This window comes from Mycobacterium sp. SMC-15 (assembly GCF_045310925.1).
GTDB lineage: Bacteria > Actinomycetota > Actinomycetes > Mycobacteriales > Mycobacteriaceae > Mycobacterium.
Genome location: NZ_JBJIAJ010000009.1, coordinates 56,950 through 112,554 on the forward strand (window position 1 = coordinate 56,950; position 55,605 = coordinate 112,554).

A 55,605-nucleotide genomic window follows, 5' to 3' on the forward strand; every position below is an offset into this window, starting at 1 on the left:
GCTACGCGGTGCTCGAGGGCCTGTTCCTCGGTGCCATCTCCTGGGTGCTGACGGCCTTCACCGTGGGGACCGGCAACGCCGGCTCGATGATCGGTCAGGCCGTGATGGGGACCCTCGGCGTGTTCGGCGGCATGCTGGTCGTCTACAAGACCGGCGCCATCCGCGTCACCCCGAAGTTCACCCGGATGCTTGTCGCCGGCATGTTCGGTGTGCTGGCCCTGATGATCGGCAACCTGGTGCTGTCGCTGTTCGGCGTCGGCGGCGGCGAGGGCCTGGGCCTGCGCAGCGGCGGCACGCTGTCCATCATCTTCTCGCTGGTGTGCATCGGTATCGCCGCGTTCAGCTTCCTGATCGACTTCGACGCAGCCGACCAGCTGATCCGTGCCGGCGCGCCGGAGAAGGCCGCCTGGGGTATCGCACTCGGCCTGACCGTGACCCTGGTCTGGCTGTACCTGGAGATCCTGCGTCTGCTCAGCTACTTCCAGAGCGAGTGACCCGCTAGCTTTCCCCGTTGACTCTGCGCTGAGCGCGCGAAAGTGCGAGTAGCACCCGCCCTCAGCGCAGAGTCATTTTTTATGTCGGTGGCCCCGGGCAGCATGCCGACATGGGACAGCCATTCATCGGTAGCGAGGCATTAGCTGCTGGAACTTTGAGCCGCCATGAGCTGCGCCAGTTCCACACCGCAGTCCTGCCGAACGTCTACCAGGAAAAGCCCGCCGAACCCACGCTCCTGCACCGGACCCAGGCCGCCTGGTTGTGGTCGCACCGCCAAGCGGTCGTCAGCGGCCTGGCCGCGGCCGCCCTGCACGGCGCGAACTGGGTCGACGACGACGCGATCGTCGAACTGATCTGGCGCAACGCGCGGGCCCCGCACGGCGTCAAGACCCGTGCCGACTTGATTCTGGAGGGCGAATCCCAGCACCTTGGCGGCGTCGTCGCCACCACTCCCGAGCGCACCGCTTTCGACCTGGGCCGACGCGGTCCGTTGTATCAGGCGGTCGCCAGACGGCGACCAGCACCGCACCAGCCGCCCACAGTTCGTCAAGGACGTCGAGCGGCTGGAGTACATCCAGCAGGCGGGCTGGACGCGCGTCACGGTGCTTGCCGAACACCCGGGCTACGACGTCGTTCGACGCGTCCGCCAGTCATGGGACGCCCTGAGGCGAAAATGACTCTGCGCCCAGGGCGGGGGTTACTCGAACTTTCCCGCCCTGAGCGCAGAGTCAACGAAATCAGGAGAGCCGCTCGACCACCATGGCCATGCCCTGGCCGCCGCCGACACACATGGTCTCCACGCCGAACTGCTTGTCGTGGGTGGCCAGGTTGTTCAGCAGGGTGGCGGTGATCCGGGCGCCGGTCATACCGAACGGGTGGCCCAGGGCGATCGCGCCGCCGGACACGTTCAGCTTGTCCTCGTCGATGCCCAGCTCGCGGGCCGAGCCGAGCACCTGCACCGCGAAGGCCTCGTTGATCTCGAACAGGTCGATGTCGGAGACCGACATCTTCGCGTTCGCCAGCGCCTTCTTGACGGCCTCGATCGGGCCCAGGCCCATGATCTCCGGCGACAGGCCCGACACCCCGGTGGACACGATCCTGGCCAGCGGCTTCAGGCCCAGCTCCTTGGCCTTGGTGTCGCTGGTGATGATCACCGCGGCGGCGCCGTCGTTCAGCGGGCAGGCGTTACCGGCGGTGATCGTGCCGTTGGGCCGGAACACCGGCTTGAGCTGGCTGATCTTCTCGTAGGTGGTGCCGGCGCGCGGGCCGTCGTCGGTGCTCACCACGGTGCCGTCGGGCAGCGTCACGGGCGAGATCTCGCGGGCGAAGAAGCCGCTGTTGATGGCCTCCTCGGCGCGGTTCTGGCTGCGCACGCCCCAGTGGTCCTGGTCCTCGCGGCTGATGCCGGTGTGCAGCACCACGTTCTCGGCGGTCTGGCCCATCGCGATGTAGACGTCGGGCAGCAGGCCGTCGCCGCGCGGGTCGTGCCACTCGGTGGCACCGGCTGCGGCGGCCTCGGAGCGGGCGATCCCGTCGTTGAACAGCGGGTTCTTGCTGTTCGGGGCGCCGTCGGCGGCACCGATCGCGAACTGCGAGACGGTCTCCACACCGGCGGAGATGAACGCGTCACCCTCGCCGGCCTTGATCGCGTGGAACGCCATCCGGGTGGTCTGCAGCGACGACGAGCAGTACCGGTTCACCGTGGTGCCGGGCAGGAAGTCGTAGCCGAGCAGCACCGAGACGACGCGCCCGATGTTGTAGCCAGAGGCGCCGCCCGGCTGGCCGCAGCCCATCATCAGGTCGTCGATCTCGCGCGGGTCCAGCGCGGGCACCTTGTCCAGGGCGGCGCGCACCATCTGGGCGGCCAGGTCGTCGGGCCGCATGGTGACCAGGGATCCCTTACCGGCCCGGCCGATCGGCGAACGCGCAGTTGAGACGATTACAGCTTCAGGCACTTCAGGCTCCTTGAGATCGGGTATATAGAGCCGAATCTAGCCCGAAGCGGCCACCACGCGGGAATCGGGCCGGTCCAGCACAGCGCAGAGCGCCGGGATCATTTGGCCCGCTGCCAGGGCGTAGCCCGCCGCCGACGGGTGGTACTGGTCCGCGGCGAACAGCAGGCCGGGACTGTCATGGAACTCCCGTGCGCGAAAGTCGGCGAAGGGCACCGCGATCCCGCCGGCAGCCTTGACCGCCAGGGTCTGAGCCCGGGCCAGCTGGCACGCCCTCGCGTGCGCCACCCAGCGCAGCGGTCGCGGTATCGCGCTGATCGCGCTGAACTTCGGGCAGGTGCCCACGATCACCACCGCACCGCTGGCGCGCAGCCGCTTCACCGCGACACGCAGTCGCTGCACCGAGCCGGCGATGCTGTGCAGCGCGGTGATGTCGTTGGCGCCGATCATGATCACCGCCACGTCCGGTGGCGGGCCCGCGACGAACATCGCGTCCACTTGGCCGGCCAGGCCTTTGGAGGTGGCGCCCACAATTGCCTTGGTGCTCAACCGAATCCGCAAGCCGGTGCGCTGCGCCAGCGCCTTGGCGATCAGCGCCCCGGGAACCTCGTCCGCGGAAAGGCAGCCGTAGCCGGTCGCGGTGGAGTCGCCGAAGACCATCAGGTGCAGATCGACGTTCTCCCCACGGTGAAACGGCTGAACTTCGGCGTCGTCGCGACCGTATAAACCATCAGCACGGGGTGGAAGGCCCCAAGCCTTGGGGATGGTCTGGCGGGCCCGGTCGGCCTGGCCCGCCAGAAGATTGCGCACACCCACGTAGAGGGTGCCGCTGAAAGCGAACACGCCCGCAGTGGTCAGCGTGACCGCTGAGCGTCGCGTTGCCCCGATCGCCATGCCTGTGATTTTAGGGAAGGGAGGCCCACGTCACCTGAGTGCAGCAAACAAATATGGTCACGAAGAGGACCCGATGCTGCATCGGAACGAATCGTAAGATTTCTTCTCAATTTTCTGCGTGTGACGATACGTGGTACCGCGTTGGCTGTGCCGGCCCGGGCCGGCTGGAGGGAGTGTCCATCATGACCGCACCCGACACAATTCCCAGCTCGTTACGTGTTCGCAGTCGCTTGTACCCCAGTCCGCGACCCTACCGTTACGGTCGTCATGATGGGTTGCCCGTCGAGGTCGCCGAGGAGTCGACCAGCGTCGAGGGACGGTTGGCGTGGCTGGCGGCCCGGGCCACCATTCGGCCCGTTCTCTCGGTCGGCAGCTACCTACCGCGGATGCCGTGGCCGTTCGGCCTGCTCGACTTCGCCGCGAAGGCGATGCTGCCGGCGCCGGGCACCATCCGCGCCACCATCCGGCTGCCGCGCTGCAAGGCGCAGATGGTGCGCGCCGCCGGCGTCCTGCCCGCCGACGGCACCCGCCGCGTCGTGCTCTACATGCACGGCGGGGCCTTTCTGACCTGCGGGGCCAACACCCACGGCCGGCTCGTCACCAAGCTGTCGAAGTATGCCGACAGCCCGGTGCTGGTGGTGGAGTACCGGATGATTCCCAAGTACTCCATCGCCGACGCCGTGGACGACTGTTACGACGGCTACCGCTGGCTGCGCCGCCAGGGTTACCAACCGGACCAGATCGTGCTGGCCGGCGACTCGGCCGGCGGCTACCTTTCGCTGGCGCTGGCCGAGCGGTTGCTGGAGGAGGGCGACGAAGACATGCCCGCGGCGATCGTCACGATGTCGCCGCTGCTGGAGATCGCCAAGGAAGCCAAGAAGGCACACCCCAACATCCACACCGGTGCCATGTTCCCGCCCAAGGCATTTGACGCGTTGGTGGAACTGGTGGAAGCGGCCGCCCGCCGCGACCGCACCCACGGCAGTGACGTCCTCGAGCCGCTACAGCACGTAAAGCCCGGACTTCCACGGACCTTGATCCACGTCTCGGGTTCCGAGGTGCTGCTGCACGACGCCCGGCTGGGGGCCAAGGTGCTCGCGGCCGCCGGTGTCCCGGTGGAGCTGCGAGTGTGGCCAGGTCAGATTCACGTCTTCCAGATCGCCGCCCCGTTCGTGCCGGAGGCCACTCGTTCGCTGCGCCAGATCGGCGAATACATCCGCGAAGCCACCGGTTGATCCGCCCGGTTCATAAGGCGGTTCGAGCTTCGGCTCTCCTCCGTCGAGCCTCGCTGAACCGCCCGGCCAAATAACCTGAGACGATGGCAGGCATGCGGATAGCGCGCCACATCAGTGACCTCATCGGCAACACCCCCCTGGTCGAGCTGAATTCGATCGTTCCCCCCGGCGCCGGCCGGGTGGTGGCCAAAGTCGAGTACCTCAACCCGGGTGCGAGCTCCAAGGACCGCATCGCGGTGAAGATGATCGACGCCGCCGAGGCCAGCGGCGCGCTCAAGCCCGGCGGCACCATCGTCGAACCCACCTCCGGCAACACCGGTGTCGGCCTGGCGCTGGTGGCCCAGCGCCGCGGCTACAAGTGCGTGTTCGTCTGCCCGGACAAGGTCAGTGAGGACAAGCAGAACGTGTTGCGGGCCTACGGCGCCGAAGTGGTGGTGTGCCCGACGGCGGTACCGCCGAACGACCCGGCCAGCTATTACAGCGTCTCCAACCGGCTTGTCGAGGAGATCGACGGCGCCTGGAAGCCAGACCAGTACTCCAACCCGGCGGGCCCCGAGAGCCACTACGAGACCACCGGTCCGGAAATCTGGACCGACACGGACGGCCAGGTCACCCATTTCGTCGCTGGCATCGGGACCGGCGGCACCATCACCGGCACCGGCCGCTACCTCAAAGAGGTGTCGGGTGGCCGGGTGCAGATCATCGGCGCAGACCCCGAAGGTTCGGTCTACTCCGGCGGGACCGGCCGGCCGTACCTGGTGGAAGGGGTAGGCGAGGACTTCTGGCCGGCCGCCTACGACCCGAGCATTCCCGACGGCATCATTGCGGTCTCCGATGCCGATTCGTTCGACATGACCCGGCGCCTGGCCCGGGAAGAGGCGTTGCTGGTCGGCGGCTCCTGCGGGATGGCCGTGGTCGCGGCGGTCGAGACCGCCGTCAAAGCCGGCCCCGAGTCGCTCGTCGTCGTCCTGCTGCCCGACGGCGGCCGCGGCTACATGTCGAAGCTGTTCAACGACTCCTGGATGTCGTCCTACGGGTTCCTGCGGTCCCGGCTGGACGGTTCGACGGTGCAGCCCACGGTCGCCGATGTGCTGCGGGCCAAGGCGGGGGTGCTGCCGGACCTGGTCCACACCCACCCGGCCGAGACGCTGCGCGACGCCATCGGGATCCTGCGGGAGTACGGGGTGTCGCAGATGCCCGTCGTCGGCGCCGAACCGCCGGTGATGGCCGGCGAAGTGGCCGGCAGCGTGTCCGAACGCGATCTGCTCTCCGCGGTGTTCGAGGGCCGCGCGAAGCTGGCCGACGCGGTGTCGCAGCACATGGGCCCGCCGCTGCCGCTGATCGGATCCGGCGAGGTCGTCGGCGTCGCCGCCACCGCCCTGGCCGACGTCGACGCGGTGATGGTGGTCGAGGACGGCAAACCTGTGGGCGTCATCACCCGCCACGACCTGTTGGGCTTTTTGTCCGACGGGCCACGCCGTCGATAAGGGCTTGACGTTCACTGTCCTGCGGTAGCGTTTGGACCGTTCACCGACACGACCCGAAAGGGTGGAGATGACCGACTTTCCGCAGCCCCCGCAGGGCAACTACCCACCCCCGTCCGGTGACTTCCCGTCGCAGGGCAACTACCCTCCGCCGCCTCCCGGCAACTACCCGCCGCCCCCGGGCAACTACCCGCCCCCGCCGCCCGGGAGCTATCCCCCGCCGCCTCCGGGCAACTACCCTCCGCCGCCTCCGGGTAACTACCCGCCGGCCCCTCCGGGCTACGGCGCGTACCCGGGTGCGGCCGGTACTCCAGTGGGTCAGCTGCCGCAAACGGCGTACACCTCGTGGCTGACTCGCGTCGGCGCCTACTTCGTCGACTTCCTGCCGATCCTGGTGCTCTATGGCATTCCGTCGATGATCGCCGGAACCACCGCCGACAAGGAGTGCATCACCAGCTCCGACGGATTCGCCTGCACGGTCACGCCGTCGAGCACCGGCGCGGCACTGATGTTCGTGGGCTGGTTGGCGGCGCTCGCCTACGGGATCTGGAACTTCGGTTATCGGCAGGGCACCACCGGATCGAGCATCGGTAAGTCAGTGCTGAAGTTCAAGGTGGTCTCCGAGCAGACCGGTCAGCCCATCGGGTTCGGGATGTCGATCGTGCGCCAGTTGGCACACATCATCGACGGCGCGATCTTGTGCATCGGCTACCTGTTCCCGCTGTGGGACGCCAAACGCCAGACGATCGCCGACAAGATCATGACCACCGTCTGCCTGCCGATCCGTTGAGCCAGAACCAATCGCACAGCAATAAGGGCCTGTCCACCACGGCGATCCACGCCGGATTCCGTCCGGACCCGGCAACCGGGGCCGTCAACGCACCGATCTACGCCAGCAGCACCTTCGCCCAGGACGGCGTCGGTGGTCTGCGCGGCGGATACGAATATGCGCGGACCGGCAATCCGACCCGGGCCGCGCTGGAGAACGCGCTGGCCGCGGTGGAGCGCGGCCGGTTCGGCCGGGCGTTCGCGTCAGGGATGGCCGCCACGGACTGCGCGTTGCGGGCGATCCTGCGCCCCGGCGATCACCTGATCATTCCCGACGACGCCTACGGCGGTACCTTCCGGCTGATCGACAAGGTCTTCACCCTGTGGGGTGTGGCGCACACCCCGGTGGCGCTGTCCGACCTGGACGCGGTCCGTGCGGCGCTCACCGACAAGACCAGGCTGATCTGGGTGGAAACCCCCACCAACCCGCTGCTGTCGATCGCCGACATCGCGGGCATCGCGGCCATCGGCAAAGAAGCCGGCGCAAAGGTGCTGGTGGACAACACCTTCGCCTCGCCTGCATTGCAACAACCGTTGACGCTGGGCGCCGACGTGGTGCTGCATTCGACCACCAAGTACATCGGCGGACACTCCGACGTGGTGGGCGGTGCGCTGGTCACCGACGACGAAGAGCTGGATGCGGCTTTCGCGTTCCTGCAGAACGGAGCGGGGGCCGTACCTGGCCCCTTTGACGCCTACCTGACCCTGCGCGGCTTGAAGACGTTGGTGCTACGCATGCAGCGGCACAGCGAGAACGCCGCCGCGGTCGCCGAATTCCTCAACGGCCATCCCGCGGTGAGTCGAGTGCTCTATCCGGGGCTGCCGGAGCACCCCGGCCACGATGTCGCCGCGGCGCAGATGCGCGGATTCGGCGGCATGGTGTCGGTCCGGATGCGTGGTGGTCGGGCCGCCGCCGAGAAGCTGTGCGCCGGAACCGAGATCTTCATCCTGGCCGAGTCGCTGGGCGGCGTGGAGTCGCTGATCGAACTACCCGGCGCGATGACGCATGCGTCGACGGCGGGCTCGCAACTCGAGGTTCCCGACGACTTGGTGCGCCTGTCGGTGGGTATCGAGGACATCGACGACCTGATCGCCGATCTGAAGCAGGCGCTGGACTGAAGCGACCAGCCCCCGCTGCGGGGCTCAGGAGTGGTAGGGCTCCGCGCTGACCAGGGTCACCTTGACGGTCTTGCCGCTGGGCACCGTGTAGCTGCGCTCCTCGTCCACCTTGGCGCCGAGCAGGGCGTGGCCGAGCGGCGAGTTCGGTGAGTACACCTCGAGCTTGTCGTCGCTGACGCCCTCCTGGCGTGTGGCGATCAGGAAGGTCTCGGTGTCGGATTTGTCGCCGTCGTAGAAGACCTTGACCACCGAGCCCGGCAGTGCCACGCCGGACTGCGTCGGGGCCTCGCCGACCTTGGCGTTGTTGAGCAACTCCTGCAGCTGGCGGATGCGGGCCTCCTGCTGGCCCTGCTCCTCGCGTGCGGCGTGATAACCGCCGTTCTCGCGCAGGTCGCCCTCTTCGCGGCGGTCGTTGATCTCCGCGGCGATCACCGGACGGTTCGCGATCAGCTGGTCCAGCTCCGCCTTGAGCCGGTCGTGTGACTCCTGCGTCAACCAGGTCACCTGGGTGTCCGTCATCTCACTGTGCTCCTTGTGTCGTCGGATCCGGCGCCGTCGGGCAGCGGGGCGACATCGTTCTAATGCAGCAATACACGGTCCCAGCTGGAACCGTGTATCCGTACAGGGTACCACCGCGGCATCACGGCAATCGTAGGTAATCCGGGACGTCGCTGCCGCAACCGTAGACGTCTCCCATGACAGGTGGCTGGGAAGATTTCAGCGTCGTCGTCACCTGTACGGTGGCCGACTCCGACGGCGGGATCAGCACTTCGCGGCGGCCAGTCTCGCTGCCGTCGCTGGACCGAACTCGCACGATGCACGCCGCGGGGCGCGACGGCTCGGATCGAGTCACGCTGAACCTAACCTTGACCGTCTGGTCGTCGAGCACCTCGTAGCCGTACAGCTCGCCCTTGACCTCGGCGGTTGCGAAGCGCTGGTAGCCCACCACCGCGATGGCGGCGACGGTGGCGATCGCCAGTGCAGCCAGTGCGATCGCCAGCAGTCGACGGGGCAGGGCACTGCCCCGGGTATCCCCGTAACGGGCCGGCTTGGAGTCGGTCATCGTCAGGTGTGTCCCATGGTCGCCGGTGGAGTCGGGAGCGGTTACCGCGCCCGCCGCAGGTGGTGTAACGATGGGGGCCGGAAACCATCTGGAACTATAGGCGTCCGGTCCGGAGTTCCGGCAGGAGGAACCTGGAGGGAACGGGGAATGTGCGCATGAGTGGACTGCGGCTGATGGCGGTGCACGCCCACCCCGACGACGAGTCCAGCAAGGGCGCGGCCACGGTGGCCCGCTACACCGCCGCTGGGCACCGGGTGATGGTGGTGACGCTGACCGGTGGCGAGCGCGGCGACATCCTCAACCCGGCGATGGACCTGCCCGACGTGCACGGCCGTATCGCCGACGTGCGTCGCGACGAGATGGCCAAGGCCGCCGAGATCCTCGGGGTCGAACACCACTGGCTGGGATTCGTCGACTCCGGTCTGCCCAAGGGCGACCCGCTGCCGCCGCTGCCGGAGGACTGCTTCGCGCTGGTGCCCCTGGAGGTGTCCACCGAAGCCCTGGTGCGGGCGGTGCGCACGTTCCGTCCGCACGTGATGACCACGTACGACGAGAACGGCGGCTATCCGCACCCCGATCACATCCGTTGCCACCAGGTGTCGCTGGCCGCGTTCGAGGCGGCAGGCGACCATCGACGTTTTCCCGACGCCGGTGAGCCCTGGTCCGTGGCCAAGCTCTACTACAACCACGGGTTCCTGCGGCAACGGATGCAGCTACTGCAGGACGAGTTCGCCCGCAACGGCGAGGTGGGCCCGTTCGCCAAATGGCTGGAACACTGGCAGCCCGACCACGACGTGTTCGCCGACCGGGTGACCACCCGTGTCGAATGCGCCGAATACTTCAGCCAGCGCGACGACGCGCTGCGCGCGCACGCCACCCAGATCGACCCCAACGGCGACTTCTTCGCCGCGCCGATCGAGTGGCAGCAGCGACTCTGGCCGACCGAGGAGTTCGAGCTGGCCCGGTCTCGGGTGCCGGTTACTCTGCCGGAGACGGACCTGTTCGCCGGGATCGAGGACAACGGATGAACCACGCTGTGCTGACTGTGCTGTGGATGGCCGCCGACGACGGCGTGCCGCGCGACACCGGGCCGGATTTCGGCAAGGCCAGCCCGTTCGGGCTGCTGGTCATCGTGCTGCTGATGCTCGGCACGTTCGCGCTGGTGTGGTCGATGAACCGGCAGCTCAAGAAGTTGCCGGAATCGTTCGACCGGGAGGACCCCGCCGCGGACCAAGCCGCCGACGAGGGGACCGTCGGGTCCGCTTCGTCCGGCGATCTCCCGGGCGATGACGGGCCGGGCTCAGCGTCGCAGCAGTCGTCGAGCTAACAGCTCCCCAACGCCGGGTTTCGCACATGCGACTGCCGGATTAACCTTTGCCCCTTGGGGTTTCGTCGCTATGGCGAATATCGCCGACCCCAGCGCGGCATGCGATGATTGCCCTGAACCGCGGCTTGGGAGAAAGGTTCGGGGTTGGCCATGCTCGCAGATCGCTCACCCGGGTTGGCGCTGTCGCCGATCATCTTGATGGTGCTACTGGTCGGCCTCATCAAGGTTCCGGCCGTGCATGCCGACGCGGTCGACACCACTTTCCTGGGCGCCCTCAACTCCAAGGGCATCGACTTCGCCAACGGGCAGTCTGCGGTCATCGCCGGTCATGAGGTCTGCGACGAGCTCGACAGCGGCCGGCAGAAGAACGACGTGGTCTCCGAAGTGATGCAGAGTAGCCAGCTCGACGGCTACCACGCCGGTTTCTTCGTCGGGGTCAGCGTCAGTGCGTTCTGCCCGAGGCATCACGGTTAGTCCTGCTCAGCCGGCAGAGGGCGGCTTCGGCATGACCGGGCCCCGCAGTTCCAAACCGACTTCCAGGTCCTCGTACTTCTGCTGCTTGCGCTTGCGCCAGCCGCTGCCCGCAGAATTCGATGGGGGCACCATCGGCGGCATGATCGGCGGGATGCCAGCGAACGTCGTGGACTGGTTTGCGGGCAGCGGCGCCGCCGACGACGCCAGTTGCACCGGCGTCTGAGCCGCGGCCAGAAATCCCGCCGCGGCGGGCGGCGCGCTCAGCGGGCCCACCTTCACCCCGACACCGATTGCAGCCGAGGGTATTTCGGACAGGCCGGCGGCGCCCAGCGCCCCCAGCCCCCCGAGCGGCATGGCCGGGATCAAGGCGGACTCGCCCTCGGCGAGGCCCTGCGCCATCGCGGCGTTGACGTTCTGCAACGCCTGCGCCGAGGTGTTCTGGGCGAGATAGCTGAGCAGGTTGATCGGGAAACCGGAGGACACGAACTGGTTGGCATAGGTGTTCGCCAGGCCGGTCCAACTGGTGTTCGGGTCGAATGAGGTCAGCGACGACTCCAACGACGCCAAAGTCGAATCGGCAGAGGTGGTTCTACTGCCGGCTGTCGCGGGCTTCGGGGAGCTGAACGCGGGAAGTGTGGTGGCCTGCGCCGAGGCCGCCTGATAGCGGCTCATCGCGGCGGCGTTGTTCGTCCACATGCCCAGGTACTGGCTCTCGTTCTCCGCGATCGCCGCAGAGTTGTTCCCGAATCGATTGGTCGCCAGCAGTTGCACCCGGCGAGTGCGGTTGGCCTTGATCGCCGCGGTCGGGGCCACCGCGGTGCGGACCGTTTCGAAGGCCGCCGCGGCGGCCTGGATCGAGGCGGCGGTCCGCCGGCACTGCTGTGCCGTGGAGCGCAGCCACACCAGGTAGGGCTCGGCGGACTGCACCATCGCGGCCGCTGACCGGCCGCGCCACGAGTCCACCAATGCCGACAGCGCGGCGACATAGTCGTCGGCGTATTCATCGAGGTAACCGCCAAGCTGCCGCCACGCGCCGGACGCCTCGACGAGGGATCTCGCACCGGGGCCGGTGTGGACCAGCGCGGAGGTGACCTCGGGGGGCGCGGTTATGGACTGCATGACCCGTGGTGGTGGCTCGTTCAGGCGATCGCGCTGATAGCGGCCGATAGGCGCGACTTGAACGCGTCGGGGATGGGGACGTAGCCGTGGTCGGCCAGCTCGTGCTGGCCGTCGCCGATCGCGCTCTGCAGGAAGGCGCGCACCGCGGTTCCGACCTGTGGGTCGGGATACTTCGAGCAGACGATCTCGTAGGTGGCCAGCACGATCGGATACGCACCGGGCTGATTCGGCCGGTAGAAGGAGATGGTGTCCAGGGCCAGGTCGTTGCCGTCGCGGATGAACCAGGCCGAGGTAATGGTCTTGCCGACCGAGTCCTCACTGATCGCGACGGGGTCCGGGCCCGCCGAGGTGATGACGTTGGCCATGCCCAGCTGGTGGTTCTGCGCGAACGACCACTCGGTATAGGTGACCGACCCTTCGAGTTCGGCCGCGGCCGCGGCGACGCCCTCGTTGCCGTGGGCGGTCTGTCCGGCAGCGCCGTTGAAGGTTCGCCCGGCACCCTTGCCCCAGGTGCCCGCGGACGCGGTGTCCAGGTAGCGCTGGAAGTTGTCGGTGGTCCCGGAAGCGTCGCTGCGCGACACCACCCGAATCGGCAGGGCGGGCAGGGCTATGCCGGTGTTGAGTGCGGCGATCGCCGGATCGTTCCAGCTGGTGATGGTGCCGTTGAAGATGTTGGCCGCGGTGGGGCCGTCCAGGTTCAGCGATGTCACGCCACCCAGGCGAAACGCGATGGCGATGGGTCCGAACACCATCGGCAGGTTCCATACCGGCGCACCGCAGCGTTGCTGGGCGCGGTCGTATTCACCCTTGCTCAGCGGCGAATCAGATCCGCCGAAATCTGTTTGGTCGGCCAGGAATTCGTCGATGCCGGCACCGGAACCGTTCGGCTGGTAGGTCAGGCTCTGGCCAGGGCAGGCTTGGCTGAAGGTCGCGACGAACCGCGTCATGGCGTTGGCCTGAGCGGTGGATCCGCTGGCCTTCAGGTTCGGGTCTCCGCCGCAGTCCACCCCGGATGCCGGGGCCTGTGCCGCATGGCTCGGTGCGGTCGCGTCATGGCCGCCTCCGCATCCGGACAGCAGCGCAACGCCCACGGCCAGCAAGCTCGGTACGGCACGTCGATTGATGTCAACCACACCCCTCGGGTCGTCTCATCGGCGAATGTAGCAATGGCGTGTACCCGCAACATTGGTACTTCGCAGGAGAATTCAAGAGTTCAGCAACCGTTTTCGATCTGGTCATCAGCCGGGCAGGAAGCGTCTGCCTGCGGGTCCGTCGGCGCGCCGAGTGCCACAGGATTAGCGTGGATGGATGGCCAACCGTCTCGCAACGTCCGCCAGCCCCTACCTGCGTCAACACGCCGACAATCCGGTGCACTGGTGGGAGTGGACGCCCGAGGCCCTGGCCGAGGCCGTCGAACGCGACGTGCCGATCCTGCTGTCGGTGGGCTACGCGGCCTGCCACTGGTGTCACGTGATGGCGCACGGTTCCTTCGAGGACGCAGAAGTCGCGGCGGCCATGAACGCGGGCTTCGTGTGCATCAAGGTCGACCGGGAGGAGCGCCCGGATATCGACGCGATCTACATGACCGCCACCCAGGCGCTGACCGGGCGCGGCGGCTGGCCGATGACCTGCTTCCTGACCCCCGATGGCCGGCCGTTCTACTGCGGCACGTACTACCCCAAAGACGCGTTCTTGAACCTGCTTTCAGCGATCACCGCCACTTGGAACGAGCGTCGCGGGGAAGTCGAGGAGGCTTCGGACAACATTGCCACCGAGTTGCGCTCGATGGCCGCCGGACTGCCGGGGGACGGGCCGCCGGTCGATGCGATGCTCTGCGACGCTGCCGTGGCCGCGGTGCTGCGCGACGAGGACATCACCCACGGGGGATTCGGCGGCGCGCCGAAGTTCCCGCCGTCGGCGCTGCTGGAGACCCTGCTGCGTCATTACGAACGGACGGCGACCCGCCCGGCACTGCAGGCCGTGGAACGCGCCGGTGCGGCGATGGCCCGTGGTGGGATCTACGACCAGCTCGCCGGCGGCTTCGCCCGCTACAGCGTCGACAACGCCTGGGTGGTACCGCATTTCGAGAAGATGCTCTACGACAATGCATTGCTGCTGCGGGCCTATGCGCATTGGGCCCGACGTACCGGCGACCCGCTGGCCACCCGGGTGACCGCCCAGACGGCCCGCTTCCTACTCGACGAGTTGTCCGACCGTGGGATGTTCATCTCGTCGCTGGACGCCGACGCCGACGGCCAGGAGGGCTTGACCTATGTGTGGACACCCGAGCAGCTGACCGAGGTTCTCGGTGCCGACGACGGGGCGTGGGCCGCAGACGTTTTCGGGGTCACGGCGAGCGGCACCTTTGAGTCTGGCACGTCGGTGCTGCAGCTTCCGGTCGATCCCGATGATCCAGCGCGGCTCGAGCGGGTGCGCCAGGAGCTGCTGGCCGCCCGGCGGTCCCGGCCCCAGCCCGGCCGCGACGACAAGGTGGTCACCGCCTGGAACGGCATGGCGATCACGGCGTTGGCCGAAGCGGCTGTGGCGCTGGGAGATCCGACCCTGACCGCCGCGGCGCAGGAGTGTGCCGACAAGCTGCTTGAGCTGCACCTGGTGGACGGCCGGCTGCGCCGGGCCAGCCTGGGCGGTCGGGTGGGCGGCAGCGCCGCGATCCTGGAGGACTACGGCGCGCTGGCCACCGGACTGCTCAGCCTGTACCAGCTCGGCGGTCAGCAGCGGCTACTCGATGCGGCCGCCGGCCTGCTGGACACCGCGCTGGCCCACTTCACCGATCCGGAGTCACCCGGGCGCTGGTTCGACAGCGCCGACGACGCCGAGGCGCTGGTGCTGCGACCCAGCGACCCGATGGACGGCGCCACCCCGTCTGGCGCGGCGTTGATCACCGAAGCGCTGCTGACCGCGGCCCACCTGGTCGCCGCGGACCGTAGCGAGCGGTACCGCCAGGCCGCCACCGATGCGCTGGCGGCCCATGCCGCGCTGCTGGAGCGCGTACCCCGCGCGGTCGGGCACTGGCTCGGCATCGCCGAGGCCTACGTGCGGGGTCCGCTGCAGATCGCGGTGGCCTGCGACGGCCCAGACTCCGCGCTGCTGGCACAGGCGCGCCGGCTGGCGCCCGGGGGGACGATCGTGGTCGGCGGGGCGGCCGACTCATCGGAGCTGCTGATCGGGCGAAGCCGGGTGGGCGGCGCCGACGCCGCCTACGTCTGTCGGGGCCCGGTGTGTGACTTGCCGGTGGGCAGCGCGGCGCAGTTGGCCTCCGCACTTGGCGTTGCCCTTGGGGTGCCCGCAAATCCGGCATCCGTGTAACGTGCGGCACATGACGAGCGCACCCGAGCGGGCACAGGCCATCACCGAGACCGTCCACCGCTACATCGAGCTGGTCGGCGGCGGCGACGCCGATGCGCTGGTCGAGCTCTACGCCTCCGACGCCACCCTGGAGGACCCGGTCGGCGGCGAGGTGCACATCGGCCACCAGGCCATCCGCAACTTCTACTCGGCCATCACCGGGCTGGACCGCAAGGCCGAGCTGGTGACGCTGCGGGTCGCCGGCAACGAGGCGGCGTTCCACTTCGCGCTGACCATCACTAACGGTGACCACCGGATGCGCATCGAGCCGATCGACGTGATGGTATTCGACGGCGACGGCAAGATCGCCGGGATGAAGGCCTACTGGTCGGCGGAGAACATCACCCAGCTGTAGCCGCGCGGCTACGAGAGCACCGCGAACCAGATCGCGATGTACTGGCAGATCGCGGCCACAGCGGTGCAGGCGTGAAAGAACTCGTGGTACCCGAACGTCTCGGGCCACGGGTCCGGCCACTTCAGCGCGTACATGATCGCGCCGATGCTGTAGAGCGCGCCACCGACGGCCAGCAGCACCATCGCCGCGACACCGGCGTTGTGCATGATCGTCGCGATGAAAAACGCTGACACCCAGCCCAACAGCAGGTAGAGCGGCACCCCGACCCACTTCGGGGCGGTCGGCCAGCACAGCTTGAGCACCACGCCGGCCAGCGCACCGCCCCACACGATCGCCATCACCAGCCGTTCCTGGGCGCCGTGGTCCATGGCCAGCAGTGCGAACGGGGTGTAAGTGCCGGCGATGAAGATGAAGATCATCGCGTGGTCGAGCCGCTTCATGCGGATCCGGGCGGCGACAGACTTCCAGGTGATCCGGTGATAAGTCGCGCTGACCGCGAACATGCCCACCACGGAGATCGAGTAGGCCAAGGTGGCCAGGCCGGCCTCGAGCCCGGCCAGCGACCAGGCCACCGCGGTCAAGGTGATCCCGGCGATGACGGCCACGATGGCCGACACGAGGTGAATCCACCCGCGTGCCCGCGGTTTGGTGTGCGGCACGGTGAGGTCCGCCGGCAGCTCGTTCGGATTCGGCTCGGCGATGGTGTCGGTGTGGGTGCTCATGGGCCTTCCTGAACTCCACGCGGATCCCGGACTGATTCCCGTCATTGCTTTCAGATCACAGTAGTCTGGGTTTTTGTGGCAATCATCCCGGCGCGCTTGAAGGAGCCGTTGTACCGGATCTACGAACTGCGCCTCCGGCAGGGCTTGGCGGCGTCGCGGTCGACGCTGCCCCGCCACATCGCCGTGCTCTGCGACGGTAACCGGCGGTGGGCGCGCGACGCCGGCTACGACGACGTCAGCTACGGCTACCGGATGGGTGCGGCCAAGATCGCCGAGATGCTGCGCTGGTGCGCCGACGCGGGCATCGAGATGGCCACCGTCTACCTGCTGTCCACCGAGAACCTGCAGCGCGACCCCGCCGAACTGGCCGCGCTGATCGAGATCATCACCGACGTGGTGGAGGAGATCTGTGCGCCCGCGAATCGGTGGAGCGTGCGCACCGTCGGGGACCTGGCGCTGCTGGGCGAAGAACCCGCCCGTCGCCTGCGTGAGGCCACGGAAGGCACAGTAAGCACCGCCGATCCTGACCGCGCAAGCTCGCGCCTGCACGTCAACGTCGCGGTCGGCTACGGCGGCCGCCAAGAGATCGTCGATGCCGTGCGTGGCCTGCTCGGCAAGCAGCTGGCCAACGGCGCAACCGCCGAGGAGCTGGTCGACGCGGTGACCGTCGAGGGCATCTCGGAGAACCTCTACACCTCGGGTCAGCCCGATCCGGACCTGGTGATCCGCACGTCCGGGGAGCAGCGGTTGTCGGGCTTCCTGCTGTGGCAGAGCGCCTACTCGGAGATGTGGTTCACCGAGGCGCACTGGCCGGCGTTTCGGCGGGTCGACTTCCTGCGAGCGCTGCGCGACTACAGCGTGCGGCACCGGAGATTCGGGCGGTAGCGAGCCGTGGTGATGTTGTCGGCGCTGGTCTTCACCCTGAGTTGGTGGCTCGGGATGTACCTGTTGGCGCGCGACCCGCGCAAACCGGTGCTGGTGCTGGCCGCGGTCGGGTTGTGCGGTTTCGCCGCCGTGGTGGCCGCCGACGCGGTCCGGGAGGTGTGGCATCCGGTGCTGCTCGGGCGGGTGGAGATCTACCTCGCGGTGCTGCCCGGGGTGGCCTGGTTCGCGGTGCTGCTGGAGCTGGCCAGGCCGTGTGACCGATGGACCGGCCGGGCGCGCGACGTGACGTTCATCGGCGCGGTCGGGGCCGCCGCGCTGGTCGGAGCGACCTGGGCCGGCAGCGTGGAAGGCCCGCCGCGGGCCGGACACTGGCTGCTGTTCGCGGTGATCTCGGTGTCGACGTTGGCGGCGATGGTCAAGGCGCTGATCCGGCCCGCGCAGCCCGGTTCGGTGCTCGGTGTGGCCGCCGTCGCGACACTGTTCTTCGCCCTGGCCAACGCGATCCTGATCATCCCGCTGGGCGTGGTGCCCAGCGGGATAGCGCTGGCCAGCACCGGCGTCGACGTCCTGCTCCTGGGCCTGGCGGTGGCGCTGTGGGATGCCTTCGACGAAGGGCAGGCGCTGCGCTTGGACATGTTGCGGTCGTTTCTTGCCTGCGTCGCGATGGCGGCGTTGCTGGGTGGGCAGGTGTTGATCGGGCTGTGGTTGACCCGAGCCGAACCCGTGGCGCAGACCGCGCTGACGGTGCTGTTGTTCACCACGATCGCGGTCGGGATCGAGGTCCAGGTGTTCGTCGACCGGCTGGCCGGACTCTGGGACCGGCTGGCGTTCTGGCGGTCCCCGGCGTTGCGCGCCGACCGCGCCGTGTTGCGCGGCACCGAGGCGGCGCTGGCGCTGCGCTCGACCGGCCCGCTCGACGACCTCGACGAGGAGACCTTCGTCCGGCTGACCCGCCGGGCGCTGGGGCACTACGGGGATCTGTCGAAGCTCGTCGCCAGCCCCCTGACCGCGTTGCCGGTCATCGACGAGCGGTTGGCCGCCCGCGGTGCGCCCGATGCCCCGCTGGAACGCGCCAACGAGCTCAAGGCCGTGCTGGCCGATCGGATCGCCGCGCTCAAGCCGCGCGACGGCGGCGAGTTCGGCACCACCGAGCAGTGGCGTCACTACAACGCCCTGTATTTCCCCTACGTCGTCGGAGTGCGCGCCTACGCACAGAACGCCACCGCGGCCGGGCTGGACCCCACCGCCCGGCAGGCCTGGCAGTGGCTGGTCACCGAGGTGCCGCAGCGTTCACTGCACAACTGGCAGAACGCCGGGGCCCGGGTGATCGCCGCCGACCTACGGGGCCGGATGACGGTGTCGTCGGCGCTCTGACCTGCGCGTGGCAGTGCTTGGCAGTGCCACGGGTCGATGTGGCAGTGGTTGCGCCGCAAGGTCGAGGGTGTCCGCACCACCCTCGAAGGGAGTTTCCTCATGACCGCCATCACCACCCCGGTCCTGTCCGACTCGACCGACTCACTCTTGCGCTTCGCGCTGCGCGCCGACGCCGTCATCGTCGGAACCGTCGGCCTGGCCGGCGCGCTCGCCGCCCGCCCGATGGCGGCACTGGAAGGCCTCACCGCGGCCCACGAATACGCCCTGGCCGCCTTCTGCATCCTCTACGGCGTCGTGGTCTACTTCCTGTCCGCGCTGCCGGACCTGCGCCGCGCGGGTATCGGTGTGATTGCCGCCAATGTGGCGTGCACCGTGGCCGCCGTCGCGGTGGTCGAGGCAGGTGTACTGCCGCTGACCGGAATCGGGGTGGTGGCCATGCTGGCGAGCGCGGTCTACACCGCGTTCTTCGCACTGATGCAGTACCGGGGGCTGCGCCGCCTGGGCTGAGATGCAGCCCACTCAACGTGTCGCCGCGGCCGTCACCGTCTACAGTTCTCTCCCATGAAGTGGCGGCTGGCGGCGATGACGCTGATCCCCGGAACCCTGATCTACGCCGCCGCGCCGGCGCAGGCCGACGAGAAGACTTACCTCAGTTACCTTGAGTCGCACGGCTTCAAATACCAGAACAGTCCCGGGCTGACCACTCCTTCCGGGGCGGTGCAGTTCGGCAAGATCATCTGCGAGAACCTGCGGAAGGGCCGCCCGGCCAAGGACCGGTTCGGCACGAAGGTCGCCGACGGCGTCACCAAGGTCATGATCGACGGGGCGCAACGCGAAATGTGCCCGGACACCTTGGCTGCCGCCGCCACCCCCACGCCGACGCCGGCGGTGCCGCCGCCGGGCGCGGGCGAACCGCCGTCACCGGGGCCTGAGGTTCCACCGCCGGCCGACCCGGCACCGCCGCCCGGTTTCCCGCCGCCCCCAGGCTTCCCGCCGCCCCCGGGTTTCCCCCCGCCGCCGGACTTCCCGCCGCCACCCGGTTTCCCGCCGCCGCCCGAGCCTGCACCTGCACCCGCAGGGGAGCTGCCCCCGCCGCCGCCGGAGCCGGCGCCTCCGCCGGGACAGCCGCAGCCGGGCACCGCGACGCAGCCCTAGCGGTCGCCGCTGGAGCCACGGGCTAAAGCTTGCGCAGTCGCAGCCTGTTGATGGAGTGATCGGCGTCCTTGCGCAGCACCAGCGTCGCTCGCGGCCGGGTGGGCAGGATGTTCTCGATCAGGTTGGGCCGGTTGATCGAGCGCCAGATGTCGCGCGCTGCGGCCACCGCCTGCTGATCATTGAGCGCTGCGTAGTGGTGGAAGTGCGAGTCGGGGTTGGCGAACGAGGTGGAGCGCATCGCCAGGAACCGCGAGACGTACCAGTGCTCGATGTCTTCCACCCGGGCGTCGACGTACAGCGAGAAGTCGAACAGGTCGGAGATCATCAGCGTCGGGCCGGTCTGCAGAACGTTGAGGCCCTCGAGGATCAAGATGTCGGGGTGGCGGACCACCTGCTTGGCGCTGGGAACGATGTCGTAACTCATGTGTGAGTAGACCGGCGCGCACACGTAGTCCGCACCGGACTTCACCGAGGTGACGAACCGCATCAGCGCGCGGCGGTTGTAGCTTTCCGGGAACCCTTTGCGGTGCATCAGGTTCCGGCGCTGCAACTCATGATTGGGGTAGAGAAACCCGTCGGTGGTGACCAGATCCACCCGCGGGTGGTGATCCCAGCGGGCCAGCAACGCCTGCAGCACACGGGCCGTCGTCGACTTGCCGACCGCCACGCTGCCGGCCACCCCGATGACGAACGGCACCGGCCGATCGGGATTCTGGTCGTTCTCGGCACCGAGGAACTCCGCGGTGGCGGCGAAGAGCTGTTGGCGGGCGGCGACCTGCAGGTGCAACAGACGCGCGAGCGGCAGATAGACCTCTTCGACCTCCAACAGGTCGACCTGCTCGCCGAGGCCGCGCAGTGCGACGACTTCTGCTTCGGTGAGTGGCATCGGCGTCGACATACGGAGTGTCCGCCATTGACGTCGGTCGAACTCCACGTAGGGAGTCGGCTCGCTCAGCCGCCGCATGACCATACAGTCTTGCAGTAGCCGCGACGGTTAACCTGATCGGGTATGGAGCCCGCCGCCTTGATCCGTGAATACCTGTTGCTCGGTCTGCGCTTTGACCGCATCGAGCAGGGTTACGTCGACGCCTTCACCGGCGACCCCGAGCTGCAGCGACTGGTCGCCAACGAGCCGATGCCCAACCCGTCCGACCTGGCCCGTCAGGCCGAGAAGCTGGTCGCTGCGCTGCCGGGCGGCCTCGATCCGGCGCGCGCTGAGTACCTGCGGGTGCACCTGCGGGCGCTGGCGTGCGCCGGGCGCAAGTTCGCCGGGGAGCAGGTCGGCTTCGTCGAGGAGGTCCGCGACTACTTCGATGTCGACATCGTCAAGGGCGACACCGACCGCTATCGCCAAGCCCACGCCCGGCTGGACGAAGCGCTGGGTGGCACCGGCCCGCTGGCCGAGCGGATGGCCGCGCACCGGAAGGCCGAGGAGATTCCGCCGGAGCGGCTCGAAGCCGCTATCCACGCGTTCTCCTCGGCGCTGCGCGACCGGGTGCGGGTGCATTTCCCGTTGCCGGAGACCGAAACCATCACCTACGAAGTGGTCACCGACAAGCCGTGGTCGGGGTTCAACTACTACCGCGGCGACTACCGCTCCACGGTGGCGGTCAACGCCGATCTCAAGCAGCTGATGTCGAATCTGCCGCGGTTGGTGGCCCACGAGTCCTACCCGGGTCATCACACCGAGCACTGCCGCAAGGAGGCCGGGCTGGTCGAAAAGCTCGGCCAGGCCGAGCAGACCATCTTCTTGGTCAACACCCCGCAATGTCTGATGGCCGAGGGCCTGGCCGATCTGGCGTTGTATGCGGCGGTCGGGCCGGGTTGGGGTGGCTGGGCCGCCGAGATCTACGCCGACCTGGGCCTGCAGTTCGACGGGGCCCGGGCCGAAGCGGTGTCCGAGGCCGCCGCGGCGCTGGCCGACGTGCGGCAGGACGCGGCGCTGATGCTGCACGACGAGCATCGCGACGCCGACGAGGTGGCCGACTACCTGCGGCGCTGGCTGTTGGTCACCGATGACCGGGCCCGCCAGAGCCTGCGGTTCTTGTCCTCGCCGTTGTGGCGGGCCTACACCTCGACCTACGTGGAGGGCTACCGGCTGCTGCGCGGCTGGCTGGACGCCGCGCCGCCCGGGGTGAGTCTCACCGAGCGGTTCGGTCGGTTGCTCGACGAACCGTTGACCCCGTCGACGCTGCGGGCCGACTGAGGCCCCGGGGCGCCGGGCCGGCCGGGTGAGTGTGTGGATTTACACACTGGACCTCGTGATTTGCGGATAAATCCGCACAGTTGGCGCAGGGGAGCGATCGCTGGCCTGCGGCAATCGGGTGAAGGTCCGCGTGCCAAACTGGAGGGCGTGACTGCCGCACCGAACACCCGCCCCGCGTCCACCATGTCGACCCCGCTGGCCGAACTCGACCCCGACATCGCCGAGCTGCTCGGCAAGGAACTGGGCCGTCAGCGCGACACGCTGGAGATGATCGCCTCGGAGAACTTTGTCCCGCGGGCGGTGCTGCAGGCACAGGGCAGTGTGTTGACCAACAAGTACGCCGAGGGCCTGCCGGGCCGGCGCTACTACGGCGGGTGCGAGCACGTCGACGTGGTGGAGAACATCGCCCGCGACCGTGCCAAGGCACTGTTCGGCGCTGACTTCGCCAACGTCCAGCCGCACTCGGGTGCGCAGGCCAACGCCGCGGTGCTGCAGGCGTTGATGGAGCCCGGCGACCGCCTGCTTGGCCTGGACCTGGCCAATGGGGGACACCTGACCCACGGGATGCGGTTGAACTTCTCCGGCAAGCTCTACGAGAACGCCTTCTACGGCGTCGACCCGGTCACTCACCGCGTCGACATGGACGTGGTGCGCACCCAGGCGCTGGAGTTCAAGCCGAAGGTGATCATCGCCGGCTGGTCGGCCTACCCGCGTGTCCTCGACTTCGCGGCGTTCCGGTCGATCGCCGACGAGGTCGGCGCGACGCTGTGGGTGGATATGGCGCACTTCGCCGGGCTGGTGGCCGCGGGTCTGCACCCGTCGCCGGTGCCGCACGCCCAGGTGGTGTCCACCACGGTGCACAAGACGCTCGGCGGCCCGCGGTCCGGTCTGATCGTCGGCCAGAAGGAATTCGCCAAGCAGATCAACTCGGCGGTCTTCCCGGGCCAGCAGGGCGGCCCGCTGATGCACGTGATCGCCGCCAAGGCCGTCGCGCTGAAGATCGCCGGCACCCCCGAATTCGCCGAGCGCCAGCAGCGGGTGCTCTCCGGCGCGAAGATCATCGCCGAGCGGCTGCTGGCCGCCGACGTGGCCAAGGCCGGCGTCTCGGTGGTCAGTGGCGGTACCGACGTGCACCTGGTGCTCGTCGACCTGCGGGACTCGCCGCTGGACGGCCAGATGGCCGAGGACCTGCTGCACGAGGTCGGCATCACCGTCAACCGCAACGCGGTCCCGAACGACCCGCGGCCGCCGATGGTGACCTCCGGGCTTCGGGTGGGCACCCCGGCGCTGGTCGCTCGTGGTTTCGGCGACGCCGAGTTCACCGAGGTCGCCGATGTCATCGCCACCGCGCTGGCGGACGGTTCGGCCGCTGACGTGCCGGCGCTGCGGGCCCGGGTTGCCAAGCTGGCGCAGGACTTCCCGCTGTACGACGGCCTGGAGGACTGGAAGCTCGCCTGACTGGCGAACACGCCGTACCCCGAGTTGACAGGATAGTGTGAATTCGGGTTACAGTTACTTTCATGGCTGAACGTCCCGTTGCTAATGCACTGATCCGCGAGCTGGAGCCGGTGGTCGACGCGAACTTGGTCCGACACATCGACACGGTGGACCCGTGGTACGCGCACGACTTCGTGCCGTTCGAGCAGGGCCAGAACTTCGCGTTTCTCGGCGGCCAGGACTGGGACCCGTCGCAGGTCACGCTGCCCAAGCTGATCACCGACGCCTGCGAGATCCTGCTCGTGGAGAAGGACAGCCTGGCCGGCTACCACCGTGAGCTGGTCGAGCACTTCATCCTCGAGGACAAGTGGGGCCGCTGGATCGGCCGGTGGACCGCCGAAGAGCACCTGCACGCCATCGCGCTGCGCGAGTACCTCATCGTGACCCGGGAGATCGACCCCGACGAGAACGAGCGTGTCCGGATGGAGCACGTGCAGAAGGGCTACCGCGCCGACCGCTACAGCCAGGTCGACACGCTGGTGTTCATGGCCTTCTACGAACGCGCCTGCGCCGAGTTCTGCCGCAACCTGGCCGACCAGATCGATGAGCCCGTACTCAAGGGGCTGATCGGCCGGATCGCCGGCGACGAGGAGCGGCACGAGGAGTTCTTCGCGAACCTTGTCGCGCACTGCCTGGACTTCGTGCACGACGAGACGGTGGCCGCGATCGCCGCCCGGGCCGCCGAGCTCAAGGTCGTCGGCGCCGACATCGACGCCTACGCCGATCGGCAGGCCGCACTCGCCGAGGCCGGCATCTTCGGGCCCGACCAGTTGCGCCGGGTGATCTCCGACCGAATCAGCGCTTGGGGCTTGGCTGCCAACCCCGATCTGAAGCCGTTCGTCATCGGCTGAAAACTCCGGCGCGCCTGCGCAGCGCGCACGCGCCGACGGGGGTACCGTCGCAATCGATGGCTAGCCACACGCTTCGCTGTCTCATCGGCACCACCGGTCGTGATTACGACAGGACCGGCCCCGGTCCTGTGCCGTGCCCCCCGTCGAAATGTTCGCGCGGGGTCGCGCGTGCCCTCACCGCTGGAGCGCTTAGTGCCTGAAATCCGGACGTACGTGCTCGACACCTCCGTACTGCTGTCGGACCCGTGGGCTTGCACCCGGTTCGCCGAACACGAGGTTGTCGTCCCGCTGGTGGTCATCAGTGAGTTGGAGGCCAAACGCCACCATCATGAGCTCGGCTGGTTCGCCCGCCAGGCGCTACGCATCTTCGACGACATGCGACTAGAGCACGGACGGCTCGACCAGCCCATTCCCGTTGGGACACAGGGCGGTACGCTGCACGTCGAGCTCAATCACAGCGACCCCGCGGTGTTGCCGACCGGGTTCCGCACCGACAGCAACGACTCCCGGATCCTGACCTGTGCGGCCAACTTGGCGGCCGAAGGACGCCACGTCACGTTGGTCAGCAAGGACATTCCGCTGCGGGTCAAGGCCGCCGCGCTGGGTCTGGCTGCCGACGAATACCACGCCCAGGACGTCATCGTCTCCGGCTGGACCGGGATGGACGAGGTCGAGGCGTCCGTCGAGGACGTCGACGCGCTGTTCGACGAGGGCGAAATCGATCTGGCCTCTGCACGGGATCTGCCGTGCCACACCGGAATCCGTCTGCTGGCGGGCAGTTCGCATGCCTTGGGGCGGGTCAACGCGGCCAAGCAGGTCCAGTTGGTCCGCGGCGACCGGGAGGCGTTCGGTCTGCGCGGGCGGTCCGCTGAGCAGCGGGTGGCGCTGGATCTGCTGCTCGACGAATCGGTGGGCATCGTCTCGCTGGGCGGCAAGGCCGGCACCGGCAAGTCCGCGCTGGCGCTGTGTGCCGGCCTGGAAGCGGTCTTGGAGCGGCGCACCCAGCGCAAGGTGGTGGTGTTCCGCCCGCTGTACGCCGTCGGCGGTCAGGAACTCGGTTACCTGCCGGGCAGCGAGAACGAGAAGATGGGGCCCTGGGCTCAGGCGGTGTTCGACACCCTCGAGGGTCTGGCCAGCCCGGCAGTGCTCGAGGAGGTGCTGTCACGCGGCATGCTGGAGGTGTTGCCGCTGACGCATATCCGCGGGCGCTCGTTGCACGACTCGTTCGTGATCGTCGACGAAGCGCAATCGCTGGAGCGCAACGTGCTGCTGACCGTGCTGTCGCGGCTGGGCACCGGCTCGCGGGTGGTGCTCACCCACGACGTCGCGCAGCGGGACAACCTACGGGTCGGTCGGCACGACGGCATCGCCGCGGTGATCGAGAAGCTCAAGGGTCACCCGCTGTTCGCCCACATCACCCTGCTGCGCAGCGAACGCTCGCCGATCGCCGCCCTGGTCACCGAGATGCTCGAGGAGATCAGCGGACCCGACCTGAGCTGAGCCCCCGGTAGGCTGCCGGGGTGGCAAAACCCTGGCATGTCGGTGTGGTTGCGATGGCCGTTGCGGTGCTCGGCGCCTGCACCAGCCATGTCCACGAGGCGTCGGCCGAACCGGTGGACTGCGCCGTGGACAAGTGTGTGGCGCTGACCTTCGACGACGGTCCGTCGCCCTACACCGACCGGCTGTTGGGGATATTGAACGACGCCGGCGCGCGCTCCACGTTCTTCCTGATCGGCAACAAGGTGGCGGCCGACCCGGCGGGCGCCAAGCGGATCGCCGACGCCGGCATGGAGATCGGCAGTCATACCTGGGAACACCCGAACATGACCACGATCCCGGCAGCGGACGTGCCCGCGCAGTTCGCCAAGGCCACCGACGCGATCCGCTCCGCGACCGGCGTCACCCCGACGCTGTGGCGCCCGCCCGGCGGGCTCACCGACGCGGCGGTCAATGCGCGGGCCGCCGAGGCCGGACAGGCTGCGATCTTGTGGGATGTCATCCCGTTCGACTGGATCAACGACGCCGACACCAATGCCACCCGCTACATGCTGATGACCCAGATCAAGCCCGGCTCGGTGGTGCTGTTCCACGACACCTACTCATCCACGGTGGATCTGGTCTACCAGTTCCTGCCGGTGCTCAAAGCCAATGGCTACCACGTGGTTACGGTCAGCCAGCTGCTCGGTCCGCGCACGCCGGGCAGCGTGTACGGCAGCCGGGACAACGGCCCGCCGGTCAATGAGCTGCAGGACATCCCACCCGCGGACATCCCGGGGCTGCCGGCGACGCCGTCGCCGCCGCCGATGCCGAACTTCCCGATCACCGACATTGCAGGGGCGAATTCCGGGGGACCCAACAACGGCGCGTGAGCGCGGGGGTGCTTGTTCGCGAGATTGCGCTCACGCAGGTGGCTACTCGAACTTTTCCTGCATAGTTGCGATCTCGCGGCTTGGTCTCGACCCTTGACACCTTGACACAAAAAACTATTCTTTGTGTCAAGTGAGTCGAGGAGGCCTCAGATGACGGCAGTGATCAGTCGTGTCACCAGCATCGACCCTGCCTCTCGGGTTCGGCCCGAGGTGATGGCCCAATTCCGCAGGCACTCCGGCAGCGTGCTGTCGGGCCTGTTCGGCGCCGCGGCGTTCGACGAGGTGGCGTTGGTGCCGGTGGCCGCCGCGGTGGACAAGACCGGGCGCTTCGAACGCAACTTCACCGACCGCGCCATCCGCAGCGGATTCTCTGCCCTGCTTGCCATCTGGGGTGATGCCGAGGACCGCGCGGCCGAAGGCGAGCGACTCAAGCGGATGCACCGCGACGTGCACGGCCACGGCAAGGGCGACTTCGCCGACGTCCGCTACAGCGCGCTGAACCCGCGGCTGTGGAACTGGATTGCCGTCAGCGGCATGTTCGTGACCCTCAATTCGTTCACCCCCGTCACCGGCATCAAATGGAACGACGCCGAGCGGGAGGCGGCCTACCAGCAACTGGTCGAGGCGTTCAGCGCTCTCGAGCTGCCCGGCAAGGCCGGCAAGTTCCCCGCGACCTATGTCGAGGCCGCCGAGTACTACGACCAGATGGTGCAGACCGACCTGGCGGCCAACCCGTTCTTGGATCGGGTCACCGCCGGGCTGGGCAAGCTGCCGCTGCCGTCGGCCCTGCCGGCCCCGGTACGGGCCGCGGCTGCTCCGCTGTGGTCGGTCCTCAGCGCGGGGGCCGGCCGCGTGGTCAAGATCTGTTCGTTCGGGATCATGCACCCCGGGGTTCGGGAGCTGACGGGTTTCCGGTGGCAGCCGCACCACGACGTCGAATTCAACTTCTACACCCAGCTGCTGCAGATGGCGTGGCGGGTGTTGCCCGATCGCGTCGTGCTGGTGCCGCTGGCCTACAACCGGCTGCAGTACGAGAAGCTGGTGAAGATGCACCGCTCGGTCGCGCTGGATTCCTTTGCGCCGCCCGGCGGCTGCCCGATGGGATGACACACTGGTGCCGATGACATCGCGACGCAGTACCGCGAGCCCAGCCGAGCAAGAGGCGGCCATCCTCAAAGCGGCCGCCGAAGAAGTCGGGCTGGTCGGGGTGGGCCGCGCCAGCCTTGATGTCATCGCCCGCCAGGCAGGAGTCAGTCGCAGCACCTTGTACCGGCGCTTCCCGACGCGCGACGCACTGATCACCGAGCTCGGTCGCCGGGCCTTCGACAATGCGATGGTTCAGCTGCGCACCGTCGCGGTGGACTCCGGGCCGAAGAACGCCGCGGTTGCGGCGTTTCGTGCCGGGTTGCGGCTGCTCACCACCGATCCGGTGGTGCGGAAGCTGCTGCGGCTGGACGCCGGTGTGCCGACGATGGCCGGGATGTACCAGGAGGCCGAGGCATTCCTGGACAGCGCGTCGAGCGCGATGGCCAAGGCGCTACGCGCCGCCGGAGCCACCATGCCCGACGGCGATTTGGTGGCTGCCGCCGAACTGCATGTGCGCCTGGCCGCTTCGATCGCCCAAGTGTCGACGTCGGTGCTCGACCCGGCTGACGAGCAGGCGGTCAGCGCTTACGCGAATAAGTATCTGGCGCCGCTGGTCTGGTAGCCGCTGGGGCGGAACCGAGCCGGAGAACGACGGCGGCCGAGGCCAGCGAGAAGGCCCCGACCACCCAGAGCGCGGCCCTGCCGTCGCCGGTCAGATCGGTCAGCCAACCCGTCACGTAGGGACCACCGAAGCCGCTGATGTTGCCCAGCGAGTTGATCAACGCGATGCCACCGGCCGCCGCGGTCCCGGTGAGGAAGGTCGAGGGCAGCGCCCAGAAAACCGGCATGGCGCACATGATCGAGCACGTGGTCACAGTGATCGCGACCATCGCCAGATACGGGTTGGCCATATACAGCGCTGCCGGAATGCTGATCCCGCCGGCGATCGCGGGGATCGCCACATGCCAGACGCGTTCGCCCGTCCGGTCGGCGTGGCGAGCCCAGGGCACCATCACGATCGCCGCGATCGCGTAGGGGATAGCGGTCACCAGGCCGCGTCCGATGATGCTGAGGTGGCTGCCGTACTGCTGCTGAAATCCCGAGACGATGGTCGGTAGGAAGAACCCAACGGCGTACAGCCCGTAGACGATCCCGAAGTAGACGAACGCCAGGGCCAGGATCCTCGGGTGGCTGAGCGCCTTGCGTAGCGGCCAGTGTTGACCGGCCTCGGCCACCGCACGCTCGTCGGCCAACGTGGTTTCCAGCCATTGGCGTTCGTCGGCGTCGAGCCAGCCGGCCGCGGCCGGGCGATCGGTCAGGTAGAACCAGCAGGCGAACGCCAACGCAATGGCCGGCAACCCCTCGACGAGGAACATGAACCGCCACCCGGCCAGACCGAAAACGCCATGGCCCCAGTCGATGACGAGCGCGGACAAGGTGGCGCCGATGGCCGTGGAAACCGGCACCGACACCATGAACAGCGAGACCGCCCGGGATCGATGCTTCTCCGGGAACCAGAACGTGAGGTAGAGGATGATGCCCGGGAAGAAGCCGGCTTCGGCCACCCCCAGCAGGAACCGCAGCGCGACGAGCGTCGCTGCGTTGGGCACGAAAGCGATTGCGGTGCTGACGATTCCCCAGGTCAGCATGATCCGGGCCAGCCAGCGTCGGCCGCCGAACCTGTGCAGCGCGATGTTGCTGGGTATCTCCAGCAACAGGTAGCCGAAGAAGAAGATCCCGGACGCGAATCCGAACGTGGTCGCGGTGAGGCCCAGCTCGGCGTTCATCCCGTTGGGCCCGGCGAAGCCGATATTGACCCGGTCCAGGTAGTTGACGACGAACAGCAGCGCCAGGAAGGGGATCAGCCGACGGGAGACTTTTGCCAGCGTCGCCCGGCCCAGCTGCGCCGCGGCGGGGTCAGGGTTCATCCGCGGCCTGGCGGATCAGTCCTTTACCTTGGCCATCGCCAACACGTCGAGGCGCTTGTCCAGCTCGGCCTCCGACAGGTTCTCGCCGATCAGGCCGCGGTCGATCACGGTCTGGCGAATGGTCTTGCGCTCCTTGAGGGCCTGCTTGGCCACCGCGGCGGCCTCCTCGTAGCCGATCGCGGAGTTCAGCGGCGTCACGATCGACGGGCTGGACTCGGCCAGTTCCCGCAGGTGCTCCTCATTGGCGACCAGCCCGACGATGCAGCGCTCGGCGAACAGGCGCGAGACGTTGGACAGCAGCGTGAAGGACTCCAGCATGTTGCGGGCCATCATCGGGATGTAGACGTTGAGCTCGAAGGCGCCGTTGCCGCCGCCCCAGGCGATCGCCGCGTCGTTGCCGATCACCTGCGCGGCCACCTGGGTGACCGCCTCGGGCAGAACGGGATTCACCTTGCCCGGCATGATCGAGCTGCCCGGCTGCAGGTCGGGCAGCTGGATCTCGGCCAGGCCGGTCAGCGGACCTGAACCCATCCAGCGGATGTCGTTGGCGATCTTGGTCAGCGACACCGCGATGGTGCGCAGCGCACCCGAGGCCTCGACCAGGCCGTCGCGCGCCGCCTGGGCCTCGAACGAGTTGGCCGCGGTGCGCAGCTCGGTGATGCCGGTCTCGGCGACCAGCACCTCGACCACCTTGGCGCCGAAGCCGTCCGGGGCGTTCAGGCCGGTGCCGACGGCGGTGCCGCCGATCGCCAGCTCACCGAGGCGGGGCAGGGTGGCCTGCACCCGCTCGATACCGGCGGCGATCTGGCGGGCGTAGCCGGAGAACTCCTGGCCCAGGGTGACCGGGACGGCGTCCATCAGGTGGGTGCGGCCCGACTTCACCACGGTGCGCCACTGCGCGGCCTTGGCGGCCAGCGCGTCGTGCAGCACCTGCAGCGACGGGATCAGGTGGCGCACTGCGGCTTCGGTGGCCGCGATGTGGGTGGCGGTCGGGAAGGTGTCGTTGGACGACTGCGACATGTTCACGTCGTCGTTGGGGTGCACCGTGACGCCGTTGGCCGAAGCGATCGAGGCGATCACCTCGTTGGTGTTCATGTTCGAGCTGGTGCCCGAGCCGGTCTGGAAGACGTCGATGGGGAACTGGTCGTCGTGCTTGCCCTCGGCGATCTCGGCGGCGGCGGCCTTGATGGCGGCGGCCTTCTCCGGTGCCAGCAGACCCAGGTCGGCGTTCACCTGCGCACACGCGCTCTTGAGCAGACCGAGCGCCCGGATCTGGGTGCGCTCCAGGCCCCGCCCGGAGATCGGGAAGTTCTCCACCGCACGCTGGGTCTGGGCGCGCCACAGCGCGGTCACCGGCACCCGGACCTCGCCCATGGTGTCGTGTTCGATGCGGTATTCGATCTCGCTCATAGCTTTTCCGGTCCTCGCTTGACGGTCAGGGCAGGGGATAGGCGGCGTGGGAGTCGCCGGTGAAGTCGACGGCCGAGTACTCGTTGAGCTTCGACAGCCGGTGATAGGCCTCGATCATCCGGACGGTGCCGGACTTCGAGCGCATCACGATCGATTGGGTGGTGCAGCCGCCGGGGTAGTAGCGAACCCCCTTGAGCAGGTCGCCGTCGGTGACGCCGGTGGCACAGAAGAACACGTTCTCCCCGGAGACCAGGTCTTCGGTGGTCAGCACCGCGTCCAGGTCGTAGCCGGCGTCGAGGGCCTTCTGCCGCTCGGCGTCATCGGTGGGCGCCAGCTGGGCTTGGATCGCCCCGCCCATACAGCGGATCGCGGCCGCGGCGATGATCCCCTCGGGGGTTCCGCCGATCCCGGCCAGCATGTCGGTGCCCGAGTCGGGCCGGCACGCCGAAATCGCGCCGGCCACGTCGCCGTCGGTGATCAGCCTGATGCGCGCCCCGGTGGCCCGTGCGTCGGCGATCAGCTGCGCGTGCCGCGGGCGGTCCAGGATGCAGACCGTCATGTCCCGGGCGGACAGGCCCTTGACCTTGGCGACCGCGGCGATGTTGTCCGCGATCGGCTTGGTGATGTCCAGCACGTCAGCGGCCTCCGGGCCGACGGCGATCTTGTTCATGTAGAACACCGCCGACGGGTCGAACATCGCGCCGCGCTCGGCCACCGCCAGCACCGAGATGGCGTTGGGCATGCCCTTGCTCATCAGGGTGGTGCCATCGACCGGGTCGACAGCGAAGTCGCAGTCGGGGCCGTCGCCGTTGCCCACCTCTTCGCCGTTGTAGAGCATCGGCGCGTGGTCCTTCTCGCCCTCGCCGATCACCACCACGCCGCGCATCGACACCGAGTTCACCAGTTCGCGCATCGCGTCGACGGCCGCGCCGTCGCCGCCCTCCTTGTCGCCGCGGCCCACCCAGCGGCCGGATGCCATGGCACCGGCCTCGGTCACCCGCACCAGCTCCAAGGCCAGGTTGCGGTCTGGGGCTTCGCGTCGAGTTGGTCCCGTCATGCCAGTCACGGCTGTTGATTCTCCCAGAGCCGGATCCGCACTGTTGAGCTGGGATACTGGCTTCCGTGAGCAACGAGCCCCAGCCGGCACCCAAGCCTGCCAAACCACGCATACTGCAGGACTGGCGTGACATGTTCTGGTCAATCGTGCCGCTGGTGTTGGCCTGTGTCGCGCTGGCCGGTCTGGCCGGGACGTGCGCGTTTCGCCCGGGCGGGATCACCGCCGGGCCGGTGCCGTCCTACGACGCCGCCACGGCGTTGAAGGCCGATGCGCAGACCCTGGGGTTCCCGGTCCGACTGCCGCAGCTGCCCGAGGGCTGGCAGCCCAACTCCGGCTCCCGCGGCAGCATCACCGATGGGCGCGGCGACGCCAAAGGCCAGCGGTTACGCGCGGTCACCTCGCGGGTGGGCTACGTCAGCCCGACCGGGATGTACGTGAGCCTGACGCAGAGCAACGCCGACGAGGTCCCGCTGGTCGCCTCCATCAGCCCCGGACTGCACCCGACCGGCAGCGAGGACGTCGACGGCACCCGCTGGGTGGTGTACCAGGGCGAGGGCGACCCGGTGTGGACCACCCGGCTGGCCGGAAAGGCCGGCGCGGCCCAGTTGGCGATCTCCGGTGCGGGCGGCCCCGAGCTGTTCCGGACTGTGGCGGCGGCCGTGCAGTCGCAGGCGCCGCTGCCGGCGACTCGGTAGCTAACCCTCTGCCAACAGCTCTTCGCTGGTCTGGTCGCTGGAGAACGCCGCCAGGTACACGTCGATGGTGGTGACGATGATGATCATCAGGACCGGGCCGATAACGATGCCCCAGAAGCCGAACATGGCGATGCCGGCGAAGACGGCCAGCAGCATCAGCGCGGAATTGAGCCGGGCGTCGCGCGGCACCAGCACCGGGCGCAGGAAGTTGTCGATGTTGGTCACCACGACCAGGTGGAAGAAGAACACGAACAGCCCGCCGATGACGTTGCCGAACAGCGCCATGCCGATGCCGAACGGCATGGTCACGATGCCTCCGCCGAGCGGGATGATCGACAGCGCGGTCAGCACGATCGCGAAGATGAAGAACGCCTGGTGGAATCCGCCGATGTAGATGGACGCGGCTCCGGCGACGCCCTGGCAGAACGCGATCACGAACTGTCCGCCGACGGTGCCGCGCACCATCGAGCCCATCTTGGCCAGGTACAGATCGGTCACCTCGGCGCCGAGTGGGTTGAGCCGGCGAATCAGGGTGTGCAGTTCCTCGCGGTGGGTCAGCAGCGCGAGGAACACGTACAAGAAGATGATCGCCGAGGTGACCGCGCCCACCACTCCGCCGACGGCGCCCTGCAACACGTGCAGCAGCAGCTCGCCGCCCTTCTGCGCCACGTTGACCATCGCCCCGCGCAGCGATTCCATGGTCAGCTCGACGTGCACAAACGGCACCTTGGCCAGCACGCCGTTGATGAACTTGAGCACCTTGTCGCCCAGCGCGTTGGGATCGGTCGCCTGCACCCATTCGGCGACCTCGCCGACCGTGCGAGAGATCTGCACGACGGCCAGAAAGACCGACAATCCGACCGGGACGATGACGGCGACCAGGGCAGCCAACAGGGACCCGGTGGCCGCCAGCCCGGTAGACACCCTGCGGTTGAGCATCCGGAACAACGGGGTGAACAGGTAGGCGCCGACCGCGGCCACCACGATCAGCACAAAGTAGGTGCGCAGGAAATAGGCGCCGAACATCAGCGCGATCACGGTGAAGACCGCCAGCGCCCGACGTTGGGTGGGAGTGAATTCGTGATTCATGGGCGTGGCTCACTCCATTTGTCGGCGATGGCCTGCCAGGGTCCGGCGAACCGCTGGCCATTGCGGTAGTAGGGGGCGCGGGTTCGCAGCACGGCGCGGGCCAGGGGCGAGACGGCCCGCAGCAGATAGCGCTGTGCGCCGGCTCGGGCCGCCGTCTCGGCAAGCATCTCCGGCCAGGAGTGGTGCTGGAAGCCGAGGGCCTCCTGGGCCCGCCGCGAGTCCATCCAGTCGGTGTTGAACCAGTCCTCGTCGCGGTCGGGATTACCGGGCAGCCCGGCGGGCAGACCGTTGACCAGTCCCAACGCAGCGGCCATCGCCGGTGCGACGTCGCCCTGGATCTGGCGGTGCGAGTCGTCGCCGCCGATCAGCAGGGTCTCCCCGACGACGGGCGCGGTGGTGGCGGCGACGAACGCCGCGGCGACGTCGCGCACATCGACGGTCTGCAACCTGCCGTCGCTGGGGAGCAGCTGCTCGAAGTACAGGTTGTCGAGCTTCATGTAGGAGCCCGGGTCGACGGTGATCACCCCGCCCAGCCGCAGGATGACCCAGTCCAGCGGCGAGGCGCGCACCAGTTGTTCGGCCTGCAGTTTGTGGTCGCCGTAGACGTCGGCGGGATTGGTCGGGGTGTCGGCGGTCAGCACGCCCGAGACGGTGTGCGGGTTGCGTGACCCGTACACCGCGATGCTGGAGGCCTGCACGAATCGCGGCGGTTTAGTTTCGGCGGCGGCCGCCGCCAACAGATGCCCGGTGGCCTCGACGTTGACGCGACGCGCCAGGTCGCGGCGCATGTAGATGAACGGCGGGATCACTGCCGCCAGGTGGATGATCGCGGCGGGCCGGACAGCGCCGACCAGCGCGTCGACGGCCGCCGGATCGGTCAGATCGGCGTAGCGCACCTGCACCGACGCCGGCAGTGCGGCGACCGCCTTGCGGTTGGCCGGGATGTCGAGGTCGGTCGCGACAACGGCGCGGCCCTCGGCGGCCAACCGACGCACCACTGCCGAACCGACCAGCCCGAACGCGCCGGTGACCAGGACCGTGTCCATGAGACCCCTCGATTGGAAAGTGTTCTCGCGATTTTGCCGGGAAACTCGGCTCAGCGACCGATCTTCCGGGTAAACGCCTCGCGGAATGTCGCGTCGGCAAGGACGCGGCCGGCCTGGGATCTCGGTACTGCAGGGAGCCCTAATTTCCCGATAAGCAGCTGGTCAGGGTGGATAAGTCTATTCTTTTCCGATCGGATGAATTCCGGATCGGCGGCGTAGCGATGAGCGTGACAATCGGGGCGGGATCGTGCGTTTGTCGTGGCCTTTGACCGCCCGTCCGGCGGAGATGCGGACTCTCGAGACTGCCCTCGTGGCCTCGGAGATCTCCGGAATCGTCGTCCATGGCGCTTCGGGTGTGGGGAAAAGCCGGATCGCACGTGAAGCACTGTCGGCTGCCGAGTCGCGGGGCAGTGAAACACGTTGGGCGGTAGGCACATCTGCGGCGCGCGCAATTCCACTCGGCGCCTTCGCGGCGTGGATGCCGCCGGGTGTCACCGACACGGTCCAGCTGTTGCGAGGGGTGATCGAATCACTGGTGGCCGCCCCCGCCGGCGCCATGGTTGTGGTGGGCGTCGATGACGCACATCTGCTCGACGACCTGTCGGCCTTCGTCGTGCACCAGATCGTGCAACGGAACATGGCGAAGGTGATTCTGGCCGTACGTGACGGCGAGTCCATTCCCGCTGCGGTGCATGAGATTTGGACCTCTGGTCGGTTCGAGCGGCTCGACCTGCAGCCGTTGTCGATCGAGGAGACCGCCACGCTGCTGTCGGCGGCCATGGCGGGACCGGTGGATCCTGATGCGGTCCAGCGGCTCTGGAAGCTGACTCACGGCAATGTGTTGTATCTGCGTCACATCGTCGAGCAGGAGGTCGCCGACGGCCGGATTGCGCAACAGCGCGGCTACTGGCGGTGGATTGGGGATCCGATCATGCCGCTCAGCCTGGTCGAGCTCATCGAATCTCGCTTCGGGACCCTGCCCGGGCCGATCAGCGATGTGATCGACACGCTGGCGGTCGGGGAGCCGATCGATCTGGCCGTCCTGACCCGGATCACCGACCCTGTCGCGGTCGAAGAGGCCGATACTCGCGGCCTGATCACGCTGGAGCCCAGCGTCGGTGGTGTTCAGGTGCGGGTCGCGCATCCGCTCTACGGTGAAGTGCGCCGCACCCGAGCGCCGGCCACCCGGCTACGGCGTCTGCGCGGAGTGGTGGCCACTGAACTCGCCAAAGCCGATGATCGAGACGACATTCAGGTGGTGGTGCGGCGCGCCACCCTGAGTCTGGACTCCGACCTCACCCCCGACGCCGAATTGCTGATCCGGGCTGCTCGTGGCGCCGTCTGGCTGGCGGACCTGCCCCTCGCCGAACGACTTGCCGGAGCGGCGATCCGCGGCGGTGGCGGGCCGGAGGCGAGTTTCGTTCGTGCACACGCATTGTCGTGGCTGGGCCATGGCCGGGAGGCCGACAGTGTGCTCGCCGAGATCGCCGCCGGCGACTTGGCCGACGGCGAGCGGGCCCGGTTGGCGTTTCTGCGGGCCAGCAACATGCTCTGGGCGCTCGGTGAGCCCGCGCGGGCGAAGGAATTCATCGATGAGGTTTCGCGCACCGTGCCGCGGCAGGCGCACAGTTACATCGATGCCTTCCTCACGGTGTACTGGTTTGCCGTGGACCGCCCGGATGCGGCGAGGCAGGCCGCCGAAGTGCTTGAGATGGAGGAGTTGCCCGCCGTTGTCGGCGCCGAGATTGCCTGGGTGCTTGCCGCCATCGCCGCGGACGCGGGGCGAACGGCCGAGGCCGTGGCCACCGCCGAGGCGGGGTATGGCGTCGCGGCCCGTTCGCTTGACGCTCCGCAGATGAGTTTCAACATCGCCGATGCACACATCGGCGCCTTGCTGATGGCGGGACGGGTGGGCGAAGCCGTCGAGGCGGCCGAGCGGGTCAGCCGGCAGGCCGCCCAGCTACCGGGGGCGGCGGGGTCGCTCGGTGTCGCCGTGGCGGGCCTGGCGGCCCTGGGTGCGGGCCGCCTGGACGCCGCGTGCCGGCTGCTGGAGCAGGCGGAAGCAGGATTGTCCGCCGGCCATGCCATCGGTTGGGGATACCGCTATCTGGTGCCGGGCATCACCGCGTCAGCCATGCGAGGTGCAACCGATGAGGCTGCCGCGGCCCTCGCCACGCTCGACAAGCCGCCACGTCCGTTCCGCTTGCTCGATTGTGACCGGAGCCTGGCCCGGGCGTGGGTGGTCGCCGGCCAGGGCGCAGTCAGGGAGGCGATCGCGGTCGTCAGGTCGGCGGCCCAGGCCGCCGCGGCCAAAGGGCAGTTCGCGGCGGAAGTGATCTGTCTGCAGACCGCCGCTCAGTTCGGCGATCGCACCGGTGCGGCCCGGCTACGCGAGCTCGAAGATGTCGTCGAGGGGCCGCGGGTAGGCCTGGCAGCCCGGTTCGCCGCCGCGCTACGCGACGGAGATGCCGGGGAAATGGCCGTGGTATCACTGGACTTCGAGCGGATGGGGGATCTGGTTGCCGCAGTCGATGCTGCCGCCCAGGCAGCGATCGAGTACCGCCGCCAAGACCTGCGCGGAACAGCGTTAGTCTGCTCGACCCGCGCCGCCGCCCTGGCCGAACAATGCGGTGGCGCGAGCACCCCGGCGCTGCGCCAGGCCGCACAGCCCTTGCCGCTGACCGATCGCGAGCAAGAGATCGTGATGTTGATCAGCGCGGGATTGTCCAACCGGGAGATTGCCGAGCGGCTGACCGTTTCTGTTCGCACTGTCGAAAGCCACATCTACCGGGCCATGTTGAAGACGGACACCAACTGCCGTGACGAACTCGCAGCCCTGCGCCCTCACCGCCGGTAGACCCGGAGACTGCAGTAGTGCACCACTGAACTACACCCGCCCCATGCCCGTGATGATTGATATGGACGCATCGGTACCAGGCACCAAGCGGGGAGGGTTGACATGATTGCCCCACGATCGTGCGGTCACGATTGGGCCAAAGACGGCACCCTGCTGCGCGTTGACTGCGAACGCGGTATCGGCTGGGTCGCGACGCATTATGACCGGAACCTGCAAGTCATCCAGCTGTTCAGGGGCTCCGTTGAAGAGGTGCACCGGACAGCACTGCGGTGGGCGCAGACATAGTCGGTCGGCCTCGAACTCCTTGGGCGGCAGTGACATGCTGGAGGGCCGGTCCCATCACTCCTGCGGCTGACTTCGTCGTTGCTGAAGTAGATCGCCGCGTTTCGCGCATCCGTCCGAGAGGAATCGGCGCGCGGGTGCCGAGGATGAGCTCGGTATTGCGCCAGTGCAACCGCGGGAGATTGCAGTAGTCCACCACTGCGTACTGCGTGTCGGAACAGAGTCACGATTTTCCGATCACAGTGCAGCAGAAAGAAGACCCATCATGTCCACGTTGTCTGCGGTACACGCCCATCCGTTGCACGTGCCGCACCTCAAGCACCTTCATGCGATGGAAGCCGTCGTGGCGATGTTCCACATTGGAACTCGGCCGGAACGGATCCACTATCCGCCGGACCTCAGCTCCTTTCTCGAGAATGCCGCGTTGGCACGAGAGATGCGCCGACTATGACGGCGCGAAGGACGATGAGGCGTACACCGACTTTGCCGGTCGTCTTTCTTGCCATAAGTACGGTGGTGGCCGGCACCAGCCTGATCGCCGTCCCCCTGGTGGCGGCATCGACCGCCCCGCAGGCCCGAGACATCCAACTCACCGGCGGCGGTACGGCGTTGGTGTATGACGGCAGCGGTGGCCCGATGCTGCCGCCCCCGCAGTTTCTCGATGCGATCAACACGCTGTATCTGGAGCCGGGCGGCTTCACCGGCACGATGCAGGCCGCGCTGCTGCCCAACGAGCTCTATCCGATCACCGGTGTCAAGAGCATGGGGTTCGGGGCGTCGGTGAGCCACGGACAGCCGATCATGCTCTCCGACATCCAAAACCAGATCGCCGCCGGCGGGGTGACGTCGGAGAATCCCCTCGTGGTTTTCGGCTACTCGCAGAGCGCCGCGGTGGCCTCGCAGATCATGCCGCAACTGCGCGACGCGGGTGTCCCCAGCGACCTGGTGCACTTCGTGCTGGTGGGCGATGTCAACAACCCAAACGGCGGCCTGTTGAACACCTTCGACTTTCCGGCCGGCAACAGCTGGGCCTTCACCGCGGCGAACTTCCCGTTCAGCCCCCCGACCCCGTCGGATCTGTATCCGACCGACATCTACAGCCTCGAATACGACGCCAGCGCCGACTTTCCGCGTTATCCGCTGAATCTGTTGTCGGTCCTCAACGCCCTGATAGGAAACTTCACCCAGCACTTCATCTATGCGAACCTCACCCCGGAGCAGGTTGAAAGTGCGATTCTGTTGCCGGGATCCGAGGCACTGTCCGGCGAAGGCCTCACCGAGTACTACATGATCCCGAGCGCGAGCCTGCCGTTGCTGATGCCGCTGCTGTTCCTCCCCGGGATCGGCCAGCCCCTGTATGACTTGTTGGAGCCCGTCACCCGGATCCTGGTGAACCTGGGCTACGGCAGCATCGACGAAGGATGGAATCAGGGGCCGGCGAATGTCCCCACGACGTTCGGGTTGTTCCCGCAGATCGACCTGGGCCAGCTTTCTACGGCTCTGGGCAACGGCTTGCAGCAGGGAATCACCGACGCCCTCAACGCCCTTGCGAATCCGGTCAGCTACGAAGAGCAGATCGCGCCCTGGCTGCCGTTCGCGGACTCGCTCTACACCCACGGATTCGCTCCGGAGAACCCGACGTTTAACGATGTGATGGAGGGGCTCCTCACGCTCGCCGGCTTCCCGGTTTCCGACGTGACGCTCAATTCACCGGTGGCCGACATCATCACCATGATCAACAGCACGCTGGCCTACGACTACTCGGCGCTGCTGCCCGCCGCCGACGCGGTCAGTGCGCTGTTCACCAGCCTCCCCGCGTATGCCGCGAACATCTTTGTCGACCAGCTTCTGGTCGGTGACCTTCTTGACGCGATCGGGCTTCCACTGGCGGCTTATTCAGGTCTGGTCCCGTTCGATCTGCTGCTCGGGGCTCCACCGGCACTGTTCGCGGCCCTCGGCACCCTGGATAACTTCATGGAGCTGTTCTCGTAAGCGCCCCCGCCCAGTCGATATGACGTTCGAAGCCAAGCGATTCCGCCAGTGCGCGATAGCGATTCACCGCTTCAGCGCCGGCCACGACATCACCGCGTGCACGGCACAGCAGTGCAGTCAGCCGCAGCAGGGCGATCTCGCACATCGCCGAGCATTGACCCGCCGGGAGGCTCGCCAACCAGTGAATTGCCTCGTCGGCTTCGGCCAGGTCGCCCTCGGCGCCTCGCTCCAGCAGTGTCTCCACCAGGACGCCGGTCCCCCACACGCCGTAGAAGACATTTCCGGCGTTACGCAAGTCGTCAACCGCGGCGCGCATCGCCGTGATGGCAGCGTCGTAGTCACCGCTGCGGGCGGTCTCCCGGGCGGCCCACACGTCGGTGACCGGGATGAGGAAGAGTGCGCGTTTGCGCAGCCAGATGTCGCGGCTCTGCAGGATCAATTCCAGCCCCCGATGACGGTCGGTGGCGTTGTCCCGATTGATCAGCACGACACCGAGCGCATAGCCGGCCAGCCCGAGTGCGCGATCGCTGCTGGCCCGTTGGGCACATTGCACCGCCTCCTCGCACGCGCGCTGCGCGGCGGCGCTGGGGCGAAGCACCCCGTACTGCAACGCGAAACCGTAGGTCCAGGCGACGGTGCTGCCCAGGGTTTCCGCGTTACTGCACAAGGCCATCGCAACGGCATCATGGAGGTCTTGGAGCCATCCGGCACGGCCCAGCCACCACCGGGCACTGCCACGCCATGCCAGTGCGATCGCGAGAGGTGATCCCACTCCGAAGTTGGCGCCCTTGGCGGGGTCGCCTTCGGCCAGGTCGACGATGGTCTGCGACCACCGCAAGATCTCGCCGAATTCACCGACACAGAGCCAGTTGACGAACGCCATGAACGCCAAGCCCATGGTCGGGGAGCGATCGCCGATCGACTCGAACAGCGCCATCTGCCGGGATGCCAGCTGCGCGCCCTCACGCGAGCGGCCTGCGTAGAGCAGCTCGGTGGCCAGCGCGGTCATCCCGATGGCCAGCGACACCTGGTCGCCGGCCGCGTCGCACAACGCTTGCAGTTCCTCGAAGCGACTGCGGCTTTCCTGGACCTCTCGGGCTTGCCAGTCGGTGGCGCACAACATGGTTCGCGGGGCGATCCGCATCGACAAATGTTCTGGGTCCGCTGTCGGTAGCGCGTCGGCGATGCGGCGGGCCCGTTCCCAGCTGCCCCGGGCCGCGACCAGATCGCGGTTGGTGGACCATGCCCCCGCGCGCATGTGCCAGGCATACGCGGCGCGCAGTTCACCGGCAGCCTGCAGATGTTCGGCTATCAGCGCAGCGTTGTCCTCCAGCGAGCCGGGAGCCCGTTCTTGGATCGCGGCGGCCAGCTTCCGGTGCCAGTGAGCGCGATCGGACTTGAGCTGCGATTCGTAAACCACCGTGCGGATCAACGGATGCCTAAAGGCATACTCGGCACTCGCGGTGAGGTCGACCTCGTCGATCAGCTCGGCCGCGAGCAACTCGTCGAACACCGCATCGACGCCCAGTGCGGGCAACAGCTCCGCGCCGAAGCGCGCTCCGATCACCGAGGCCGCGTTCAATGTTCGTTTGGCCCCACTGCTCAGCTGGTCGGTGCGCGCCTCAATGGCAGCCTGCACCGTGGGTGGCACCGTGACGTCCGCCGCCCGCGTGCGGCAGACGTAGCCACCGTGTTCGCCGTCCAGCGCCCCGCGCTGGGCCAACTCGCGCACCATCTCCTCGGCGAAGAACGGATTCCCGGCGGCTCGCCCGGCGATGATCGCGGCCAGCTCGCCGACCGACGGATCCGATCCCAACAGCTCGCCGGTCAGCGCCGTGATGTCCGAATCATCCAGCGGGGCAAGGACTATTTTCTGTGCATAGGGTAGATGTGTCAGCGCGCCGCGGTAGTCGGGGCGGTAGGTGATCAGCACCATCGAGGGGGTGTGGGGGAGCACCGCTAAGAAGTCCGCGATCAGGGAGTCGCTGACGGGATCGATCCAGTGCACATCCTCGATGATGAACAAAGTTGGTTCGGTGCGGGCCAGCGACGCCGAGTTGATCAGAGCTGTCAGCCGGCTGCGGCGGGTATCGGCGTCGATCTGGGGCAGTGTCACATCAGGGTCGGCGATACCCAGCAAATCATCGAGCAGCAGCAGATCCTGCGCGTCGGCGTGCCCAAAGCGGTCGCGGACCCGTGCGCGGGCGTCCTCGTCCCACAGGTCATCCACGCCGATGCTCGCCCGCAGCAGCCTCGACACGGCCTGAAACGGGATATCGCCGGCATGCGACTCGCAGAATGCCCACACCACCTTCACGCCGCGACCTGCCGCGGCCGCCGCGACCTCCCGGGCCATCCGGCTCTTCCCGATGCCCGGCGCCCCCACCACACCGGCCACACCGCCGTGACCGTGGATCGCGCGGTCCACCATCGCCGCTACGGTGGCCAGCTCCCCGCGCCGGCCGATCAGGCTGGACTCCGCCCGCCGGACCGCGCGATGCCGCTCGGCCATGCCCAACAGGCGGCGGGCGGGCACGGGTTCGGAGGCGCCCTTGATCCGAACCCACTCGACATCACCCAGTGCGGCCGCGCCCTCGACCAGCCCGGCTGTCGACGTGCTCAGCATGATCGCGCCCGGTGGCGCGACCGACTCCATCCGCTGGGCCATCCCGACCTGCTCACCCACCGCGGCGTAGCCGAACTGTCCCGAGCCGATCCCGCCCGCGATCACCTCACCGGAGTTCAACCCGACCCGCAGCCGCAGCTCGATGCCGTCGCGCTCGGCGACCTCGACGGCAAGCCGCTTCGACTCCTCTTGAATATCCAAGGCGGCCAGGCAGGCCCGCACGGCGTGGTCTTCCACGGCGACCGGGGCGCCGAACACCACCATGATCCCGTCGCCCGTCCACTGTGCGACCGTGCTGCCGTAGCGCTGTACCACCTCCGCGCAGCGGTCGGCGAGGTCGGCCATGATCTCGCGCAACCGCTCGGAACCCACCGCCGCGGCGATGTCCATCCAGTGCACCACGTCGGCGAACAGCACCGTCACCTGCTTGTATTCAGCCGGTATCGGTGCTGCCAGAACCGCCGCTCCGCACTCATTGCAGAACTTGAAGGTCGCGGGCAGCCCCGTGCCGCATGAACTGCACACCAAGGCTGGCAGTTCCGACAGCGGCCCAACGCCGTTCACGTCGTTATCGTGTCACCGCGGACCCATAGCTGGATACCGCGTTCGCCGAGAAACTTCCCAGCGCTGAGCTGGGGCTACTCCGGGTGCGGCTCGGCGACCACCGTCGCCAGGTGCGGATTCGCCTCGGCCTTGACTACCTCGAAGAGCTTCTTGTAGTAGGGCATGCAGTCGGCCATGGCCTGCTCGGTGGTGAACAACGGCTGGTAGCCGAGGTCGCGGCCGGCCTTGGCGATCGAGAAGTAGTTGTTGAGGTAAAGCCGTTCCACCGCACCGGGTTCCAACATCGGCTCGGGCAGACCGAACCGGAAGTGCAGCCACTGCCAGGCGAACATCGCGTCGCGCACCATCCGGCCCGAGACCCGGATCCGGGGCCAGCGCTCTCCGCACGCCTCCATGACCGGTCGAGCGAACTCGAACATGTTGATCGGTTCGCCGTCGTTGATGAAGTAGGCCTGACCGGGTGCCGATCCGCCGGGAACCAGGTGCTCGGCGGCCAGGATGAAGCCGTGAATCAGGTTGTGCACGTAGGAGTTGTCGAGCTTGGCGCGCTTGCTGCCGACCAACACCTTGACGTGCCCGGCGACCACGCTTTCGAACAGCTTGCGGAACATGGTCTGGTCCCCGTCGCCCCAGATGCCCGACGGCCGGATCGCACAGGTCAGCATGCCGTCAACGCCGTTCTCGCCGAGCACGAACTTCTCGGCGACCACCTTGGTCTCGGTGTAGAGGTCGTTGAACTTGGTGGTGTAGGCCATGGTTTCGTCGCCGCCGGAGATGGCCTTGCCGCCCATCACAACGCTGTTGGAGGCGGTGTAGACGAACCGCTTCACCCCGGCCCGCTGTCCGGCCTGCACCAGGTTCTTGGTGCCGTCGACGTTGACCGCGAAGCTGCGCCGGCGGATCTCGTCGGTGACCTTCGCGCCACCCTGCAGATCGATGATCGCGGCGGTGTGGAACACGGTGTCGATGTCGGTGACCGCCGCGGCCACCGTCTGCGGGTCGCAGATGTCGCCTTCCAGCTTCTGCAAGTTGGGGTGGTCGGGCAGGCTCGACGGTGCGCGGTCGAAAGAGCGCACCTGGTAGCCGCGTTCCAGCAGGGTCTTGACGAAATTGGTCCCGACGAAGCCGGAGCCGCCGGTGACCAGTACCCGGCCCAGTTCAGTAGTCAGTGAAGGATCACCCATCGGGCGAGCATAACTGAACGTGTTTCAGTTCTTGTGGTTGAAGTCACCCGCGGGCGTCATCGCCGGGCTCGGATTCCAGCACTTCCTGCACCCGGCGCCGGGCGCCGGCCAGGTGCTCTTCACACCGCTTGGCCAGCTGCTCGCCCCGTTCCCACAGGCTCAGCGACGCGTCGAGATCCATCCCGCCCTGCTCCAGCCGCTGCACCACGTCGATCAGCTCGTCGCGGCATTGCTCATAGCCAAGCTCACTAACGGGTGTCACCGGATCGGCTTGCTCAGCTGCCATCGACACACCCCTCACTCGTTGCCGCGACGGCCCCGTCGGCCACCCGGATTCGCAGTCGGGTGCCGGCCGCCGCATCGTCGACCGACCGCAGTACGTGCGGTCCCGCCGCGCCGACAGTCTGGACGACCGCGTAGCCGCGCGCCAATGTCGCGGCCGGGCCCAGGGTAGCCAGCCGCGCCGACAGGTGCCCCACCCGTTCGCTCTGCACGGCGATCAGCCGGGTGACATCACGACGCACCGCGGCCAGCGCGCGGCGCACCTCCTCGCCGCGCTCGGTCAGCGCGCGCAGCGGGTCGGCCAGCACCGGTCGGCTGCGCAGCTGCATCAGCACCCGGTCCTCGCGCACCACCCAGTTACGTACGGCCTGCGCGCTGCGTCGCCGCAGGTCATCGACCAGCGCCTGTTCGGCCGCGGCGTCCGGGACGATCCGCTTCGCCGCGTCGGTGGGGGTGGCCGCGCGCAGGTCGGCCACCAGATCGCACAACGGGCTGTCGGGTTCGTGGCCGATCGCGCTGACCAGCGGAGTTCGGCACGCCGCGATCGCCCGGCACAGAGTTTCGTCGGAGAACGGCAGCAGGTCCTCGACGCTGCCGCCGCCGCGGGCCAGCACGATCACCTCCACGGCCGGGTCGGCGTCCAGCTCGCGCAGCGCCTCGACCATCTGGGCGACCGCGGTGGGTCCCTGCACGGCGGTGTTGCGCACCGCGAAGCGCACCGCCGGCCAGCGGGTGCCGGCCACCGCCATGACATCGCGCTCGGCGGCACTGGCGCGCCCGGTGATCAGGCCGATCGTGCCCGGCAGGAACGGCAACGGCCGTTTGAGTCGCGGATCGAAGAGTCCCTCGGCGTCCAGCAGCCGGCGCAGCCGCTCGATGCGGGCCAGCAGCTCACCGATGCCGACGGCACGGATCTCGGTCAGGCGCAGCGAGAAGGTGCCCCGGGCGGTGTAGAAGTTGGGTTTGCCGCAGACCACCACCTGGGTGCCTTCGGTCAGCTTGACCGGCGCTGAAGCCACCAGTTCGGGGCTGCACGTCACCGTCAGGGACATGTCGGCGGCGGGGTCGCGCAGCACCATGAACACCGTCCGCACGCCCGGGCGCAGGTTGATCTGGGTGAGCTGCCCCTCCACCCACACCGATCCCAGCCGGTCGATCCAGCCCTTGACCCGGATGGCAACCGCGCGGACCGGGAACGGGTTCTCGGCGGTTTCGCCCGGCGCGGGGGCGGTCACTTTGCGGTGGTGCGGGTGATCCTGTTGGCCAGCAGCGTCTGGAACGGTGCCCGGGCCTTGGTGGCCTCTTCGTAGGCGAGCAGGGTCTCCAACTCGTCGAGGCTGAGCGAGGCCAGCCGGGCCCGCAGCTGGGCCAGGGTCAGCGAGCCGTAGTCCAGTTCGTCGACCAGATCGGGGACGGGCACGTCGGAGTTGGCGGTCGTGCTCGGCGCGCCGTTCTCCACGGGAGGGGTAGCCCCGTCCTCGCTGAACGAATAGAGGGCGAACCGTCCGTCGGTACGCGGGCCGGTGTCGTCGTCGTCATCGAAGGTCGCGGCCGCGCCGTCGACGCTGTCCTCCACGTCATCGTCGAAGGTCGCCCACTCCGGCTGCTCATCCTTCGGCGGGAACAGCGACTCGAGGGTGGTGTCGCCCTTGTTGACCAGCTCAGCCATACCCTGCTGCCAGCGCATCACCGCGTGCGCGGCCTGGCTGGCCAGCGTCATCGGGTAGGTCAGGATGGTTTGCGGCAGCTTCAGGGTCTCCTCGACCGCGACGGTGGCCGCGCCGACCAGAAGCCGGACTCCAAAGGGTGCGTTTGCCATGGCCCCCAGCCTGCCTTACCTGCCGGTCATCTCCAAGTATTGACCGGCCTGACGCGAGCTGGCGGTCTCGTGTCGGCAGACCGTACGCTGGTTGCCATGCCCCAAACCGTCGACGTGGAGATCGCCTACAGTTCAGCCGCGCGGGCGAGCGGCGCCCCCGCCGGCAAGCGGGTGCTGCTGGCGGAGCCACGCGGCTACTGCGCGGGCGTGGACCGGGCGGTCGAGACCGTCGAGCGGGCCCTGGAGAAGCACGGCGCTCCCGTATACGTGCGGCACGAGATCGTGCACAACAAGCATGTGGTGGACACCCTGACGAACAAGGGCGCAGTCTTCGTGCACGAGACCGACGAGGTCCCCGAAGGCGCGATCGTGGTGTTCTCCGCGCACGGCGTGGCCCCGACCGTGCACGAAACGGCCGCCGACCGCAACTTGCGGGTGATCGACGCGACCTGCCCGCTGGTGACCAAGGTGCACAACGAGGCCAAACGATTCGCCCGCGACGGCTACGACATCCTGCTGATCGGCCACGCCGGCCACGAAGAGGTTGTCGGGATCATCGGCGAGGCCCCCAACGACGTGCAGTTGGTCGACGGGCTGGACGCGGTGGACTCGGTGCAGGTCCGCGACGAGAACAAGATCGTGTGGCTGTCGCAGACCACGCTCAGCGTCGACGAGACCATGCAGACAGTGCTCAAGCTGCGTGAACGGTTCCCGAACCTGCAGGACCCGCCCAGCGACGACATCTGTTACGCCACCCAGAACCGCCAGACCGCGGTCAAGGCGATGGCCCCGGAGTGCGAGCTGGTGATCGTGGTGGGCTCGCGGAACTCCTCGAACTCCTGCCGACTGGTCGAGGTGGCGCTGGGTGCCGGTGCCCGCGCGGCCCACCTGGTGGACTACGCCGAAGACATCGACCCGGCGTGGCTGGCCCCGGAGGCCGGGGAGGTGCAGACCATCGGCGTCACCTCGGGTGCGTCGGTGCCGGAGATCCTGGTCCGCGGCGTGCTGGAGCGGCTCGGCGAGTACGGCTACGGCACGGTGTTCCCGGTGGCCACCGCCAACGAGACCCTGGTGTTCGCCTTGCCCCGCGAGATCCGGCCGAGTCGCCGCTAGCGTTCGCCGCTAGCTAGACGTCGAACTCCCAGGAGTCGACGTCATCGCGCGGTTGACGGGAGCGGGCGCGGGGTTGCGCCTCGGCCTCGTCGGCTCCGGACCTGCGGTAACGCACCTGAGAAACGGGATGCCGAGTGTCGGCCCCGTTGCCGCGCCCCTCGCCACCTGTCGGGGCCGGTCGGCGCCGGGGCATCGACTCGGATGCGTCGGAAGGGCGGTAGCTGCGCGGATGCGGATCCCGGCTAGTCCTCGAGAGCGGGTCACCTGAGCGCGGTGAGTCCTGGGGCGGGCGCGGACGCCGCCGCGGCTCGTCTTGCCAGTCCGGCGCCGGCCGCCGGCGGGGTTGGCGCTCATCGTGCGCCTCAGGGGCCGGGCGTCGCCGCCGCTGCATGGGTTCGTCGCGTCCGTCGGCTGCCGGACGACGGCGCGGGCGCGGCTGCTCGGCGGCGCGGGCGTCCATCTCCGGCCGGACGTGCCGCGAACGCGTCGGCGCCGAGCCGTTGGCTGCGCCGCGGCGCTCGGCGGAGCGGGTGCGGGAGCGGGACCCGGAGGCCGCGCGGGCGGCCCGACGCGATTCCGCGGTGGCGCGGCGGGGGCGCTGGCCAGGGCGCTCCTCGCGGGAGGCCGGCTGCTCGATGGCGTGCGCTGGGTTGCGGGTGAGGGCCGAGGTGAGCATGGCGCCGATGCGGTCGCTGAGCGTGGCCCGCTTCGGAGTGGCGTCTTCCGCGGTGTCGCGCTTCGCGGTTCCGCCCAGCATCCCGAGATACCAGCGAACCATCCCGATCAGCAGCACGGCCGCGGCCGTGAACAGCATCAGCGGGAATCGTTCGATCAGGGGATAGCCGCAGTTGATGACGATGGCCTTGAGGCCGGGGAATCCGCCGCCGCGCAGCACCCAGTACGCGCTGGGCACGCTGACGAACAGGATCAGCGGGGGCTGGACCACCGTCGTGAACACGGCCGATTGCTGCACCATGAGCACCGCGGCGATACAGCCCATCGCATAGAGCGCGGAGAAGACGATGGTCAGTTCTTTGTCTCCGGAGCCGGCGTCGAACGCCACCCCGATCGCGGTCGCGACCACCGCCACGGCCACGGCACTCCACCACGGCAAACCGGCGATGCTCGGCAAAATCGAACGGTGGTCAGCGGCCACTGCCGACTTCTCCCGCGCTACTGCCACACACTGACGGTACCGGCTGGCGGCGGCGGGGGCGCACGGCGGCACGCCCCGGGCTCTAGACTTGGCTACCCGTGAGCCTGAGCCTGGGAATCGTGGGGTTGCCCAACGTTGGTAAGTCGACCCTGTTCAACGCGCTGACACACAACGATGTGTTGGCCGCCAACTATCCGTTCGCGACTATCGAGCCGAACGAGGGTGTGGTGCCGCTGCCCGACCCCCGGCTGGTCAAGCTGGCCGAGATCTTCGGCTCCGAGCGGATCTTGCCGGCGCCGGTGACGTTCGTCGACATCGCCGGCATCGTCAAGGGCGCCTCGGAGGGCGCCGGCCTGGGCAACAAGTTCCTGGCCAACATCCGCGAGTGCGACGCCATCTGCCAGGTGGTGCGCGTCTTCGCCGACGACGACGTGGTGCACGTGGACGGCAAGGTGGACCCTGAGGCCGACATCGAGGTGATCGCCACCGAGCTGATCCTGGCCGACATGCAGACCCTGGAGAAGGCGGTCCCGCGGCTGGAGAAGGAAGCCCGCAACAACAAGGACCGCAAGCCCATGCACGAGGCCGCGGTGGCCGCCGCGGCGATCCTCGACACCGGCAAGACCCTGTTCGCCGCACGGGTGGACACCGCGCCGCTGCGCGAGCTGAACCTGCTGACCACCAAGCCGTTCCTCTATGTGTTCAACGCCGACGAGTCGGTGCTCACTGACGCCGCGCGGGTCGCCGCGCTGCGCGAGCTGGTGGCCCCGGCCGATGCGGTGTTCCTGGACGCCAAGATCGAAGCCGAGCTCGCCGAGCTCGACGACGAGTCGGCCATGGAGCTGCTGGAGTCGATCGGGCAGAGCGAGCGCGGCCTGGATGCCTTGGCGCGGGCCGGTTTTCACACCCTGAAGTTGCAGACCTATCTGACCGCCGGGCCCAAGGAGGCGCGGGCCTGGACCATCCACCAGGGCGACACCGCGCCCAAGGCGGCCGGGGTGATCCACACCGATTTCGAAAAGGGCTTCATCAAGGCCGAGGTGGTCTCCTACGACGACCTGGTCGAGGCCGGATCGATGGCCGCCGCCAAGTCCGCCGGCAAGGTGCGCATGGAGGGCAAGGACTACGTCATGGCAGACGGGGACGTGGTCGAGTTCCGGTTCAACGTGTGATGTCTCGTTCACGCTGACGACGGTTCGCTGAAGATGCCGGCCGGTAGGGCGTCGCGGTGAAGAAATCCTCATCGAGCGGGCCGACGTTGCGTCATGACGCTAGAATTCTGTACATGACTACTCTGCCCCTGGCTGAGGTTCGGGCAAATCTGTCCAAGCTGGTCGATGAGGCCGTCCGCACGCATCAGCGCGTCGAAGTCACCCGACAGGGACGTCGAGCAGCAGTCCTTCTCAGCGCCGACGATTACGACTCGATCATGGAGACGCTGGACATCCTCGGCGACGCAGCCGCCATGGCCGCGGTGCGGGAGGCAGACGCTGACATCGCTGCTGGGCGCCTGTACTCCGCCGACGAGGTTGAGGCGGAACTCCGCTCGAAGGGGATCGTGAAATAGCGGCGTATCGGATCGAGCTGACGCGACGCGCTCGCAGGGGCTTGTCTGAGGAACTGCCTGAAGAGGTAGCGGCTGCGTGTTGGGAGTTCATCGTGAATGTACTTGCGCATAATCCGTTAAGGGTTGGAAAGGCTCTACGAGCTGACCTCGCGGGCAGGTTCTCCGCTAGACGCGGGGATTTCAGGGTGATCTACGAAGTTTTCGACGACAAAGTTGTAGTTCGGGTTATCGACGTGCGTCACAGGCGAGACGTTTATCGATGACTTCCCAGTCGCGCATCTGTTTCACGTGGACTGACGCTGGCCAGGAGGAGGTGGAACTCGTTGGCTACCACTGACATGCCAGGAGAACTTGCGCGTCAATGGGATGTGGTCTGTGACGTCGTGCGACGCTCCACCGGTCCGCTCGCCATTGCGTCGGTCGACGCCGACGGTAGCCCGACCATCACTCCGATCGGCACCGTGTTCTTGCGTGATGACTGCACCGGCTTCTATTTCGACCAGTACACCGAACGCCTTGCAGATAACCTCGACCGCAACCCTCGCGTCTGCGTGATGGCGGTCGACAGTGGTTCGGTCTTCTGGCTCCGCTCGTTGCTGACCGGGCGTTTTCGCAAAGCCATCGGCGTCCGCCTATATGGAACCGCCGGCCCTCGCCGCGCGGCGAAGGCCGAGGAACTCGACGCAGTCCGTCGGCGCGTCCGTCTCACTCAATGGACCAAAGGTGGACGTGCGCTCTGGTCGGACTTCAGTCAAGTGCGCGATCTGACGTTCAGTGAAGCGCGATTCGTGCGGTACCCGGTCATGATGGAGAAGGGCTCCCCGTAGTCCGGGTCAAAACGTTGGTCGAAGCCGCACAGCGGTGGAGTTCCGGTTCAACGTGTAGGTGGCTGGGTGCGCGTTAGCGTCTAGCGCATGGCCATCAAACTCGAGAACGTCGGCATCGCGGTGGACGACCTCGAAGCAACAATCGCCTTCTTCACCGACCTCGGTTTGACTCTCGTCGGACGTGACACCGTGAGCGGCGAATGGACTGACATCGCGGTGGGTCTCGACGGTAACCACGCCAACATTGCGATGCTCCAGACGCCGGACGGCCAGGGCCGCATCGAGCTGTTCGAGTACATCCACCCCCGTGCCATCGAGTCGAATCCGACCCTTCCGAACGAAATTGGTATGCACCGCGTCGCCTTCTCGGTCGACGACATCGACGAGGCTCTCGGTATAGCCGCGAAGCACGGATGTCACCCGCTCCGCGGCGTGGCCAACTACAACGACGTGTACAAGCTCACCTATGTCCGCGGTCCCAGCGGAATCATCGTCATGCTCGCCGAGGAGCTGGGGAACACCTGACTTCTGATTAGCGGTGCGGTGGTGCCGCTGTGCTCGACCATGTCGACACCTGACGAAGGCGGCTCATGTTTATCTGCGCGGCAACTCGGTGGCGTTATGGAAACAGGTCGCGCGTTAAATCATTGAAACATCGGGTGCGCAACGGGCCAATAGGCGGTTAGCTGGCGGTAACTGCGGACAGAGGGGGCGCCGGATGGCTGCGCGTAAGCCGCGATTGCGGCCGGTCTCGAATGATCCGGCCCGAGTCGAATACCGAACCGTGCACGGATATCGCCGGGCGTATCGGGTGGCCGGGGACGGGCCGCCGCTGCTGTTGATTCACGGGATTGGAGACAATTCGTCGACCTGGGAGCCACTGATCCCGCTGCTGGCGCAGAAGTACACGGTGATCGCCCCGGATCTCCTCGGTCACGGGCTCTCGGATCAGCCGCGCGCTGACTATTCCGTCGCCGCGTTCGCCAACGGCATGCGAGATCTGCTGTCGGTCTTGAATTTTGACCAGGTGACGGTCATCGGGCACTCCTTGGGCGGCGGGGTGGCGATGCAGTTCTGCTACCAGTACCCACAGATGGTTGGGCGGCTGGTGTTGGTGGCCGCCGGCGGTGTGAAGCGCGAGGTCAACCCCGCGCTGAGGCTGGCGTCGCTGCCGGCCGCACCGCAGGCGCTGGCCGCACTTTCAGTGCCAGGATTTGAGACAGCGCTTCGGATGGTTCGGGGGCGGATCGACAAGGTGAACCTGCCGGCGCTTCTGGTCGATCTCCCCGAGATCCTGCGGGTGCTAGGTGATTTGAGTTCGCCGAAAAAGCGGGCGGCGTTCGTGCGGACGCTGCGCGCCGTGGTGGATTGGCGCGGGCAGATGGTCACCATGCTCGACCGCAGTTATCTCACCGAACGGCTCCCGATCATGATCGTCTGGGGCACCCACGATCTGGTGCTGCCGTATTCGCACGCCAAGCTGGCACACGCCGCCATGCCGCATTCGCGGCTGGAAACCTTCGTCGATTCCGGTCATTTCCCGTTCCGTGACGACCCGCTGCGGTTCGCCGACCTCGTCGACGACTTCATAACCAGCACGGTGCCGCTGGATTTCGACCTGGAACGGTGGCGTCGGCTGCTCACCGACGGAGCGGCCGACCCAGGGATGGCGGATCCGGATGAGGAGTTGCTGCGCGCGTTGACAGACAGCCGCAGCGCCACCTGACCCGCGGGTTCTGGCCTGATAACCGATGGTCTGAATGCCCCGAATGGGGGAAAGGGCACCGCCAGCAGCTGCGGTTCGCCCGCAGAGACGTCGCCGACGTGTGTCTCACCGGTAACCTCACCGCGACGGCGATAGGGGAGGCTCGTCCTCATGTCGGTGGTTGAGGCGATCTATCTGGTCGCGGCGGTGCTGTGGATTGTCGTGGTGGTGGCTGCGGCGTGCATCGGAGGCCACTACCTGGTCAAGCTTCGTGCCAGGCGGCGCCAAGTGACCGGGCTGATCGACACGGTGCGGCTGTCCATCGAGCGCGCCATCGTCCCGTACCGGGCACTGGCCGCCGGCGGTGCCGCCGTTCTTCAGCGGGTAGTTGCCGGCAGCGGCGTCCTCGGGAGCATCGCTCAGTTGATGATGACGTCGATTCCCTCTGCCCGCATCGCCGCCAAGCGGTCACGCCACTCCTGAAGGGCTTCGGGTGTCAGGCGTGGCCAATCGTGGATCTCTTCGACGACGCGCAGGGGTTCGCTGCTGCGGTAGGAGCGGGTCGGATTGCCGGGGAACTTCTTGTCAGTGACGTTCGGATCGTTCTCGTACTCTCCGGTCGGTTCGACCCGATACACCCGTGGCGTGCCGTGGCCGGCGGCGAGCTCGGCCGCCAGCCCGGCCCCGTCGCGCAGGGCAGTGAAATAGATGTGGTTCATGACGATTTCGGGCCGATAGTTGGAACGGAAGCCCGGGAGGAGTAGATCCCCAACCGTCAGGTCGGCCTTGGTGCCGTGGAAGAACGGGCCTTCGTCGTCGATCGCGTCCATTGAATCGAGGGTATCGACTCGCGGCGACTGCCGATTGCACACGCGCTGTTCGTGCGGCGCAGTGCGCGGAATACACCAAAGCGCTTTCAGCCGCGCTTGCCCGGTAACCTGACCGCGGTGCGGATTCGTGACTGCGTCGGCCCGACCGAATATCCCCGGCTGGTGGCGATTTGGCGCAGCGCCGTCGATGCGACGCACGACTTTCTGGCAGAAGCCGACCGCGCGGCCATCGAAAGTCAGCTGGCGGACAAGTACTTTCCCGGGGTTCGTCTCGTCGTCGCGGAGATCGACGGTGACCCGGTGGGTTTCGCCGGCACGGCGGGGGAGAGTCTGGAGATGTTGTTCGTCCACGCCGATGCTCGCGGCCACGGCGTCGGGACAGCCCTGCTCGATCACGCGATCGCGGAGCAGCAGGTCCGCTTGGTGGACGTCAACGAGCAGAACGAGCAAGCGGTCGAGTTCTACGTGCGACGCGGTTTCGTCGTCACGGGGCACAGCGAGCTTGACGACGCGGGTCGGCCATACCCGTTGCTGCACATGGAGGCACTGCTCACACTGGTCTTGAGCTATCTGGACGAAAGCCGGCCGGGCGAGCTGGTCGGGGCCTACCTCTACGGTTCGGCGGCAACCTCCGGGCTGCGGCCGGACAGCGACGTCGATCTGCTGGTCCTCACCCGCACGCCGCTGTCGGAGTCCGAGCGGACATCGCTGGTCTCCGTGCTGCTGGGTGCGTCCGGATGGCACGGGCACGCTGCCCAGTTCCCCGAAGTCGCCGACCGGCGGCCGTTGGAGCTGACCAGCCTCGTGGTGGCCGATGTGGATCCGCTGCCACAGACACCCCGGCGCGACTTCCAATTCGGCGAATGGCTGCGCGCGGAACTTGTGGACGGCCATGTCCCGCCCGCCGTTGCCGATCCCGATGTGGTCGTGCTGCTAGCCACCGCTCAGAGTGCTCACCGGGTGTTACGCGGCCAGCCGCTCGAAGATCTCGTCGCCCCGATTCCGCCCGAGCCTCTCCGACACGCCCAGCTCGCGTTGCTGCCCGAGCTGATGAACGATCCGGCGGGCGAGGAGCGGTTCTTCCTGCTGACCCTGGCCCGCATGCTGGTCACCATCGAGACCGGGCGGATTGTCCCCAAGGACGTTGCCGCGCAACGTGTCGCACCGCGATTGACGGGACAGGATCGTGCGCTGCTGGAGCTTGCCGGGCAGGATTACCTCGGCCTCGCCCAGGTGAACTGGGGCGACCACTACCAGCACGTGGTGGCGTTGGTGCCGACGCTGGTCGGGCTGATCCGGCAGGCCGGCGACGTCGCGGCGAGCGGCTAGATCGCGATCTGCAACCAGGCTCGGCAGCCGCTGTTAGGCTCCGGAAATAGTGGGCAAAAAGTTGGCCCACCGATCGCGACGGAGAAGAAAATGAGAGGTCAAAGTATTGCGATCTTGGCGGGAGTGTTAGCTGGCGGTGCGACGGTGCTGGCCGGTCCGGCCTACGCCGATCCGCCGAGCGGCAGATACCACGTAACCGGGCAAGGCCTGCAGGACGATTTCTACTGGGAGCTCAGCTCGTGCGGTTCGGACTGCCTGACCATTGCGCCGTCGGGGCAGCTGCACAGGCAAGGCAATGCGTGGGCCGGCACCACGACCGGCGGCTGTAAGACCACGCTCGACGAATCTTCGCTTACCGGTACCTATCAGTGCCCGATGCTTCCGCCGATCG

55 protein-coding genes and 1 pseudogene (2 of these 56 cut by a window edge) are annotated in these 55,605 nt (G+C 67.8%); 36 read left to right on the forward strand and 20 right to left on the reverse strand.

What is annotated here, in order from left to right:
• Together ACJH71_RS14410 and ACJH71_RS14415 are read left to right on the forward strand one after the other, a co-directional pair.
• Window positions 1-494: the 3' portion of a Bax inhibitor-1/YccA family protein gene (locus ACJH71_RS14410; RefSeq protein WP_406758688.1), read on the forward strand. Its footprint begins 358 nt before the window's first position; the window shows 494 of its 852 coding nt (coding positions 359-852); its start codon lies beyond the left edge, outside the window; it ends in the stop codon at window positions 492-494.
• Between the two features lie 110 nt (window positions 495-604).
• Window positions 605-1,172, forward strand: a pseudogene (locus ACJH71_RS14415) (hypothetical protein).
• Window positions 1,173-1,232: 60 nt separating this feature from the next.
• On the opposite strand, the gene ACJH71_RS14420 reads toward ACJH71_RS14415, so the two are convergent.
• Both ACJH71_RS14420 and ACJH71_RS14425 read right to left on the reverse strand, forming a co-directional pair.
• Window positions 1,233-2,450, reverse strand: a complete 1,218-nt coding sequence (locus ACJH71_RS14420) for an acetyl-CoA C-acetyltransferase (RefSeq protein WP_406758689.1) — start codon at window positions 2,448-2,450, stop codon at window positions 1,233-1,235.
• A 36-nt stretch (window positions 2,451-2,486) separates the two neighbouring features.
• Window positions 2,487-3,341 (reverse strand): SGNH/GDSL hydrolase family protein, encoded by an 855-nt coding sequence (locus tag ACJH71_RS14425; protein WP_406758690.1) that lies wholly within the window; start codon window positions 3,339-3,341, stop codon window positions 2,487-2,489.
• Between the two features lie 182 nt (window positions 3,342-3,523).
• Here ACJH71_RS14425 and ACJH71_RS14430 point away from each other — a divergent pair, with 182 nt between their 5' ends.
• The 4 genes from ACJH71_RS14430 to ACJH71_RS14445 all read left to right on the forward strand — a co-directional run bounded on the left by ACJH71_RS14430 (window position 3,524) and on the right by ACJH71_RS14445 (window position 8,007).
• Window positions 3,524-4,576, forward strand: a complete 1,053-nt coding sequence (locus ACJH71_RS14430) for an alpha/beta hydrolase (protein ID WP_406758691.1) — start codon at window positions 3,524-3,526, stop codon at window positions 4,574-4,576.
• A 92-nt stretch (window positions 4,577-4,668) separates the two neighbouring features.
• Window positions 4,669-6,063: a cystathionine beta-synthase gene (locus ACJH71_RS14435; protein WP_406758853.1), complete on the forward strand. Its 1,395-nt coding sequence runs from the start codon at window positions 4,669-4,671 to the stop codon at window positions 6,061-6,063.
• A gap of 67 nt (window positions 6,064-6,130) precedes the next feature.
• Window positions 6,131-6,850 carry an RDD family protein gene (locus ACJH71_RS14440; RefSeq protein ID WP_406758692.1) on the forward strand — a complete coding sequence of 240 codons (720 nt, stop codon included), beginning with the start codon at window positions 6,131-6,133 and terminating at the stop codon, window positions 6,848-6,850.
• Window positions 6,847-8,007: a cystathionine gamma-synthase gene (locus ACJH71_RS14445; protein ID WP_406758693.1), complete on the forward strand. Its 1,161-nt coding sequence runs from the start codon at window positions 6,847-6,849 to the stop codon at window positions 8,005-8,007. Before ACJH71_RS14440 ends, ACJH71_RS14445 begins: the two co-directional genes overlap by 4 nt.
• A gap of 24 nt (window positions 8,008-8,031) precedes the next feature.
• Here ACJH71_RS14445 and greA read toward each other — a convergent pair whose 3' ends face one another.
• Both greA and ACJH71_RS14455 read right to left on the reverse strand, forming a co-directional pair.
• Window positions 8,032-8,526: a transcription elongation factor GreA gene (gene greA, locus ACJH71_RS14450; RefSeq protein ID WP_308485921.1), complete on the reverse strand. Its 495-nt coding sequence runs from the start codon at window positions 8,524-8,526 to the stop codon at window positions 8,032-8,034.
• A gap of 121 nt (window positions 8,527-8,647) precedes the next feature.
• Window positions 8,648-9,070: a DUF4307 domain-containing protein gene (locus ACJH71_RS14455; RefSeq protein ID WP_406758694.1), complete on the reverse strand. Its 423-nt coding sequence runs from the start codon at window positions 9,068-9,070 to the stop codon at window positions 8,648-8,650.
• Between the two features lie 155 nt (window positions 9,071-9,225).
• On the opposite strand from ACJH71_RS14455, the gene mca reads away from it, so the two are divergent.
• The 3 genes from mca to ACJH71_RS14470 all read left to right on the forward strand — a co-directional run bounded on the left by mca (window position 9,226) and on the right by ACJH71_RS14470 (window position 10,871).
• The gene (mca, locus tag ACJH71_RS14460) at window positions 9,226-10,098 is read left to right on the forward strand and encodes a mycothiol conjugate amidase Mca (protein ID WP_406758695.1); all 873 of its coding nucleotides are present in this window, start codon (window positions 9,226-9,228) and stop codon (window positions 10,096-10,098) included.
• Complete coding sequence (locus ACJH71_RS14465; protein ID WP_406758696.1) at window positions 10,095-10,397, forward strand: hypothetical protein; 303 nt, start codon at window positions 10,095-10,097, stop codon at window positions 10,395-10,397. Before mca ends, ACJH71_RS14465 begins: the two co-directional genes overlap by 4 nt.
• A 150-nt stretch (window positions 10,398-10,547) precedes the next feature.
• Window positions 10,548-10,871: a DUF732 domain-containing protein gene (locus ACJH71_RS14470; protein WP_406758697.1), complete on the forward strand. Its 324-nt coding sequence runs from the start codon at window positions 10,548-10,550 to the stop codon at window positions 10,869-10,871.
• A 6-nt stretch (window positions 10,872-10,877) separates the two neighbouring features.
• Here ACJH71_RS14470 and ACJH71_RS14475 read toward each other — a convergent pair whose 3' ends face one another.
• Window positions 10,878-11,990 (reverse strand): PPE family protein, encoded by a 1,113-nt coding sequence (locus tag ACJH71_RS14475; RefSeq protein ID WP_406758698.1) that lies wholly within the window; start codon window positions 11,988-11,990, stop codon window positions 10,878-10,880.
• Between the two features lie 20 nt (window positions 11,991-12,010).
• A complete protein-coding gene (pstS, locus tag ACJH71_RS14480; protein WP_406758699.1) occupies window positions 12,011-13,123 on the reverse strand; it encodes a phosphate ABC transporter substrate-binding protein PstS in 1,113 nt (370 codons plus the stop codon).
• 175 nt (window positions 13,124-13,298) lie between these two features.
• On the opposite strand from pstS, the gene ACJH71_RS14485 reads away from it, so the two are divergent.
• Window positions 13,299-15,317, forward strand: a complete 2,019-nt coding sequence (locus ACJH71_RS14485; protein WP_406758700.1) for a thioredoxin domain-containing protein — start codon at window positions 13,299-13,301, stop codon at window positions 15,315-15,317.
• Window positions 15,318-15,327: 10 nt separating this feature from the next.
• Window positions 15,328-15,711 carry a nuclear transport factor 2 family protein gene (locus ACJH71_RS14490; RefSeq protein WP_406758701.1) on the forward strand — a complete coding sequence of 128 codons (384 nt, stop codon included), beginning with the start codon at window positions 15,328-15,330 and terminating at the stop codon, window positions 15,709-15,711.
• A gap of 8 nt (window positions 15,712-15,719) precedes the next feature.
• Here the strand turns inward: ACJH71_RS14490 and trhA are convergent, their stop codons facing one another.
• Window positions 15,720-16,433: a PAQR family membrane homeostasis protein TrhA gene (trhA, locus tag ACJH71_RS14495; protein WP_406758702.1), complete on the reverse strand. Its 714-nt coding sequence runs from the start codon at window positions 16,431-16,433 to the stop codon at window positions 15,720-15,722.
• 75 nt (window positions 16,434-16,508) lie between these two features.
• On the opposite strand from trhA, the gene ACJH71_RS14500 reads away from it, so the two are divergent.
• From ACJH71_RS14500 to ACJH71_RS14515, 4 genes are all read left to right on the forward strand, one after another.
• Window positions 16,509-17,318: a (2Z,6E)-farnesyl diphosphate synthase gene (locus ACJH71_RS14500; RefSeq protein ID WP_406758703.1), complete on the forward strand. Its 810-nt coding sequence runs from the start codon at window positions 16,509-16,511 to the stop codon at window positions 17,316-17,318.
• Between the two features lie 6 nt (window positions 17,319-17,324).
• Window positions 17,325-18,692 carry a hypothetical protein gene (locus ACJH71_RS14505; protein ID WP_406758704.1) on the forward strand — a complete coding sequence of 456 codons (1,368 nt, stop codon included), beginning with the start codon at window positions 17,325-17,327 and terminating at the stop codon, window positions 18,690-18,692.
• A gap of 99 nt (window positions 18,693-18,791) precedes the next feature.
• Entirely contained in the window at window positions 18,792-19,199 is a 408-nt protein-coding gene (locus ACJH71_RS14510) for a hypothetical protein (protein WP_406758705.1), read from the forward strand.
• Between the two features lie 54 nt (window positions 19,200-19,253).
• Window positions 19,254-19,847, forward strand: coding sequence for a DUF732 domain-containing protein (locus ACJH71_RS14515; protein ID WP_406758706.1), 594 nt, complete (start codon window positions 19,254-19,256; stop codon window positions 19,845-19,847).
• A 22-nt stretch (window positions 19,848-19,869) separates the two neighbouring features.
• On the opposite strand, the gene coaA is transcribed toward ACJH71_RS14515, so the two are convergent.
• Window positions 19,870-20,811 (reverse strand): type I pantothenate kinase, encoded by a 942-nt coding sequence (gene coaA, locus ACJH71_RS14520; RefSeq protein WP_406758707.1) that lies wholly within the window; start codon window positions 20,809-20,811, stop codon window positions 19,870-19,872.
• Window positions 20,812-20,856: 45 nt separating this feature from the next.
• Between coaA and ACJH71_RS14525 the strand changes: the two genes are divergently transcribed.
• The 7 genes from ACJH71_RS14525 to ACJH71_RS14555 all read left to right on the forward strand — a co-directional run bounded on the left by ACJH71_RS14525 (window position 20,857) and on the right by ACJH71_RS14555 (window position 28,478).
• Complete coding sequence (locus ACJH71_RS14525; RefSeq protein ID WP_406758708.1) at window positions 20,857-22,053, forward strand: DUF885 domain-containing protein; 1,197 nt, start codon at window positions 20,857-20,859, stop codon at window positions 22,051-22,053.
• Window positions 22,054-22,236: 183 nt separating this feature from the next.
• Window positions 22,237-23,511, forward strand: a complete 1,275-nt coding sequence (gene glyA / locus ACJH71_RS14530) for a serine hydroxymethyltransferase (RefSeq protein WP_406758854.1) — start codon at window positions 22,237-22,239, stop codon at window positions 23,509-23,511.
• Between the two features lie 62 nt (window positions 23,512-23,573).
• Entirely contained in the window at window positions 23,574-24,401 is an 828-nt protein-coding gene (locus ACJH71_RS14535) for an acyl-ACP desaturase (protein WP_406758709.1), read from the forward strand.
• 192 nt (window positions 24,402-24,593) lie between these two features.
• Window positions 24,594-25,901, forward strand: coding sequence for a PhoH family protein (locus ACJH71_RS14540; protein WP_406758710.1), 1,308 nt, complete (start codon window positions 24,594-24,596; stop codon window positions 25,899-25,901).
• A 53-nt stretch (window positions 25,902-25,954) separates the two neighbouring features.
• On the forward strand, window positions 25,955-26,770 hold the full coding sequence (locus tag ACJH71_RS14545) for a polysaccharide deacetylase family protein (protein ID WP_406758855.1): 816 nt from the start codon (window positions 25,955-25,957) through the stop codon (window positions 26,768-26,770).
• Window positions 26,771-26,920: 150 nt separating this feature from the next.
• Window positions 26,921-27,877, forward strand: coding sequence for an oxygenase MpaB family protein (locus tag ACJH71_RS14550; protein ID WP_406758711.1), 957 nt, complete (start codon window positions 26,921-26,923; stop codon window positions 27,875-27,877).
• 13 nt (window positions 27,878-27,890) lie between these two features.
• A complete protein-coding gene (locus ACJH71_RS14555; protein ID WP_406758712.1) occupies window positions 27,891-28,478 on the forward strand; it encodes a TetR/AcrR family transcriptional regulator in 588 nt (195 codons plus the stop codon).
• On the opposite strand, the gene ACJH71_RS14560 is transcribed toward ACJH71_RS14555, so the two are convergent.
• The 3 genes from ACJH71_RS14560 to glpX are packed head-to-tail and all read right to left on the reverse strand — an operon-like array spanning window position 28,435 to window position 32,251.
• The gene (locus tag ACJH71_RS14560; protein WP_406758713.1) at window positions 28,435-29,784 is read right to left on the reverse strand and encodes an MFS transporter; all 1,350 of its coding nucleotides are present in this window, start codon (window positions 29,782-29,784) and stop codon (window positions 28,435-28,437) included. The two genes, ACJH71_RS14555 and ACJH71_RS14560, sit on opposite strands and share 44 nt — an antisense overlap.
• Before the next feature lie 15 nt (window positions 29,785-29,799).
• Window positions 29,800-31,194, reverse strand: coding sequence for a class II fumarate hydratase (locus ACJH71_RS14565; RefSeq protein WP_406758714.1), 1,395 nt, complete (start codon window positions 31,192-31,194; stop codon window positions 29,800-29,802).
• Window positions 31,195-31,219: 25 nt separating this feature from the next.
• On the reverse strand, window positions 31,220-32,251 hold the full coding sequence (gene glpX / locus ACJH71_RS14570; RefSeq protein ID WP_406758715.1) for a class II fructose-bisphosphatase: 1,032 nt from the start codon (window positions 32,249-32,251) through the stop codon (window positions 31,220-31,222).
• 65 nt (window positions 32,252-32,316) lie between these two features.
• Here glpX and ACJH71_RS14575 point away from each other — a divergent pair, with 65 nt between their 5' ends.
• Entirely contained in the window at window positions 32,317-32,946 is a 630-nt protein-coding gene (locus ACJH71_RS14575) for a DUF4245 domain-containing protein (protein ID WP_406758716.1), read from the forward strand.
• Here ACJH71_RS14575 and ACJH71_RS14580 read toward each other — a convergent pair whose 3' ends face one another.
• Together ACJH71_RS14580 and ACJH71_RS14585 are read right to left on the reverse strand one after the other, a co-directional pair.
• Window positions 32,947-34,035: an AI-2E family transporter gene (locus tag ACJH71_RS14580; RefSeq protein WP_406758717.1), complete on the reverse strand. Its 1,089-nt coding sequence runs from the start codon at window positions 34,033-34,035 to the stop codon at window positions 32,947-32,949.
• Window positions 34,032-35,081: an NAD-dependent epimerase/dehydratase family protein gene (locus ACJH71_RS14585; RefSeq protein ID WP_406758718.1), complete on the reverse strand. Its 1,050-nt coding sequence runs from the start codon at window positions 35,079-35,081 to the stop codon at window positions 34,032-34,034. The genes ACJH71_RS14580 and ACJH71_RS14585 overlap by 4 nt, the downstream gene beginning before the upstream one ends.
• Window positions 35,082-35,367: 286 nt before the next feature.
• Between ACJH71_RS14585 and ACJH71_RS14590 the strand changes: the two genes are divergently transcribed.
• The 3 genes from ACJH71_RS14590 to ACJH71_RS14600 all read left to right on the forward strand — a co-directional run bounded on the left by ACJH71_RS14590 (window position 35,368) and on the right by ACJH71_RS14600 (window position 40,212).
• Complete coding sequence (locus ACJH71_RS14590) at window positions 35,368-37,938, forward strand: LuxR C-terminal-related transcriptional regulator (RefSeq protein ID WP_406758719.1); 2,571 nt, start codon at window positions 35,368-35,370, stop codon at window positions 37,936-37,938.
• Between the two features lie 547 nt (window positions 37,939-38,485).
• The gene (locus tag ACJH71_RS14595) at window positions 38,486-38,671 is read left to right on the forward strand and encodes a hypothetical protein (protein WP_406758720.1); all 186 of its coding nucleotides are present in this window, start codon (window positions 38,486-38,488) and stop codon (window positions 38,669-38,671) included.
• Window positions 38,672-38,685: 14 nt separating this feature from the next.
• Entirely contained in the window at window positions 38,686-40,212 is a 1,527-nt protein-coding gene (locus ACJH71_RS14600; protein WP_406758721.1) for a PE-PPE domain-containing protein, read from the forward strand.
• Here the strand turns inward: ACJH71_RS14600 and ACJH71_RS14605 are convergent.
• The 5 genes from ACJH71_RS14605 to ACJH71_RS14625 form a co-directional block, all read right to left on the reverse strand.
• Window positions 40,193-43,402, reverse strand: coding sequence for an adenylate/guanylate cyclase domain-containing protein (locus tag ACJH71_RS14605; RefSeq protein ID WP_406758722.1), 3,210 nt, complete (start codon window positions 43,400-43,402; stop codon window positions 40,193-40,195). The two genes, ACJH71_RS14600 and ACJH71_RS14605, sit on opposite strands and share 20 nt — an antisense overlap.
• Before the next feature lie 74 nt (window positions 43,403-43,476).
• A complete protein-coding gene (locus ACJH71_RS14610) occupies window positions 43,477-44,586 on the reverse strand; it encodes an NAD-dependent epimerase/dehydratase family protein (RefSeq protein ID WP_406758723.1) in 1,110 nt (369 codons plus the stop codon).
• A gap of 43 nt (window positions 44,587-44,629) precedes the next feature.
• Window positions 44,630-44,872: an exodeoxyribonuclease VII small subunit gene (locus ACJH71_RS14615; RefSeq protein WP_406758724.1), complete on the reverse strand. Its 243-nt coding sequence runs from the start codon at window positions 44,870-44,872 to the stop codon at window positions 44,630-44,632.
• Window positions 44,862-46,103: an exodeoxyribonuclease VII large subunit gene (gene xseA / locus ACJH71_RS14620; protein ID WP_406758725.1), complete on the reverse strand. Its 1,242-nt coding sequence runs from the start codon at window positions 46,101-46,103 to the stop codon at window positions 44,862-44,864. Before xseA ends, ACJH71_RS14615 begins: the two co-directional genes overlap by 11 nt.
• Entirely contained in the window at window positions 46,100-46,687 is a 588-nt protein-coding gene (locus ACJH71_RS14625; protein WP_406758726.1) for a lipid droplet-associated protein, read from the reverse strand. The genes xseA and ACJH71_RS14625 overlap by 4 nt, the downstream gene beginning before the upstream one ends.
• A 96-nt stretch (window positions 46,688-46,783) precedes the next feature.
• Here ACJH71_RS14625 and ACJH71_RS14630 point away from each other — a divergent pair, with 96 nt between their 5' ends.
• Window positions 46,784-47,800 carry a 4-hydroxy-3-methylbut-2-enyl diphosphate reductase gene (locus ACJH71_RS14630; RefSeq protein ID WP_406758727.1) on the forward strand — a complete coding sequence of 339 codons (1,017 nt, stop codon included), beginning with the start codon at window positions 46,784-46,786 and terminating at the stop codon, window positions 47,798-47,800.
• A 13-nt stretch (window positions 47,801-47,813) separates the two neighbouring features.
• On the opposite strand, the gene ACJH71_RS14635 is transcribed toward ACJH71_RS14630, so the two are convergent.
• Window positions 47,814-48,983: a DUF6542 domain-containing protein gene (locus ACJH71_RS14635; protein WP_406758728.1), complete on the reverse strand. Its 1,170-nt coding sequence runs from the start codon at window positions 48,981-48,983 to the stop codon at window positions 47,814-47,816.
• A gap of 71 nt (window positions 48,984-49,054) precedes the next feature.
• Between ACJH71_RS14635 and ychF the strand changes: the two genes are divergently transcribed.
• The 7 genes from ychF to ACJH71_RS14670 all read left to right on the forward strand — a co-directional run bounded on the left by ychF (window position 49,055) and on the right by ACJH71_RS14670 (window position 53,538).
• Entirely contained in the window at window positions 49,055-50,128 is a 1,074-nt protein-coding gene (gene ychF, locus ACJH71_RS14640) for a redox-regulated ATPase YchF (RefSeq protein WP_406758729.1), read from the forward strand.
• A gap of 113 nt (window positions 50,129-50,241) precedes the next feature.
• A complete protein-coding gene (locus tag ACJH71_RS14645) occupies window positions 50,242-50,523 on the forward strand; it encodes a type II toxin-antitoxin system Phd/YefM family antitoxin (protein WP_406758730.1) in 282 nt (93 codons plus the stop codon).
• Between the two features lie 92 nt (window positions 50,524-50,615).
• A complete protein-coding gene (locus ACJH71_RS14650; protein WP_406758731.1) occupies window positions 50,616-50,786 on the forward strand; it encodes a type II toxin-antitoxin system RelE family toxin in 171 nt (56 codons plus the stop codon).
• 60 nt (window positions 50,787-50,846) lie between these two features.
• A complete protein-coding gene (locus tag ACJH71_RS14655; protein ID WP_406758732.1) occupies window positions 50,847-51,350 on the forward strand; it encodes a pyridoxamine 5'-phosphate oxidase family protein in 504 nt (167 codons plus the stop codon).
• Window positions 51,351-51,437: 87 nt separating this feature from the next.
• The gene (locus ACJH71_RS14660; protein WP_406758733.1) at window positions 51,438-51,875 is read left to right on the forward strand and encodes a VOC family protein; all 438 of its coding nucleotides are present in this window, start codon (window positions 51,438-51,440) and stop codon (window positions 51,873-51,875) included.
• Between the two features lie 193 nt (window positions 51,876-52,068).
• On the forward strand, window positions 52,069-53,076 hold the full coding sequence (locus ACJH71_RS14665; RefSeq protein ID WP_406758734.1) for an alpha/beta fold hydrolase: 1,008 nt from the start codon (window positions 52,069-52,071) through the stop codon (window positions 53,074-53,076).
• Between the two features lie 150 nt (window positions 53,077-53,226).
• Window positions 53,227-53,538, forward strand: a complete 312-nt coding sequence (locus ACJH71_RS14670; RefSeq protein ID WP_406758735.1) for a hypothetical protein — start codon at window positions 53,227-53,229, stop codon at window positions 53,536-53,538.
• On the opposite strand, the gene arr is transcribed toward ACJH71_RS14670, so the two are convergent.
• Window positions 53,475-53,885, reverse strand: a complete 411-nt coding sequence (gene arr / locus ACJH71_RS14675) for an NAD(+)--rifampin ADP-ribosyltransferase (RefSeq protein WP_406758736.1) — start codon at window positions 53,883-53,885, stop codon at window positions 53,475-53,477. The genes ACJH71_RS14670 and arr overlap by 64 nt on opposite strands.
• 117 nt (window positions 53,886-54,002) lie before the next feature.
• Here arr and ACJH71_RS14680 point away from each other — a divergent pair, with 117 nt between their 5' ends.
• Window positions 54,003-55,214, forward strand: a complete 1,212-nt coding sequence (locus ACJH71_RS14680; protein WP_406758737.1) for an acetyltransferase — start codon at window positions 54,003-54,005, stop codon at window positions 55,212-55,214.
• Between the two features lie 90 nt (window positions 55,215-55,304).
• Window positions 55,305-55,605, forward strand: partial view of a hypothetical protein gene (locus ACJH71_RS14685; protein ID WP_406758738.1) — the 5' portion only. It continues 26 nt past the right edge of the window; only the first 301 of its 327 coding nucleotides appear in the window; it begins with the start codon at window positions 55,305-55,307; the stop codon falls past the right edge of the window.

What these genes read in the sequence shown, in the direction of transcription:
- ACJH71_RS14645 (WP_406758730.1), top strand. Translation starts at nt 50,242, where the DNA reads ATGACTACTCTGCCCCTGGCTGAGGTTCGGGCAAATCTGTCCAAGCTG.
- ACJH71_RS14425 (WP_406758690.1), bottom strand. Translation starts at nt 3,341, where the DNA reads ATGGCGATCGGGGCAACGCGACGCTCAGCGGTCACGCTGACCACTGCG.
- ACJH71_RS14485 (WP_406758700.1), top strand. Translation starts at nt 13,299, where the DNA reads ATGGCCAACCGTCTCGCAACGTCCGCCAGCCCCTACCTGCGTCAACAC.
- ACJH71_RS14595 (WP_406758720.1), top strand. Translation starts at nt 38,486, where the DNA reads ATGTCCACGTTGTCTGCGGTACACGCCCATCCGTTGCACGTGCCGCAC.
- ACJH71_RS14585 (WP_406758718.1), bottom strand. Translation starts at nt 35,081, where the DNA reads ATGGACACGGTCCTGGTCACCGGCGCGTTCGGGCTGGTCGGTTCGGCA.
- ACJH71_RS14515 (WP_406758706.1), top strand. Translation starts at nt 19,254, where the DNA reads ATGAAGTGGCGGCTGGCGGCGATGACGCTGATCCCCGGAACCCTGATC.
- glyA (WP_406758854.1), top strand. Translation starts at nt 22,237, where the DNA reads ATGTCGACCCCGCTGGCCGAACTCGACCCCGACATCGCCGAGCTGCTC.
- ACJH71_RS14435 (WP_406758853.1), top strand. Translation starts at nt 4,669, where the DNA reads ATGCGGATAGCGCGCCACATCAGTGACCTCATCGGCAACACCCCCCTG.
- ACJH71_RS14660 (WP_406758733.1), top strand. Translation starts at nt 51,438, where the DNA reads ATGGCCATCAAACTCGAGAACGTCGGCATCGCGGTGGACGACCTCGAA.
- ACJH71_RS14670 (WP_406758735.1), top strand. Translation starts at nt 53,227, where the DNA reads ATGTCGGTGGTTGAGGCGATCTATCTGGTCGCGGCGGTGCTGTGGATT.
- ACJH71_RS14465 (WP_406758696.1), top strand. Translation starts at nt 10,095, where the DNA reads ATGAACCACGCTGTGCTGACTGTGCTGTGGATGGCCGCCGACGACGGC.
- ACJH71_RS14550 (WP_406758711.1), top strand. Translation starts at nt 26,921, where the DNA reads ATGACGGCAGTGATCAGTCGTGTCACCAGCATCGACCCTGCCTCTCGG.
- ACJH71_RS14455 (WP_406758694.1), bottom strand. Translation starts at nt 9,070, where the DNA reads ATGACCGACTCCAAGCCGGCCCGTTACGGGGATACCCGGGGCAGTGCC.
- ACJH71_RS14470 (WP_406758697.1), top strand. Translation starts at nt 10,548, where the DNA reads ATGCTCGCAGATCGCTCACCCGGGTTGGCGCTGTCGCCGATCATCTTG.
- ACJH71_RS14665 (WP_406758734.1), top strand. Translation starts at nt 52,069, where the DNA reads ATGGCTGCGCGTAAGCCGCGATTGCGGCCGGTCTCGAATGATCCGGCC.
- ACJH71_RS14475 (WP_406758698.1), bottom strand. Translation starts at nt 11,990, where the DNA reads ATGCAGTCCATAACCGCGCCCCCCGAGGTCACCTCCGCGCTGGTCCAC.
- ACJH71_RS14510 (WP_406758705.1), top strand. Translation starts at nt 18,792, where the DNA reads ATGACCGCCATCACCACCCCGGTCCTGTCCGACTCGACCGACTCACTC.
- ACJH71_RS14545 (WP_406758855.1), top strand. Translation starts at nt 25,955, where the DNA reads ATGGCCGTTGCGGTGCTCGGCGCCTGCACCAGCCATGTCCACGAGGCG.
- ACJH71_RS14565 (WP_406758714.1), bottom strand. Translation starts at nt 31,194, where the DNA reads ATGAGCGAGATCGAATACCGCATCGAACACGACACCATGGGCGAGGTC.
- arr (WP_406758736.1), bottom strand. Translation starts at nt 53,885, where the DNA reads ATGGACGCGATCGACGACGAAGGCCCGTTCTTCCACGGCACCAAGGCC.
- ACJH71_RS14535 (WP_406758709.1), top strand. Translation starts at nt 23,574, where the DNA reads ATGGCTGAACGTCCCGTTGCTAATGCACTGATCCGCGAGCTGGAGCCG.
- ACJH71_RS14560 (WP_406758713.1), bottom strand. Translation starts at nt 29,784, where the DNA reads ATGAACCCTGACCCCGCCGCGGCGCAGCTGGGCCGGGCGACGCTGGCA.
- greA (WP_308485921.1), bottom strand. Translation starts at nt 8,526, where the DNA reads ATGACGGACACCCAGGTGACCTGGTTGACGCAGGAGTCACACGACCGG.
- coaA (WP_406758707.1), bottom strand. Translation starts at nt 20,811, where the DNA reads ATGCGGCGGCTGAGCGAGCCGACTCCCTACGTGGAGTTCGACCGACGT.
- ACJH71_RS14600 (WP_406758721.1), top strand. Translation starts at nt 38,686, where the DNA reads ATGAGGCGTACACCGACTTTGCCGGTCGTCTTTCTTGCCATAAGTACG.
- ACJH71_RS14490 (WP_406758701.1), top strand. Translation starts at nt 15,328, where the DNA reads ATGACGAGCGCACCCGAGCGGGCACAGGCCATCACCGAGACCGTCCAC.
- ACJH71_RS14580 (WP_406758717.1), bottom strand. Translation starts at nt 34,035, where the DNA reads ATGAATCACGAATTCACTCCCACCCAACGTCGGGCGCTGGCGGTCTTC.
- mca (WP_406758695.1), top strand. Translation starts at nt 9,226, where the DNA reads ATGAGTGGACTGCGGCTGATGGCGGTGCACGCCCACCCCGACGACGAG.
- trhA (WP_406758702.1), bottom strand. Translation starts at nt 16,433, where the DNA reads ATGAGCACCCACACCGACACCATCGCCGAGCCGAATCCGAACGAGCTG.
- ACJH71_RS14440 (WP_406758692.1), top strand. Translation starts at nt 6,131, where the DNA reads ATGACCGACTTTCCGCAGCCCCCGCAGGGCAACTACCCACCCCCGTCC.
- ACJH71_RS14590 (WP_406758719.1), top strand. Translation starts at nt 35,368, where the DNA reads ATGCGGACTCTCGAGACTGCCCTCGTGGCCTCGGAGATCTCCGGAATC.
- ACJH71_RS14630 (WP_406758727.1), top strand. Translation starts at nt 46,784, where the DNA reads ATGCCCCAAACCGTCGACGTGGAGATCGCCTACAGTTCAGCCGCGCGG.
- ACJH71_RS14610 (WP_406758723.1), bottom strand. Translation starts at nt 44,586, where the DNA reads ATGGGTGATCCTTCACTGACTACTGAACTGGGCCGGGTACTGGTCACC.
- glpX (WP_406758715.1), bottom strand. Translation starts at nt 32,251, where the DNA reads ATGACGGGACCAACTCGACGCGAAGCCCCAGACCGCAACCTGGCCTTG.
- ACJH71_RS14615 (WP_406758724.1), bottom strand. Translation starts at nt 44,872, where the DNA reads ATGGCAGCTGAGCAAGCCGATCCGGTGACACCCGTTAGTGAGCTTGGC.
- ACJH71_RS14525 (WP_406758708.1), top strand. Translation starts at nt 20,857, where the DNA reads ATGGAGCCCGCCGCCTTGATCCGTGAATACCTGTTGCTCGGTCTGCGC.
- ACJH71_RS14625 (WP_406758726.1), bottom strand. Translation starts at nt 46,687, where the DNA reads ATGGCAAACGCACCCTTTGGAGTCCGGCTTCTGGTCGGCGCGGCCACC.
- ACJH71_RS14430 (WP_406758691.1), top strand. Translation starts at nt 3,524, where the DNA reads ATGACCGCACCCGACACAATTCCCAGCTCGTTACGTGTTCGCAGTCGC.
- ACJH71_RS14555 (WP_406758712.1), top strand. Translation starts at nt 27,891, where the DNA reads ATGACATCGCGACGCAGTACCGCGAGCCCAGCCGAGCAAGAGGCGGCC.